At 68.2% G+C, this 57,671-nt stretch carries 40 protein-coding genes and 1 rRNA gene (1 of these 41 running past the window's edge); 19 read left to right on the forward strand and 22 right to left on the reverse strand.

Features of this window, described 5'->3' with window-relative positions; translation table 11 throughout:
- The first annotated feature begins 202 nt into the window (after positions 1 to 202).
- A 5S ribosomal RNA gene (gene rrf / locus HQ325_RS00005) occupies positions 203 to 319 on the forward strand.
- Positions 320 to 431: 112 nt separating this feature from the next.
- Here the strand turns inward: rrf and HQ325_RS00010 are convergent.
- From HQ325_RS00010 to HQ325_RS00020, 3 genes are all read right to left on the reverse strand, one after another.
- Complete coding sequence (locus HQ325_RS00010; RefSeq protein ID WP_374107172.1) at positions 432 to 956, reverse strand: gluconokinase; 525 nt, start codon at positions 954 to 956, stop codon at positions 432 to 434.
- Between the two features lies 1 nt (position 957).
- A complete protein-coding gene (locus HQ325_RS00015) occupies positions 958 to 2,340 on the reverse strand; it encodes a GntP family permease (protein WP_222626202.1) in 1,383 nt (460 codons plus the stop codon).
- Between the two features lie 111 nt (positions 2,341 to 2,451).
- Positions 2,452 to 4,134, reverse strand: a complete 1,683-nt coding sequence (locus HQ325_RS00020; protein ID WP_222626203.1) for an ABC-F family ATP-binding cassette domain-containing protein — start codon at positions 4,132 to 4,134, stop codon at positions 2,452 to 2,454.
- A gap of 94 nt (positions 4,135 to 4,228) precedes the next feature.
- Between HQ325_RS00020 and HQ325_RS00025 the strand changes: the two genes are divergently transcribed.
- Positions 4,229 to 5,080: an HAD family hydrolase gene (locus HQ325_RS00025; RefSeq protein WP_222626204.1), complete on the forward strand. Its 852-nt coding sequence runs from the start codon at positions 4,229 to 4,231 to the stop codon at positions 5,078 to 5,080.
- Positions 5,081 to 5,090: 10 nt separating this feature from the next.
- Here HQ325_RS00025 and HQ325_RS00030 read toward each other — a convergent pair whose 3' ends face one another.
- Positions 5,091 to 7,163 (reverse strand): N-acetylmuramoyl-L-alanine amidase, encoded by a 2,073-nt coding sequence (locus tag HQ325_RS00030; RefSeq protein WP_222626205.1) that lies wholly within the window; start codon positions 7,161 to 7,163, stop codon positions 5,091 to 5,093.
- A 223-nt stretch (positions 7,164 to 7,386) separates the two neighbouring features.
- Between HQ325_RS00030 and glf the strand changes: the two genes are divergently transcribed.
- From glf to HQ325_RS00100, 14 genes are all read left to right on the forward strand, one after another.
- Positions 7,387 to 8,586, forward strand: a complete 1,200-nt coding sequence (gene glf / locus HQ325_RS00035; protein ID WP_308014192.1) for a UDP-galactopyranose mutase — start codon at positions 7,387 to 7,389, stop codon at positions 8,584 to 8,586.
- Positions 8,583 to 10,475, forward strand: a complete 1,893-nt coding sequence (locus HQ325_RS00040; RefSeq protein WP_222626206.1) for a glycosyltransferase — start codon at positions 8,583 to 8,585, stop codon at positions 10,473 to 10,475. Before glf ends, HQ325_RS00040 begins: the two co-directional genes overlap by 4 nt.
- A gap of 37 nt (positions 10,476 to 10,512) precedes the next feature.
- Entirely contained in the window at positions 10,513 to 11,058 is a 546-nt protein-coding gene (locus tag HQ325_RS00045; protein WP_308014334.1) for a phosphatase PAP2 family protein, read from the forward strand.
- Positions 11,055 to 11,960: a decaprenyl-phosphate phosphoribosyltransferase gene (locus tag HQ325_RS00050; RefSeq protein WP_222626207.1), complete on the forward strand. Its 906-nt coding sequence runs from the start codon at positions 11,055 to 11,057 to the stop codon at positions 11,958 to 11,960. The genes HQ325_RS00045 and HQ325_RS00050 overlap by 4 nt, the downstream gene beginning before the upstream one ends.
- Positions 11,938 to 13,830 (forward strand): flagellar motor control protein ZomB, encoded by a 1,893-nt coding sequence (gene zomB / locus HQ325_RS00055; protein WP_308014193.1) that lies wholly within the window; start codon positions 11,938 to 11,940, stop codon positions 13,828 to 13,830. Before HQ325_RS00050 ends, zomB begins: the two co-directional genes overlap by 23 nt.
- 398 nt (positions 13,831 to 14,228) lie before the next feature.
- Positions 14,229 to 15,185 carry an alpha/beta hydrolase family protein gene (locus HQ325_RS00060; RefSeq protein WP_261777599.1) on the forward strand — a complete coding sequence of 319 codons (957 nt, stop codon included), beginning with the start codon at positions 14,229 to 14,231 and terminating at the stop codon, positions 15,183 to 15,185.
- Between the two features lie 231 nt (positions 15,186 to 15,416).
- Positions 15,417 to 17,276, forward strand: coding sequence for an alpha/beta hydrolase-fold protein (locus HQ325_RS00065; protein ID WP_222626209.1), 1,860 nt, complete (start codon positions 15,417 to 15,419; stop codon positions 17,274 to 17,276).
- Positions 17,277 to 17,452: 176 nt separating this feature from the next.
- Entirely contained in the window at positions 17,453 to 17,956 is a 504-nt protein-coding gene (locus HQ325_RS00070; protein ID WP_222628688.1) for a DUF732 domain-containing protein, read from the forward strand.
- A 10-nt stretch (positions 17,957 to 17,966) separates the two neighbouring features.
- Positions 17,967 to 18,956, forward strand: a complete 990-nt coding sequence (locus tag HQ325_RS00075; RefSeq protein ID WP_222626210.1) for a cutinase family protein — start codon at positions 17,967 to 17,969, stop codon at positions 18,954 to 18,956.
- 112 nt (positions 18,957 to 19,068) lie between these two features.
- Complete coding sequence (locus HQ325_RS00080; protein WP_222626211.1) at positions 19,069 to 20,073, forward strand: LLM class F420-dependent oxidoreductase; 1,005 nt, start codon at positions 19,069 to 19,071, stop codon at positions 20,071 to 20,073.
- A 196-nt stretch (positions 20,074 to 20,269) separates the two neighbouring features.
- Positions 20,270 to 22,165, forward strand: a complete 1,896-nt coding sequence (gene fadD32, locus HQ325_RS00085) for a long-chain-fatty-acid--AMP ligase FadD32 (protein ID WP_222626212.1) — start codon at positions 20,270 to 20,272, stop codon at positions 22,163 to 22,165.
- Positions 22,166 to 22,266: 101 nt separating this feature from the next.
- On the forward strand, positions 22,267 to 27,369 hold the full coding sequence (gene pks13, locus HQ325_RS00090; protein WP_222626213.1) for a polyketide synthase Pks13: 5,103 nt from the start codon (positions 22,267 to 22,269) through the stop codon (positions 27,367 to 27,369).
- A complete protein-coding gene (locus tag HQ325_RS00095; RefSeq protein ID WP_222626214.1) occupies positions 27,366 to 28,907 on the forward strand; it encodes an acyl-CoA carboxylase subunit beta in 1,542 nt (513 codons plus the stop codon). The genes pks13 and HQ325_RS00095 overlap by 4 nt, the downstream gene beginning before the upstream one ends.
- Positions 28,908 to 28,931: 24 nt before the next feature.
- A complete protein-coding gene (locus HQ325_RS00100; RefSeq protein ID WP_222626215.1) occupies positions 28,932 to 30,191 on the forward strand; it encodes a lipase family protein in 1,260 nt (419 codons plus the stop codon).
- A gap of 10 nt (positions 30,192 to 30,201) precedes the next feature.
- Here HQ325_RS00100 and HQ325_RS00105 read toward each other — a convergent pair whose 3' ends face one another.
- Genes HQ325_RS00105 through HQ325_RS00135 form a run of 7 tightly spaced genes read right to left on the reverse strand, consistent with a single transcriptional unit; the run spans position 30,202 to position 43,833 of the window.
- Positions 30,202 to 33,513 carry an arabinosyltransferase domain-containing protein gene (locus HQ325_RS00105; protein ID WP_222626216.1) on the reverse strand — a complete coding sequence of 1,104 codons (3,312 nt, stop codon included), beginning with the start codon at positions 33,511 to 33,513 and terminating at the stop codon, positions 30,202 to 30,204.
- A gap of 50 nt (positions 33,514 to 33,563) precedes the next feature.
- Positions 33,564 to 36,803 (reverse strand): arabinosyltransferase domain-containing protein, encoded by a 3,240-nt coding sequence (locus HQ325_RS00110; protein WP_222626217.1) that lies wholly within the window; start codon positions 36,801 to 36,803, stop codon positions 33,564 to 33,566.
- Positions 36,804 to 36,850: 47 nt separating this feature from the next.
- Positions 36,851 to 38,566 (reverse strand): 6-pyruvoyl-tetrahydropterin synthase-related protein, encoded by a 1,716-nt coding sequence (locus HQ325_RS00115; RefSeq protein WP_222626218.1) that lies wholly within the window; start codon positions 38,564 to 38,566, stop codon positions 36,851 to 36,853.
- Positions 38,563 to 40,452 (reverse strand): galactan 5-O-arabinofuranosyltransferase, encoded by a 1,890-nt coding sequence (locus tag HQ325_RS00120; RefSeq protein ID WP_261777600.1) that lies wholly within the window; start codon positions 40,450 to 40,452, stop codon positions 38,563 to 38,565. Before HQ325_RS00120 ends, HQ325_RS00115 begins: the two co-directional genes overlap by 4 nt.
- Positions 40,453 to 40,460: 8 nt before the next feature.
- Entirely contained in the window at positions 40,461 to 41,225 is a 765-nt protein-coding gene (locus HQ325_RS00125) for a decaprenylphospho-beta-D-erythro-pentofuranosid-2-ulose 2-reductase (protein WP_222626219.1), read from the reverse strand.
- Entirely contained in the window at positions 41,222 to 42,628 is a 1,407-nt protein-coding gene (locus HQ325_RS00130) for an FAD-binding oxidoreductase (RefSeq protein ID WP_222626220.1), read from the reverse strand. Before HQ325_RS00130 ends, HQ325_RS00125 begins: the two co-directional genes overlap by 4 nt.
- A gap of 47 nt (positions 42,629 to 42,675) precedes the next feature.
- Positions 42,676 to 43,833, reverse strand: coding sequence for a hypothetical protein (locus tag HQ325_RS00135; protein ID WP_222626221.1), 1,158 nt, complete (start codon positions 43,831 to 43,833; stop codon positions 42,676 to 42,678).
- A 136-nt stretch (positions 43,834 to 43,969) separates the two neighbouring features.
- Here HQ325_RS00135 and HQ325_RS00140 point away from each other — a divergent pair, with 136 nt between their 5' ends.
- Positions 43,970 to 44,449, forward strand: a complete 480-nt coding sequence (locus HQ325_RS00140) for a GtrA family protein (protein WP_308014194.1) — start codon at positions 43,970 to 43,972, stop codon at positions 44,447 to 44,449.
- Here HQ325_RS00140 and HQ325_RS00145 read toward each other — a convergent pair.
- Together HQ325_RS00145 and rfbA are read right to left on the reverse strand one after the other, a co-directional pair.
- Positions 44,446 to 45,003 (reverse strand): dTDP-4-dehydrorhamnose 3,5-epimerase family protein, encoded by a 558-nt coding sequence (locus HQ325_RS00145; protein ID WP_222626222.1) that lies wholly within the window; start codon positions 45,001 to 45,003, stop codon positions 44,446 to 44,448. The two genes, HQ325_RS00140 and HQ325_RS00145, sit on opposite strands and share 4 nt — an antisense overlap.
- Positions 45,000 to 45,875: a glucose-1-phosphate thymidylyltransferase RfbA gene (rfbA, locus tag HQ325_RS00150; RefSeq protein WP_222626223.1), complete on the reverse strand. Its 876-nt coding sequence runs from the start codon at positions 45,873 to 45,875 to the stop codon at positions 45,000 to 45,002. The genes HQ325_RS00145 and rfbA overlap by 4 nt, the downstream gene beginning before the upstream one ends.
- A 57-nt stretch (positions 45,876 to 45,932) precedes the next feature.
- On the opposite strand from rfbA, the gene rfbB reads away from it, so the two are divergent.
- A complete protein-coding gene (gene rfbB, locus HQ325_RS00155; protein WP_222626224.1) occupies positions 45,933 to 46,937 on the forward strand; it encodes a dTDP-glucose 4,6-dehydratase in 1,005 nt (334 codons plus the stop codon).
- On the opposite strand, the gene HQ325_RS00160 is transcribed toward rfbB, so the two are convergent.
- Genes HQ325_RS00160 through HQ325_RS00180 form a run of 5 tightly spaced genes read right to left on the reverse strand, consistent with a single transcriptional unit; the run spans position 46,938 to position 52,570 of the window.
- Positions 46,938 to 47,786: a glycosyltransferase gene (locus HQ325_RS00160; RefSeq protein WP_027506551.1), complete on the reverse strand. Its 849-nt coding sequence runs from the start codon at positions 47,784 to 47,786 to the stop codon at positions 46,938 to 46,940.
- 1 nt (position 47,787) lies between these two features.
- Positions 47,788 to 48,261 carry a GtrA family protein gene (locus HQ325_RS00165; protein WP_231476428.1) on the reverse strand — a complete coding sequence of 158 codons (474 nt, stop codon included), beginning with the start codon at positions 48,259 to 48,261 and terminating at the stop codon, positions 47,788 to 47,790.
- 60 nt (positions 48,262 to 48,321) lie between these two features.
- The gene (locus HQ325_RS00170) at positions 48,322 to 49,263 is read right to left on the reverse strand and encodes an NAD(P)-dependent oxidoreductase (RefSeq protein ID WP_204869532.1); all 942 of its coding nucleotides are present in this window, start codon (positions 49,261 to 49,263) and stop codon (positions 48,322 to 48,324) included.
- Complete coding sequence (locus tag HQ325_RS00175; RefSeq protein WP_204870767.1) at positions 49,260 to 50,285, reverse strand: glycosyltransferase; 1,026 nt, start codon at positions 50,283 to 50,285, stop codon at positions 49,260 to 49,262. Before HQ325_RS00175 ends, HQ325_RS00170 begins: the two co-directional genes overlap by 4 nt.
- Positions 50,286 to 50,323: 38 nt before the next feature.
- Positions 50,324 to 52,570: a hypothetical protein gene (locus HQ325_RS00180; RefSeq protein ID WP_222626225.1), complete on the reverse strand. Its 2,247-nt coding sequence runs from the start codon at positions 52,568 to 52,570 to the stop codon at positions 50,324 to 50,326.
- Between the two features lie 153 nt (positions 52,571 to 52,723).
- Here HQ325_RS00180 and HQ325_RS00185 point away from each other — a divergent pair, with 153 nt between their 5' ends.
- A complete protein-coding gene (locus HQ325_RS00185; protein ID WP_222626226.1) occupies positions 52,724 to 54,592 on the forward strand; it encodes a glycosyltransferase in 1,869 nt (622 codons plus the stop codon).
- Here the strand turns inward: HQ325_RS00185 and HQ325_RS00190 are convergent.
- The 4 genes in view from HQ325_RS00190 to HQ325_RS00205 are tightly spaced (at most 39 nt apart) and all read right to left on the reverse strand, a layout consistent with a single transcriptional unit that may run on beyond the window.
- Positions 54,585 to 55,391 (reverse strand): class I SAM-dependent methyltransferase, encoded by an 807-nt coding sequence (locus tag HQ325_RS00190; protein ID WP_222628694.1) that lies wholly within the window; start codon positions 55,389 to 55,391, stop codon positions 54,585 to 54,587. The two genes, HQ325_RS00185 and HQ325_RS00190, sit on opposite strands and share 8 nt — an antisense overlap.
- Positions 55,392 to 55,430: 39 nt before the next feature.
- Positions 55,431 to 56,318 carry a glycosyltransferase gene (locus HQ325_RS00195; protein ID WP_222626227.1) on the reverse strand — a complete coding sequence of 296 codons (888 nt, stop codon included), beginning with the start codon at positions 56,316 to 56,318 and terminating at the stop codon, positions 55,431 to 55,433.
- The gene (locus HQ325_RS00200) at positions 56,311 to 57,135 is read right to left on the reverse strand and encodes an ABC transporter ATP-binding protein (protein ID WP_222626228.1); all 825 of its coding nucleotides are present in this window, start codon (positions 57,133 to 57,135) and stop codon (positions 56,311 to 56,313) included. Before HQ325_RS00200 ends, HQ325_RS00195 begins: the two co-directional genes overlap by 8 nt.
- Positions 57,136 to 57,150: 15 nt before the next feature.
- Positions 57,151 to 57,671, reverse strand: the 3' portion of a protein-coding gene (locus tag HQ325_RS00205; protein WP_222626229.1) for an ABC transporter permease. 355 nt of this gene lie beyond the right edge of the window; the window shows 521 of its 876 coding nt (coding positions 356-876); the start codon falls outside the window, past its right edge; the stop codon is at positions 57,151 to 57,153.

Below are 57,671 nucleotides of genomic sequence, written 5' to 3' on the forward strand. Positions count from 1 at the left end.
CCCAGCAATGGGTGCAGGTGACTGGTACTAATAGGCCGAGGACTTACCACAAAGAAGCTACGCGTCCACTGTGCAGTATCTGAGACAACACACGAGTTGTTCAGCAGATAACTGAAACCCGCACCACCCACCGTCACCGACGACCCGCAACGGTCCGATGTGACGGGAAGTGTGTGCCTCGTGCTCTGTTGTTTCACAGAGTTTCGGTGGCCATAGCGGAGGGGAAACGCCCGGACCCATTCCGAACCCGGAAGCTAAGCCCTCCAGCGCCGATGGTACTGCACCCGACAGGGTGTGGGAGAGTAGGACACCGCCGAACAACCCTTCCCAGAAAGCCCCCCGACCACAGGTCGGGGGGCTTTCTGCATTCACGGGTAAAGCACCGGCAGTGGGACTTTCGCGAAGTGGCCCCTGCCGGCCGGCCGGCGGATCTACCGGGTGGCGCCCACTGCCGTCAGGGCAGCTGCCACCACCTTCTGGACGCCGTCGACATCCGGTACTCCCGCGCCCGGCTCGTCCGTCTGGAGGTCCTCGAGGGTATCGAACTGCGACTGGAGCAGAGAGGGCGGCATGAAGTGTTTCCTGCGCGACATGCGGTCGAGAAGCGTGTCGTAATCCGCTTGTAGGTGGACGAAGAACAGGTCGGGGAAGCCCGTGCGAAGCCAGTCCCGGTACAGCCTTGTCAGGGCGGAACATGCCGTCACCGAGGTACCGCCTTGTCCCGCCACTCGCTCGATCTCACGCGCCACTGCGGTGAGCCACGGTCGACGGTCGTCGTCGTTCAGCGGATGACCAGCGGACATCTTGTCGATGTTGGCCTTCGGGTGGAAGGTGTCACCCTCGATGAATGTGCTTCCCAGTGTCGTCGCCAGTGCGCTGCCGACGGTGGTCTTGCCCGTCCCCGACACACCCATCACGACGATGTGCTTCGGAATGCCGCCGGCGTGGTCCGTCACGTCAGAACACCACCCAGAGCAGTGAGGCGAGCGCGAAGACCGCGAGTCCGAGTGTCGTTTCCATGACCGTCCATGTTTTGAGTGTCGTCTTCTCGTCCATACCGAAGAATCGGCTGACGAGCCAGAAGCCCGAGTCGTTCACGTGCGAGAGCACAGTGGCTCCCGCGGCGATCGCGAACACGAGCAGTGCGGTGTCGAAGTTACCCAACCCCAGCTTGACCACCTGAGCCGATACCAGTCCGGCTGTGGTCGTCAGCGCGACCGTCGCGCTGCCCTGCGCGACACGGAGCGCGGCGGCGATGAGGAATGCCTGCACGATCAGCGAGAACCCGAGGTCGGACAACGACTCCGTCAGGGAGGCGCCGATGCCGCTGGCGCGAAGGACTCCGCCGAACATGCCGCCGGCGCCCGTGATGAGGATGATCGCGCACACCGGGCCCAGGGCGTCGTCCATGAGCGACGTGGCCTTGGAGACGGAGAACCGTCCGGGTGCCAGGACCACCAACGAGAGCAGCACAGTCAGCAGCAGAGCGACGGGTGTCTGTCCCAGGAGGATGAGGGCGTCCGCCCACCCGGCATCCTCCGAGACGATTCCGGCAGTCTGCAGCGTCGAGACACCTGTGTTCAGGCAGATGAGTACGAGGGGGAACAGGAGCAGTCCGAGGACGGCCAGGAAGCGCGGTGGCGCGACGGCGGGAGCGTCGGGGTCGTCGGCGGTATCCGCGAACAGCGCGGCCGGGCTGGTGACGAATCGGCGACCCAGGCGCGTACCGACCAGGTAGGAACCGAGGAACCACGCGATGATCGCGACCGGGAGCCCGACGACGAGAGTGACGCCGATGTCTCCGCCCATGAGGTCCGCCGCTGCCACGGGTCCCGGGTGCGGCGGCACGATCGCATGCATGGCCGCGAAGGCGCCGGCTGTCGGCAGCGCGTAGAGCAGGACGGATCCGCCGAAGCGCCGCGCCACCGAGAAGATGATCGGCAGGAAGATGACGAGACCGGCGTCGAAGAAGATCGGGAACCCGAAGATCAAGGCGGCGACGCCGAGCGCGAAGGGAGCGCGCTTCTCACCGAAGCGTGCGATGAGTGTGTCCGCGAGAACCTGGGCCCCACCGGTCTTCTCGAGGAGTCGGCCGAGCATCACGCCCAGCGCGACGAGCAACGCGACGTTGCCGAGTGTCCCTCCGAAGCCCGAGAGGAGCGTGTCGGGTACGTCCGCGAGCGGAATGCCTGCGGCGACCGCCGTCACCATGCTCACCAGAACGAGTGACAGGAAGGCGTGGAGCTTCACCTTCATGATGAGGAAGAGCAGGACGGCCACGGCGATGGCCGCGACCGACAGCAGGTAGGCCGTTCCGTGTACCGGTTCCATGATGTCCACGCCGAGTCACCCTTTCGCGTGCCGAGATGTGTCCCGACACTAACGGCGCGACTCGCACGCACGGCGTTGCACGCGCCTCACCGTGTCCGAATCGTCACGTCCGGCGGGGTGTCATCGAGCGCGTGCCACGCGGCCCTCGTCCCACACCGGTTCACCCGACTCGTACACCCGACCGTCCGCCCCGAAGACGAGGAACCGGTCGAAACTCCGAGCGAACCACCGGTCGTGGGTCACCGTGACGACGGTTCCGTCGAACGCGACGATCGCGTCCTGCAGGGAGTCGGCCGACTCGAGGTCGAGGTTGTCGGTGGGTTCGTCGAGAAGGAGCATCGTGGCACCGGACAACTCCAGCAGCAGGATCTGCAACCGTGCCTGCTGGCCGCCGGAGAGGTCGTCGTACCTCTGCTCCGCCTGGCGCGAGAGCCCGTACCGGTCGAGTGCGCGGGACGCGGCCTCCCGTCCCATCCCGTCACGGTGCGAGGTCCCGCGGTGCAGGATGTCCAGCAACGTGTTGCCCTCGAGGTCGGGGCGGGTGTGGGTCTGGGCGAAGAGTCCCGGGCGGACCCGCGCACCGAGAGTGGCTGTGCCCGTGTGCGGTACGGGCGCCAGGTCGAGTTCGCCGACGGGGAGGTGCTCGATGTCGGGATCGGTGCCGCCGGCCGCGAGCAGCCGCAGGAAGTGCGACTTGCCGGACCCGTTGGAGCCCAGCACCGCGACGCGGTCGCCGTACCAGATCTCCGTGTCGAAGGGCTGCATGAGACCGGTCAACTCGAGTGACGTGCACACGAGTGCGCGCTTCGCGGTCCGTCCTCCCGTGAGCCGCACCGCGACGTTCTGGCGGAGCGGCACCGCCTCGGGTGGGCCCGCCTCCTCGAACTTCGCGAGCCTCGTCCGGGCCGCCTGGTAGCGCGAGGCCACACCGTCGTTGAACTTCGCCTTCTCGCGCAGCCGCAGTACGAGCGCCTGCAGTTTCACCCGCTCCTCGTCCCACCGCGCCTTCAACTCGTCGAGTCGCGCGTTCCGCTTCTCACGTGCCTCGGTGTAGGTGGAGAAGCCGCCGCCGTGCACCCACGCCGAGGCGCCGTTGATCCCCGGCTCCAGTGTCACGATGCGAGTCGCGGCCGTGGACAACAACTCTCGGTCGTGGCTGATGAACAGCACCGACTTGTCCGACGCGGCGATGGTGCGCTCGAGCCACCGCTTGCCCGGCACGTCGAGGTAGTTGTCCGGCTCGTCGAGCAGCAGCAGTTGATCGTTGCCCGCGAACAGTGCCTCGAGCACGAGCCGCTTCTGCTCGCCGCCACTGAGCGTGGACGCTGCCCGCCATTTCGCGCGTTCGAACGAGGCGCCCATCGCGGCCATGGTGACCTCGTCCCAGAACGGCTCCAGGTCGTATCCACCGATGTCGCCCCAGTCGGACAGTGCCTGCGCGTAGGCCATCTGGGTCGCTTCGTCGTCGTGCTCGATCATCGCGTTCTCGGAGTCGTCCAGACGACGGGCGGCCGTACGGACGGGCTCGGCGCACACCGACAGAAGAAGGTCACGCACCGTCGACTCGTCGCGTACCTGGCCGACGAACTGCCGCATCACTCCGAGCGTTCCGGAGCGCGTAACGCTCCCCTCGTCCGGTGGCACGTCGCCGGCGACGATCCGGGTGATGGTCGTCTTGCCGGTGCCGTTGGGTCCGATCAGTGCGGTCTTGGCGCCGTCGCCGACCCTGAACGACACGCCGTCAAGCAGTTGGCGGCCGTCGGGAAGGAAGTAGTCGACGTCGGACAGTTCGAGATGGGACACAGGACGTCAGACTACGGCCGGTCGAACCCGCCCTCCACGGGATTTTCGTGCGGCGCCGGCAGCGCCGCGGAACCCGGTCGGGCAAACTTGACCGATGCAGCCCACACAGCGACCCGTCAGCCCCGGCGACACCGGACGGCCGAGGCTCGTCGCATCGGATGTCGACGGAACGCTCATCGACCACCACGAGCGCGTGACGGCGCGAACGAAGGCCGCGGTGCACGCCGTCATGGCGGCGGGGGACACCTTCGTGCTCTCGACGGGCCGGCCGCCGCGATGGATCGGGCCCATCGTCGACCAGCTGGGCCACGCACCCATGGCCGTGTGTGCCAACGGCGCGGTGATCTACGACAGCGAGAACGACGTGGTCGTGTCGGCGCGGACGTTGAGCGTGACCGATCTGGCCGAGCTGGCCGCGCTCGCGGAGTCCCTCATCGCCGGGTGCGGCCTCGCGGTGGAGCGGGTGGGCCGGAGCGCGCACGACGCGGCGACGCCGCAGTTCGTGAGCTCACCCGGCTACGAGCACGCGTGGCTCAACCCGGACAACACCGAGACGTCCTCGGAAGAGGTGTTGTCCGCACCCGCCGTGAAGTTGCTGATCCGGCAGTCGTCGATGACGAGCGGGGACATGGCGGCCGCGCTGACGTCACACGTGGAGCACCTCGCCGACGTGACGTTCTCGACCGACAACGGGCTGATCGAACTGAGTCCGCCCGGGGTGTCGAAGGCGTCGGGGCTGCTGGAGATCGCGCGGACCCTCGGCATCGAGGCGTCCGAGATGATCGCGTTCGGAGACATGCCGAACGACGTGCCGATGCTGACGATGGTCGGCCACGGCGTCGCGATGGGCAATGCACACCCTGCAGCGATCGCCGCGGCCGACGAGGTCACCACGAGCAACGCGGACGACGGCGTCGCCCGCGTGCTCGAACGGTGGTGGAGCTAGAGGAGAACGGTCAGCCGACGGGAACTGCCTCGGGAGCCGGGGCAGGAGCATCGACGGGTGCGCCGGCGTTCATCTCCGCGGTGTACGTGTCGGTGAAGGTCTTCACGACCGTCGTCACGATGCCCGTGATCTCGTCGAACGAGAGCGACCCGTTCTCGAAGTCCGACTGCCAGCCGTTGGGGATGCGGTACTCGTCGGACGTCGGGAGTCCGAGGGATCCGGACTCCGAGCCCATGGCGACGAACTGCTTGAAGATCTGACCGAGCACGGAGACCACCTGGCCGGTGGGCGTCGTGTAGATCGATCCGTTGGCGAAGTCCGCGCGGGTCTGTCCTTCGGGTGCGGGAAGCAGCCCGGTCAGGGCGGCGCCGAGTCGACCCGACTCACCGCCCTCGGCGACCCACTTCTGCACGATCGGGTTCTGGACGCCCATCGCGAGGAGCTCGGACACGAGCCCGGTCAGCGTGGTGCTCGGAGCGGGCGACGACGCGTCGACACTCGGGGGAGCCGCGACGGGCGGGGCCACCAGACCCTCGTCGGTCGCCGTACCCGTACCGGGCTCCGCCGGAGTCGGGGTGCCGGTCCCGTTCAGGTTGGCTGCCGCGATGGAACGGATGTCGTCCATACGTGCGTAGGCGGCGTCGCCGGGGCACTCGGTGTTGCCGACATCGCGGTGCGCGAAGATCACCGGGAGATCGATCGAGCGGCCCTGCTGAACGAACGTGTACTGCGTGCCCTCGGAGGTCATCGTGGTGGTGCCCTTCGGGTCCAGACCGGCCTTGCCGAGACGCCACCCGAGGAACTTGCCGGCAGCGTCGAGCGACTCCTGTGTCGGCTGCTCCGAGCTGTAGTCGCCCATCAGCGCGATGCCCATGGTGTTCTCGTTGAAGCCGCCCGCGTGCGCGCCCTCGACGTTGCGGTCGAGGCCACCGGCGCGACCCTCGAACACCTGGCCGTACTTGTCCACCAGCACGTTGTAGCCGATGTCGCACCAGCCCAGTGTCTGTGCGTGGTACGCGTAGATCGCCCGGACGATGCCCGCGGACTCGTCCTTGCTGTAGTTGTTGCTGCCCGCGGTGTGGTGCACGGTGGCGCCGCCGAGAGAGTCGTCGTACGTGGGGGATCCGCAGCGCTTCGACTCGTCTGCTCCCCACTGGGCGCGCGTGATCACGGCGGGGCCGGATCCGTCGACGGGGGTCGCGATGTCACTCAGCGTGCTGTCGGCCGCCGAGGTGCCGGGCGTGATGAGCACGGCGGTCGCGTCCGCGAGGGCGTTCGCGATCGGCTGGGCCCGCAGCGGGCGGGACGACGAGGCCGGGACGTAACCGAGCTCGGGTGCCGGCGCGACGGGATCGGCCGCGTCGGGAGCGGGTGCCGCTTCGGGTGCCGGTGCCGGCTCGGGAGCGGGTGCCGACGGCTCGACCGGGAAGGCCGGATCGGCGGGGTTCAGGACGGCGCCGGCCGGGACGGTGGGACTCAGCAGGAACTGGACGCGCTTGGTCAGACCCACGTAGATGGGCTCGGTCCCGTTGGCGACGGCGGGCACGTCCGAATCGGTGCGACCGGTGTCGATGGACTGCGTCTCGTTCCATGGACCCCAGGAACCGTCGTCGAGCTGGGCGCGTACGCGGGCCACCGCGGAGCCGAGCTGGTCGGCCGTCAGCGCGACCATGCTGAAGGGGGTGTCCTGCGACACCTCCTTGACCACGGCGCCGTCCTGCGAGCCGTCCACCTCGGACGGAGCGGGAGCCACGGGATCGGTGGGCGACGCGGCGGGCACCTCGGGAACCGTGAGTCCGGGGATGGACGGGATCTCGAAGGAGTCGGGCAGCGACAGATCACGCAGTGACCCCAGGTCGATGTCCGGCAGATCGAGCCCGGTGAGTTCCTTGACGGGGATGACGATGTCGGGTGCGTTCGCGAGCGCCAGCTTGGCGATCTGTGTGGGAACGACGGTGGTGGTGTCGTTGGCCGCGCGCACTCCGGTCGTGCTGTCCCCGACGGCGTAGACCACGACAGGACTCGTGACCGCGAGTGCGGCGACGACACCCAGAATCAGTGACGGCTTCGGTCGACGGTGCAAGACGATTTCTCCCCTGGTAGACGTTGCCCCGCGATCACCGGCTCATGTGACGGATGTGACTCATGTGATAGGTGATGCGCAACAAGCGCCACACTAACCACAGAAACACCAACCATCAACCTCCAGTAGAGGGTTCGGCCAGGTGTTCGAACGAACAAGCCGTCGCGAGGGTCGACGTGCGGGTTGCGGGACGACTACACAGCGTCGGATACCCTGGTCACCCGTGACTGATACTTCGCGAGGACGGTACGACCTGATCGTCGTGGGGTCCGGTTTCTACGGCCTCACGATCGCCGAGCGGAGCGCCGCGGAACTGGGGAAACGGGTGCTCGTGCTCGACCGGCGCTCCCACATCGGGGGCAATGCCTACTCGGAGCCCGAGCCCGGTACGGGCATCGAGATCCACAAGTACGGCGCCCATCTCTTCCACACCTCGAACGAGAAGGTGTGGGAGTACGTCACTCGCTTCACCGAGTTCACGGGCTACCAGCACCGCGTGTTCGCCCTGCACAAGGGCCAGGCGTACCAGTTCCCGATGGGTCTGGGCCTGGTGTCCCAGTTCTTCGGCCGCTACTTCACTCCCGCCGAGGCGCGCGCGCTCATCGAGGAGCAGTCCAGCGAGATCTCGGTCGAGGACGCCGCGAACCTCGAGGAGAAGGCCATCGCGCTGATCGGCCGCCCGCTGTACGAGGCGTTCGTCCGCGACTACACGGCCAAGCAGTGGCAGACCGATCCCAAGGATCTGCCCGCGGGCAACATCGCGCGGCTCCCGGTCCGCTACACGTTCGACAACCGCTACTTCAACGACACCCACGAGGGTCTGCCCGTCGACGGCTACACCGCGTGGCTCGAGAACATGGCCGAGAGCGATCTCATCGAGGTCCGACTGGACACGGACTGGTTCGACGTCCGTGACGATCTCCGGGCCGAGAGTCCGGACGCGCCCATCGTCTACACGGGACCGCTGGACCGCTACTTCGACTACTCCGAGGGCGAACTCGGCTGGCGCACACTCGACTTCGAGACCGAAGTGCTCGACACCGGTGACTTCCAGGGAACTCCGGTGATGAACTACAACGATGCGGACGTGCCCTACACGCGCATCCACGAGTTCCGACACTTCCATCCCGAGCGTGACTACCCCGCCGACAAGACGGTCATCATGCGCGAGTACTCCCGGTTCGCGGAGTCGGGGGACGAGCCGTACTACCCCATCAACACTCCCGACGACCGCGCGAAGTTGGCGGCCTACCGCGATCGCGCCAAGCAGGAGACGGTGGAGAACGCCGTGCTCTTCGGTGGTCGACTGGGCACGTACCAGTACCTCGACATGCACATGGCCATCGCCAGTGCACTCACCACATTCGAGAACACTCTGCGCCCCCATCTCGAATCCGGTGCTCCACTGGGTGATTCGGCGTGAGCGAGAACCCGCTGCTGGGGCGATCGCTGCTGCAGCGCATCCTGCTCCCTCGCGCCGGTGAGCCGCTCGACGTCCGCACCCTGTACACCGACGAGGCCCGCACCAACCCGCGTCGAGCGCACTCGCTCTCGCGCACCTCGGTGTCCATCGGGTCCGAGTCGGAGGTCTCGTTCGGCACCTACTTCAACGCGTTCCCGGCGAGCTACTGGCGACGCTGGAGCACGCTGGGGTCGGTGGTCCTGAGAGTCGAGCTGGTCGGCCACTGCCGCATCGACGTCTACCGATCGAAGGCGGACGGGTCGCGGATCCACGTCCAGGGCGGCGACACCGACGACGCGACGACGGTCGACGGCGACGTGACGACTCTCGAGTTCGTCGTCGAGCTCGGTCCCTTCGAGGACGGCGGATGGATCTGGTTCGACGTCACCACCGACACCGACGTCGAGGTGCGGTCCGCCGGGTGGTTCGCACCTGTCGACGCGCCGGGTCGCGGAACCGTCGCGATCGGCATCCCCACCTTCGACCGACCGACCGACTGTGTGAAGGCACTGACCGCCATCGCGTCGGATCCGCTCGTCATGGCCGTCGTCGACGCCGTCATCGTGCCCGACCAGGGCACCCGCAAGGTGCGCGACGAGCCCGGATTCGACGACGCCGCGGCCGCGTTCGGCGATCTCCTCAGCATCCACGACCAGGCCAACCTCGGTGGATCCGGCGGATACAGCCGGATCATGTACGAGGCGCTCGAGAACACCGACGCCGAGCACATCCTCTTCATGGACGACGACATCGAGATCGAGCCCGACTCGATCCTGCGGGCGCTCGCCATGGCCCGCTTCGCGAAGGTGCCGACGCTCGTCGGTGGCCAGATGCTCAACCTGCAGGCACGAAGTCACCTGCACGTGATGGGCGAGAAGATCGACACCGGCATCTTCATGTGGGGCGGCGCCCAGAACGTCGAGTACGACCATGACTTCGCCGAGAAGCCGCTGCGCGAGTCGACACTGCTGCACCGCCGCATCGACGTCGACTACAACGGCTGGTGGATGTGCCTCATCCCGCGGGTGGTCGCCGAGACCATCGGTCAGCCGCTGCCGCTGTTCATCAAGTGGGACGACGCCGAGTACGGACTGCGGGCGCGCCAGGCAGGGTTCCCCACGGTGACCCTCCCGGGTGCCGCGATCTGGCACATGGCGTGGAGCGACAAGGACGACGCCATCGACTGGCAGGCGTACTTCCACCTGCGCAACCGCCTCGTGGTGGCGGCGTTGCACTCCCCGGGTTCCGCCCGCGGCCTCGTGGTGAACACCGTCAAGGCCACGATGAAGCACCTGCTGTGCCTCGAGTACTCGACGGTCGCGATCCAGAACATGGCGATCCGCGACTTCCTCGCCGGCCCCGAGCACATCATGGACATCCTGCCGACGGCGCTCGCCGAGGTACACCGGGTGCGCAGGCAGTACCCCGACGCCGTGGTCGTCCCGTCGTCGACGCTGCTCCCGCCGGCCAGCGGCGCGGACGTTCCCGCCGTCGCCGAGCCGGTCGGCGTCGTCGCGAAGGTGTCCCGGCTGGCGAAGGGCCTGATCCACAACGCCCGAGGTGCGCAGCGGCAGCACCACGACCGTCCCCAGCTCAACGTGCCGACGCTCGATGCGCGCTGGTACCTGCTCTCGCAGGTCGACGGTGTCACCGTCACCACCGCCGACGGACGCGGCGTCGTGTACCGCAAGCGGGATCCGAAGATCGCCTCCGCTCTGCTCGGTGAGGCGCTCTCGCTGCGCCGCGAGCTGGCGTCGCGCTTCCCCGAGCTGTCCGACCGGTACCGTCGCGCCGTGCCCGAACTCACCAGCAAGGAGCGTTGGGAACGTGTCTTCTCCTATCCGAACTGACAACCTGGTCCGAACTGACAACCTGGTTCGAGCCGACCTGCGGGTCCTCACCGCGGTGCAGGGCAGCGTCGGTTCACTGCCGGGCGCCGTGCGCGTCGCCCGCGGGATGTCGCACTTCGGTGAGCACGCCCTCGGGTGGATCGCCATCGGCGGCGTCGGTGCCGTGGTCGACTCGGCACGGCGCGAGCAGTGGGCGTCGGTCGCGGTCGGTGCGGTCGGTGCCCACGCGGCGTCGATCGTCGTCAAGCGGATCTCACGGCGTCGGCGCCCTACCCATCCTTCCGTGCGCGTCGGCGTCTCCACACCGAGCCAGTTCAGCTTCCCGTCGTCGCACGCGACGTCCACCACGGCCGCGGCCCTGCTGATCGGCCGCGCGAGCGGTCTACCCGTGGCACCCGTGCTGGTGCCCGCGATGCTCCTGTCGCGTCTGGTGCTCGGCGTTCACTACCCTTCCGACGTACTCGTGGGCTCCGCGCTCGGCGCGCTGTCCGCGGCGGCGACGGTGCGAGCCGAGAAGAATGCGGCGGTTCGATTCGGCCTGACTGTCAGAGACACAGCGGCCACGACAGCAGGAGCAGCATGAGCGAGGAACCCGCCGTCGTCGGCGCGCCCCCGAAGAACCTGGCCACGGGCATCGTGAAGGCGGTGCGCCCGCGCCAGTGGGTCAAGAACGTGCTGGTCCTGGCGGCGCCCCTGGCTGCCGGCTCGGTCACCGAGAGCTCGGTGCTCCTGCCGGTCGCGCTCGCGTTCCTCGTCTTCTGCATGGCCGCGTCGGGCATCTATCTGGTCAACGACGCGATGGACGTCGAGGCGGACCGGGCGCACCCCACCAAGCGTTTCCGTCCCATCGCCGCAGGCGTGCTGCCGGTGAACCTGGCCTTCGCCATGGCGGTGGTGCTGCTCGGCGGCGCGATCGGGCTCTCGTTCCTGGCCAACTGGAACCTCGCCGTGGTCATGGGCGTCTACATCGCGGTCCAGCTCGCGTACTGCTTCGGCCTCAAGCACCAGGCGGTGCTCGACATCTGCATCGTCTCGTCCGGCTTCCTGCTGCGCGCGATCGCGGGCGGCGTGGCGGCCGACATCCCGCTGTCGCAGTGGTTCCTGCTGATCATGGCCTTCGGATCGCTCTTCATGGCAGCCGGCAAGCGGTACGCCGAGCTTCAACTCGCCGAACGCACCGGCGCCAAGATCCGCAAGTCGCTGGAGAACTACACGACCACGTACCTGCGGTTCGTGTGGACGCTCAGCGCCACGGCTGTCGTCATCTGCTACGGGTTGTGGGCCTTCGACCAGGACGCGAAGAACGGCAGTTCCCTCTTCGCCATCTCGATGGTTCCCTTCACTGTCGCCATCCTGCGGTATGCAGTGGACGTGGACGGCGGCGAAGCGGGCGAGCCCGAGGAGATCGCACTCGGGGACCGGGTGCTCCAGTTGCTCGCCATCGTGTGGATCGGAGTGGTGGGTGTCGCTGTCTACCTCGCATGAGGAACTGACAGAACGTACCGGCGACGAGCAGTCGCGGGCCGACGACCGGGCGGGAACACCCGGGTGGGCCCGAGCGACCGGCGTCGCCGGTATCGGCGTGGTCGCGATCCTCACCTTCTGGGGTGCCTGGGATCGTCGTTGGATCGCGGACGACGGACTGATCGTGCTGCGCACCGTCCGCAACCTCCTGGCCGGCAACGGACCGGTCTTCAACGCCGGCGAGCGCGTCGAGACCAACACGAGCGCCGCCTGGACCTACGTCGTGTACGCCTTCTCGTGGCTCAGTGGCGTCCGCCTCGAGTACGTGGTGCTGACCATCGCCCTCGTGCTGACGACGGCGGCCGTCACGGTCGCGATGATCGGCACGGCGCGCCTGTACGCCGGGCGCGCGGTGCTCGTGCTCCCCGCAGGAGCGCTCGTCTACATCGCTGTACCCCCGGCACGCGACTTCGCGACGTCCGGCCTCGAGTCGTGCCTGGTCATCTTCTGGATCGCCGTCCTGTGGTGGCTGATGCTCCGCTGGGCCGACCGACGGGTGGAGAACCCGTCGACCGCCCTCGTGCTCGTCATCGCCTTCTGGGGCGGACTGTCGCCACTGGTCCGGCCCGAGCTCGTCATCGTCGGCGGCCTCGCGCTCCTCATGCTCGTCGTCGCGACGTCGGGATGGTTCCGCCGCGCCGCCGTCGTCGTGGTCGCCGGTCTGCTCCCGGTCGGCTACCAGATCTGGCGCATGGGCTACTACGCGCTGCCGTACCCGAACACCGCGGTGTCGAAGGACGCCGGCGGCGCGAAGTGGGCGCAGGGATCGACGTATCTGTGGAACCTCGTCGGGCCCTACGCCCTGTGGGTGCCCGCGGTGCTGGTCGTCGTGGCCGCAGCACTGGCCGCCACCCGGATCGGGCCCGGCGCGGCTCGCCGAGACGATGCGCCACGCGGTGTGGCCGGACTCGTCTCCCGGCTCCGCACACCGAGCGCCGTCGTGATCTTCGCGCTCGTGTCGGGTCTGATCTCCACGGTGTACGCCGTGCGAGTCGGCGGCGATTTCATGCACGGCCGAACGCTGCTCCCCGCGTTGTTCCTGCTCCTGCTCCCGGTCGCCGTCGTGCCGATCCCCTTGCGACGCGGGGTCGTCGCGCTGGTCTCGTGCGTCGCTCTGTGGCTCGGCGTGGTCGTCTGGGCCGTCTTCGCGGCCGTCACCACCGGTATGCCGCAGGGCACGACGGTCGGGCGCAGCGGCATCGTCGACGAGCGCGCGTTCTACTCCGAGAACACCGGCCACCGCCACCCGATCCTGGCGAGCGACTACCTGGACTACCCGCGTATGCGGGCAATGGTGCGGACCATCGAGAACACGCCGGACGGCGGGCTGCTGCTGCCGTCGGCGCAGTTCACCTACTGGGACGTGGTGCCGCCGCCCCTGCCCATTCCCGAGGGCGGCGACGAGCACGTCGTCTACTTCCTCAACCTGGGGATGACCAGCATGAACGTGGGACTCGACGTGCGGGTGCTGGATCAGATGGGTCTGGCGTACCCGTTGGCGGCGCACACGGAACGGCTCGACAACGGCCGCATCGGACACGACAAGAACCTGTACTCCGACTGGGTGGTCGCGGACACCGGAATGGTGGACGTTCACCCTTTCCTGCCGTTCTATCTGGACGAGGAATGGGTGGATCAGGCGCAGGTCGCCCTGACCTGTCCGGAGACGCAGGAACTGCTGACGTCCTACCGTTCGGAGCTCACGCGGGCGCGGTTCGTGCAGAACTTCAAGCACTCGCTGGATCTCGCGGGGTACCGGTTCGACCGGGTGCCGAAGTATGAAATACAACGGTGTAATTTGGAGATGCCCCCGGAGCGGCCTGCCTCCTGATGACGCACCTCGAGTGAGATCCACGTCACAGTGAGATCACCGGGTAATGGCGTTTCGGTGTCGTGAGTATTCCGATTTCGACGTCCTGGCTGGATTCTGGCATCTCGTTTGTGTAACGCTGTCTCCGTCGGCGGAGATATGTGTAGATGATGTGCGTCGACGTGCAGGATCACCCGCGGGGTGATCGTGTGCGGAAGACGAGACCGATGGTCCAGGTTTCGAGGTCGTCCTCGGAGCCGGGCCGGATATCGATCGACGAAGCGGTGCGGCCGTCCGGCTGCACGGAACTGTGAGAGGCCGAATGTATGCGTGACGGGTCCGTTACCGATGTCGCTGGTGACGACAGCGCTCTGCCGCGTCAGGCTTCACGCCTGCGCACCCCCCGAGTGGGCCGACGTATGCGTCAGGCCCTCGTCTCCGTCGTGATGGCCGCCGCCATCCCCCTCGGCCTCGCGGTCGTGGGCACCGGAGCCACTGCCAATGCCGAGGTCCGCGCCGGCTTCGACGTGTGGTCGGACTCGTCCATGGGTCCGATCAAGAGCCGCGTCTGGCGCGCCAAGGACGGCAACACGTCGAAGGTGGTCTACCTCCTCGACGGCCTGCGCGCCACGCCGGACATCAGCGGCTGGGAGCACGAGACCAATGCCGGCTCGTTCCTCTCGGACAACAACATCAACGTCGTCCAGCCGGTCGGTGGTGAGTCCAGCTTCTACACCGACTGGTACGCACCGTCCAACTTCAACGGACAGCGGATCACCTACAAGTGGGAGACGTTCCTGACGAAGGATCTCCCCAATCGCCTCGCGGCGGGTGACCTCAATTTCTCGCGCACCCGCAACGGCATCGTCGGTCTCTCGATGGGTGGCAGCGCCGCCCTGACGCTGGCCGCGTACCACCCGAACCAGTTCAGCTACGCCGGCTCGCTGTCGGGTTACCTGAACATCTCGGCTCCCGGCATGCGCGAGGCCATCCGCGTCGCGATGCTCGATGCCGGCCGGTACAACGTGGACAGCATGTGGGGACCGCCCTGGGATCCGGCATGGCTGCGCAACGACCCGTTCGTCTTCGCTCCCCGTCTGCGTGACAACGGAACCCGCGTGTGGGTCTCGGCTGCCAGTGGCCTGCCCGGCGTGTACGACCGTCCGGCCTCGCTGCTCGACTACTACAACACCGCCAACGGCATGGGCCTCGAGGCGCTGGCACTGGCCAACAGCCGCGCGTTCCAGGTCCGCATGGCCTCCATCGGCGCCAACAACGTCACCTACAGCTTCCCCGGACAGGGAACGCACCGGTGGGGTTACTGGTTCGACCAGGTCGTGCAGATGATGCCCGATCTGCGCGCCAACATCGGCTGAGTCCACTCGGCTCTCGACAGCCCCGGCCCTCGCTTCGGCGACGGTGTCCGGGGCTGTCGTCTGTTCTGAGGCGACTCCCGTAACATTTGCACCACCAGTCACAGCGAGTCTCCCCGAGGCGGTCGCCGTGACCGTGTAGAACAAGATCGGCGGCACTCTCGACGAGTCGGACACCTCCGACACGGCGACGGCCCCGCACAGTCTCACGTTTCGAGGAAGCGAGTCCCATACATGCGAGTTCCGAACGGCCGGAGAGCGCGGCTTCTGTCCGCCCTGGCGGTCACGCTGGTTCTTCCGCTCGCAGGAGGGTCGATCGCCACGGCGGTCGCGTCTCCGGTCCACGCGGCACCCGTCCAGGCGGCACCGCTGCGTGCCCAGGCCGACGCCGGCGCCACCGTGTCCGCGGTCGACTGGATCACCGACCGCCGCGTCGCGGTGTGGGTGAACTCGCCGTCCATGGGCGTTCCCATCCAGGTGCAGCTGCTGCTGGCGCGCGACTGGAACAAGAACCCGCAGGCCACGTTCCCCTCGGTGTGGATGCTCGACGGCATGCGCGCCACCGACGACGAGAACGGCTGGACCGCCGAGACCGACGCCGAGTCCTGGTTCGCCGACAAGAACGTCAACGTCGTGCTGCCCGTCGGTGGCCAGTCGAGCTTCTACTCCGACTGGGCCGAGCAGAACAACGGCCGCAACTACAAGTGGGAGACGTTCCTGACCAAGGAGCTCCCGCCGATTCTGGAGCGTGACTGGCGCTCGAATCAGACGCGCGCGGTCGCGGGTCTGTCCATGGGTGGCACCGCCGCGATGACGCTGTCGGCGCGGAACCCGGGCTTCTTCCGGTTCGCCGGATCGTTCTCCGGCATCCTCAGCACCACGACGCTGGGCATGCCGCAGGCCATCGGGTACGCCATGCAGGACGCGGGTGGGTTCGACGCCGGTGCCATGTGGGGAGTGCCGTCGAGCGAGCTGTGGGCTCAGCACGACCCCTACGTGCTGGCCGAGAAGCTCAAGGGAATGAGCCTCTACGTCTCGAGTGGCAGTGGTACCGCCGGACCGTACGACCAACAGTCCGACATCCCCGGCATCAGTACGAACTACGCCGGCATGGGGCTCGAGATCCTGTCGCGTCTCACGTCGCAGACATTCGCGACCAAGCTCAACAAGCTCGGTATCCCGGCCTCGATCAACTACCGGCCGTCCGGCACGCACTCCTGGGCGTACTGGCAATTCGAGCTGCGGCAGGCCTGGCCGCAGATCGCCACCGCGCTCGGCGTCGACGTGGACAAGCCGGCATGCAGCGTGGGCGGGAACATCGGTGGGACCGCCAGTGCCAACGGATGGCTCGGCGACTGCCTCACCTCCGAGTACGACGTCGCGGGTGGGCGCGCACAGGACTTCCGGTTCGGTCGCATCTTCTCCTCGGACGGCGGCACGCACGTGGTCGCCGGCGCGATCGGTGGCGCCTACGCCGCCAACGGTGGTCCGGCCGGCGCGCTGGGCATGCCGCTGTCGGGTGAGCTCGGTACCCCGGACGGTCGCGGACGCTACAACTCGTTCCGCAACGGAATGGTCTACTGGACCCCGCAGACCGGTGCGCACGCGGTGCGCGGCGCGATCCTCGACGAGTGGGCTCGACAGGGCTACGAGGGTGGGCCGCTGGGCTACCCGCTGCGCGACGAGGTGCAGACCCCGAACAAGCCGGGCGCGGTCCAGGGCTTCGAGATCGGTGCGATGTACTTCTCGCCCGACACCGGCACGCACGCCGTCATGGGCAAGATCATGGAGAAGTACGGTCAGACCGGCTGGGAGAACGGCGCCCTCGGCTTCGCGAAGACCAACGAGGTCCCGGTCCGCGACGGCGGCCGCTTCACCGAGTTCCAGGGCGGCAACATCTACTGGTCCCCGGCCACCGGTGCCTGGTCGATCCTGAACGGTCAGATCTTCGATGCGTGGAAGAGCGTCGGGTACGAGAACGGCCGCCTGGGATACGTCACCAGCGATCAGTTCGACATCCCCGGCGGTGTCCAGCAGAACTTCCAGAACGGCTTCGTGACGGTGCGGGACGGCGTCGTCCAGATCGTTCCCTGACCAGACACCGGGCGGTGTCGACGCGGTGGGACTTCGCCCCGCGGCCGGCCTTCGGCCTTCCCGCACACAGAGTCCTCTCAGACCGTGCCGGTACCGTCCGCTGTCAGTTGCCGTGCCCCGATGACAGTAAGGACGTTTCCGTGACCTCGAGGTTCGCCACCACCGTCGCACCCCTGATGCTGGCCGTCGCGGCCGGCGCTCTGCTCACCGCGTGCGGCGGCGACGACTCCTCGGCGAGCAGCACACCGTCCCTGACTTCGAGTGCCACCGCCGCTGCGACCACCACGGAGGCGTCGACCTCCGCGTCCGCCACGACGACCTCGCCCGGAGCCACCACGAGTCCGGGCGCCGCGGCGACCGCACCCGACGAGGCGCAGCCGGTGCCCAGTGGGTTCCCCGGGCCGACCGAGGTGCCGATCGACGCCCGCGGCACGGCGTTCCTCGACGCGTTGAAGTCCCGCGGCGTCACTGTGGCGGGCAACGGCGACATCGCCATCGGTACGGCGAGTTACATCTGCGCCGCTCAGTCCGAGGGCGTGGCGGACGACCAGGTCCTCACCTTCGTGACCGCGAACGTCGGTGCCGAGGCGTCGGCGGCCGGTACGACCGTCACCGCCGAGGACGCGTCGCGGACGGCGCAGACCTACGTCGACGTCGCACGATCCACGTACTGCGGATAGGCGGCGCCCCGTGACACGATCCGGTCGAACCCGGCCGCCGCGTCGGCGTTCGGTGGTGCGGACACTGCTTGTCCTCCTCGCGGTCGCGCTCGTCGTCGTCCTCGTCCTGCTGTTGCTCTGGTACCTGCTCGCAGGTCGACTGACGACACCCGGCCCCGGTGAGCCGGGTGTTCCGGGTGCCGAACCGCCCACCTCGCAGCCGGCGTCGTGCCCCGACGTGTTCGTGCTCTCGGTACCCGGTACGTGGGAGTCGAACGCGGCAGACGACCCCTATGCCCCCACCGCGAACCCGATCTCGTTGATGCTGAACGTGACTCAGCCGCTGCAGCAGCAGTTCGGCCCCGAGCGCGCCGAGGTGTACACGGTCCCGTACGTCGCACAGTTCTCGAATCCGATCGCGTTCCCGCCCGACGGCCAGGCGTCCTACAACGTCAGCCGGTCGGAGGGCGCCGCGAAGGCGAACGAGATCCTGTCGCAGCGGTCCGCGGAGTGCCCGCTCACGTCCTACGTGCTGGCCGGGTTCTCGCAGGGTGCCGTCATCGTCGGCGATCTCGCCGCGTCGATCGGCGCGGGGTCGGGTCCGGTCCCGGCGGAGCGCGTCCTCGGTGTCACCGTCATCGCCGACGGTCGACGCGACGGCACCAGCGCGCAGCAGGTCGGTCCGCCGGTGGACGGCGTGGGCGCCGAGGTGGCGCTCGGCGGTCTCGACGTTCCCGGAATCACCCTGACGGGTGCCCGCCAGGGTGGGTTCGGTGCGCTCGCCGATCGGACCTTCTCGATCTGCGCTCCGGGCGACCTCATCTGCGCGGCTCCGCCCGAGGCGATGTCACTCCGCAACATCCCGTCGTCGCTGACCGCGCTGGCCGGTGCGGCGGGTGATCCTGTGCACGGCAACTACGCTCGCTATGTCATCGACGACGCCGGCACCACCGCCACGCAATGGACGGCGAACTGGGCGGCGGGTCTCGTCGCGTCGGCTCCGACACCTGCTCACAGCTGACGCGAGGTGCGGCGCGGGGCAACTTTGGTCTCGAGCCGGTAACGGTTAGAGTGGCGAGTCGGCATCGACTCCGGCCACCGCACCTTCCCTCGACGCTGCAGGAGAGAAATTCATGAGTTCTGCCGACGCTGCGGCCACCACTGCGCCACTGCGCACGTTCCGCTTCGCGGCAGGCGGTGAGGGCAACCCGGACGAGGGCGGCGCACGGCGTTTCGTGAAGTTGGCGCAGAAGGCGGAGGAGCTGGGTTTCGACAGCTTCATGATTCCCGACCACCTGGGCAACCAGGTCGGTCCCATCGCCGCGCTCGGCGCACTGGCCGTCGCCACCGACAAGATCCGACTGGGTACCGCAGTCCTCGCGAACGGCTTCCGCCACCCGGCGGTGCTGGCGAAGGACGCGACGACCATCGACCAGATCTCCGGCGGTCGGCTCGAGCTGGGTATCGGCGCGGGGTGGCTCAAGGAGGAGTACGACAAGGCGGGCATCGCCTACGAGAGCCCCGGTGTGCGCATCGAGAAGCTCGACGAGTCGCTCACCATTCTCGACACCCTGATGCGTGGGCAGGAGTGCCACTTCCAGGGCAAGCACTACCAGGTGAACGGATTGCAGGGCAGCCCGCGTCCGCGCCAGGGCCCGCGCCCTCCCATCGCCGTGGGCGGCGGTGGCCCGAAGATGCTCGCGATGGCAGCGAAACACGCCGACATCATCTCCCTGGTCCCCAGCACCACGCGTGAGGGCAAGCTCAAGCTGTCCGAGATCACCATGGAGAAGAGCATCGAGCGCGTCGAGATCATCCGCGCCGCGGCGGGTGATCGCTTCGCCGACATCGAGCTGAACTGGACCATCACGACCATCCTGATCTCCGACGATCGGGAGCAGACTGCCGAGATGGTCATCGGTGCGCTCGACAACGGCTTCCCGCCCAACATGGAGGTCGACACCCGTCTGACCGTCGAGCAGATCCTGGAGTCCCCGTACATCGCGATCGGGAGCTTCGAGGAGATCGCCGACCAGATCCGGAACGTGCGCGCCCGGACGACGATGTCGTACGTCGGCGTCTTCCCGACACAGATGGACGCCTTCGCGCCGGTGATCCCGCTGCTGGCGGGAGAATGACGGTCGAGGATCGGCGGGTCTGTACCATGCTTGTGGTTCTCGCTGTCACGATCGGTGAGCGAGACCGGTGAGACTTACCGGTGAGTAAGATGACGACGCTCGAGCACGAGCGCGTGCATCCAGCAGACGACGCCCACATCAGGACTGGGCGGTGTCGTGTAGCCGGCGGTGTCGCACTGCTTCGGAGGAGAGAATGATGAGTAACTCGTTCGACGATTTCGTCGACGACACCGGCAACATCGTGATCCGCGAGGATCTGACGCTGGTCCGCCACGTCGAGCAGAACGTCGCGAACAACGGTGACGACCTGGCCTACCGCTATGTGGACTACTCGCGCGAGCGGGACGGCGAGGTACACGAGCTCACCTGGTCGCAGTTCGGTGCGCGTCTGCGCGCGGTGGCCGCGCGCCTGCAGCAGGTGACGTCCCCCGGCGACCGCGTCGCGATCCTCGCTCCCCAGGGCCTCGACTACGTCGTGGCATTCTTCGGTGCCGTCTACGCGGGCGCCATCGCGGTGCCGCTCTTCGATCCGGACGAGCCCGGACACAGCGACCGCCTGCACGCCGTGCTGAACGACTGCTCACCGTCGGCGATTCTCACCGCGACCAACTCGGCTGCGGGTGTGCGCCAGTTCTTCCGTGCGCTTCCCGCTGCACAGCGGCCCCGCATCATCGCGGTCGACGCCATCCCGGACAGCGTGGGCGCCACCTGGACCGAGCCGCCCACCGACATCGACTCGATCGCCTACCTGCAGTACACGTCCGGATCGACGCGCGTCCCGGCCGGTGTGGAGATCACCCACCGCGCCGTCGGCGTCAACGCGCTGCAGATGGTCGACGCGATCGAGCTGAATCACGACTCGCGCGGCGTCACGTGGCTGCCGTTGTTCCACGACATGGGTCTGCTCACGGTGATCCTGCCCGCACTGGGCGGCAAGTACATCACCATCATGAGTCCGCGCGCCTTCGTGCAGCGGCCGTGGCGATGGATCAAGGAACTCGCCGCCGTGTCCGACGGCGCCGGTACGTTTGCGGCGGCGCCGAACTTCGCGTTCGAGCACGCGGCACAGCGCGGACTGCCGAAGAACGGCGAGTCTCTGGACCTGTCCAACGTCATCGGCCTGATCAACGGCAGCGAGCCGGTCACCACCACGTCGATGAAGAAGTTCAACGACGCGTTCATGCCGTACGGACTGCCGAAGACGGCCATCAAGCCGTCCTACGGCATGGCGGAGGCGACCCTGTTCGTCTCCTCCACCAAGCACTCGGACGAGGCCAAGGTCATCCACGTCGACCGCACGGAGCTCAACTCCGGACGCGTCGTCCAGGTCGCCGAGGGAACGCCCAACTCGATCCCGCAGGTGTCCTGCGGGTACGTCGCGCGGAGCCAGTGGGCCGCCATCGTGGACGCGGACGCCGCGTCCGAGGTCGCCGACGGGAACGTCGGTGAGATCTGGCTGCACGGCGAGAACATCGGCAAGGGTTACTGGGGTCGGGAGAATGAGACCTCGGAGACCTTCCACAACAAGCTGGTCTCGCGGCAGCCGGAGAACAGCCATGCGGACGGTGCGGCCGAGGGCGCGAACTGGATGCGCACCGGCGACTTCGGTGTCTACGTGGACGGCGAGCTCTACATCACCGGCCGTGTGAAGGACCTGGTCATCGTCGACGGCCGCAACCACTACCCGCAGGACCTCGAGGCATCCGCCCAGGACGCGAGCACAGCCCTGCGCCCCGGTTTCGTGGCGGCCTTCGCCGTGCCCGCCAACCAGCTCCCCGACTTCGTCTTCGAGCACGGCGGCGCAGGCCTCACCCGCGACGCGGGCGACTCGTCCGAGCAACTGGTCATCGTGGCCGAGCGCGCGCCGGGAGCGGGCAAGGCCGATCCGCAGCCCATCGCGGACACCGTGCGCGCAGCGATCTCGACGCGCCACGGCGTGACGGCTCGCGACATCCTCCTGGTTCCCGCCGGCTCGATCCCGCGTACCTCCAGCGGCAAGATCGCGCGTCGGGCCTGCAAGGCGGCGTACATCGAGGGCACGCTGCGTGGTGGCTACCAGCAGACGGCGTTCCCCGACAATCCCGAAGACTGATCACCCGACGCGGGTAGTTTGGCGAGCTGATGGCTGAAGAAGAGACAACGACGTCCGCACCGGAGCCGACAGGTGACGCCCAGACACCGCCGGCGGGTGACATGACCGTCGCTCAGCTGAGGGACTGGCTCCGCGCCTGGGTCGCCGAGGCCACCGGGAAGGACGTCTCGGAGATCTCGGACGACCGCCCGATGGAGGAGTTCGGTCTCGCGTCCCGCGACGCCGTCGCCCTGAGCGGCGATATCGAGGACCTGGTGGGCGTCACGTTGACGGCCACGGTCGCGTACCAGCACCCGACCATCGCTTCGCTCGCGACGCGCATCATCGAGGGTGAGCCGGAGTCGGAGAGCGGCACCACCGACGACGCGTTCTACCTCGCCGGAGCCGCCGAGGACAGCCACGACATCGCCGTCGTCGGTGTGTCCACGCGCTTCCCCGGTGCCGGTCACACGCCGGAAGAGATGTGGGACATGCTGTCCGGCGGGCGCGACGGCATCACCGATCTGCCCGAGGGTCGGTGGTCCGAATTCCTGGGTGACCGCGCCATCGCCGAGGCCGTCGAGAAGACGGTGACCCGCGGCGGCTACCTCGACGACGTCAAGACGTTCGATGCGGAGTTCTTCGCGATGTCGCCGCGTGAGGCGGCCAACGTCGACCCGCAGCAGCGGCTCGCGCTGGAGCTCACGTGGGAGGCGCTCGAGGACGCCCGGATTCCGGCCAACGAGCTCAAGGGCACACAGGTCGGCGTCTTCATCGGCACCTCGACCAACGACTACCAGATGATCGCCGTCAGTGATCCGGACCCGCATCCGTACGCCCTGACCGGCACCTCGAGCGCCGTCGTGGCGGGACGCGTGTCCTACTACTACGACTTCCGCGGACCGTCCGTCGCACTGGACACCGCGTGCTCGTCGTCCCTGGTCGCGGTGCACCAGGCAGTGCGCAGCCTTCGCAGCGGAGAGTCGAGCCTGGCGTTGGCGGGCGGCGTGAACATGTTGCTCTCGCCTGCGGCAACGCTCGGATTCGGACAGACCGGCGTGCTCGCACCCGACGGCCGCATCAAGGCGTTCTCGTCGGACGCGGACGGCATGATCCGCTCGGAGGGCGGTGGCCTGGTGGTGCTCAAGCGCCTCGAGGACGCCGAGCGCGACGGGGACACCGTGCTGGCCGTCATCGTCGGCAGCGCGGTCAACCAGGACGGTCGCTCGAACGGACTGGCCGCGCCGAACCCGGACGCTCAGGCCGACGTTCTGCGCACCGCGTACCGCGACGCGCGCATCGTGCCCACCACCGTCGATTACATCGAGGCACACGGCACCGGCACCATCCTCGGTGATCCCATCGAGGCCGATGCGCTGGGCCGCGTCGTCGGTCGTGGACGCGACGCGGACAAGCCCGCGCTGCTCGGTTCCGCGAAGACCAACTTCGGCCACCTCGAGAGTGCTGCGGGCGCCGCCGGACTCATCAAGGTGGTCCTCGCGATGCGCGAGAACAAGGTGCCGCCGTCCCTCAACTACGCCGGGCCGAACCCCTACATTCCTTTCGACGCGGCCAGGCTCCGCGTCGTCGACACCGCGACGGACTGGCCCCGGTACTCCGGCACCGCGATCGCAGGTGTCTCCGGCTTCGGCTTCGGTGGAACGAACGCGCACGTCGTGGTCCGCGAGTATGTTCCCGCGTCTGCCGCGACCGTGTCCGACGCCCCCGAGTTCGATTCGACGGCGGTCGACCCCGAGGCGCTGATGGGTGAGCCCGTCGGTGTGCCCGAGGAGACCCCGGCGGACATCGAGCGGGTACTCGCGGGTGTGTCGGCGTCTCCGGTCGAGTCCGAGGCGGCGCAGGAACCGCGGCCCGTTCTCCTCGCCGTGTCGGCGAGCATGCCGTCGCGTCGTCGTCGCGCGGCGTCGGATCTGGCCGATTGGCTCGAGTCCGAGGTCGGCAGCACCACGGATCTCGAGTCCGTCGGCCGATCCCTCGCACGTCGCAACCACGGACGTTCTCGCGCCGTCGTGCTCGCCACGACGCGTGCCGAAGCCGTGGCCGGTCTGCGCGCCGTCGCGAACAACAAGCCGGGGCCCGGCGTCTTCTCCGCCGACGCGCCGGCGAGCAACGGCCCGGTGTGGGTGTTCTCCGGCTTCGGTGCCCAGCACCGCAAGATGGCGAAGGAGTTCGCTGCGTCCGAGCCGGTGTTCGCCGCGGCGCTCGATCGCGTCGACGCCCTCATCGAGGACGAGTCCGGCTACTCCGTGAGAGCGATCGTCTCGGACGATTCGCTCAACTACGACTTCGAGAACTCGCAGGTCGGCATCTTCGCGATCCAGGTCGCGCTCGTCGAGACCCTGCGTGCGTACGGTGCTGCGCCGACCGCGGTACTGGGCCACTCGATGGGTGAGGTCGCCGCGGCGTACGCCGCCGGTGGTCTGAACCTGGAGGACGCGGTGCGCATCATCGTGGCGCGCTCGCGGCTGCTCGGCGAGGGCCAGGAGGGCCTCGGCGAGGCCGAGGTCGGCGCGATGGCGCTGGTGGAGTTCTCTGCTCAGGAGGTCGCCGACCTCACCGATCGCTTCCCCGGTGTGGAGCCCAGCGTGTACGCCGCGCCGACGCACACGACGGTAGGCGGACCGGTCGAGCCGGTCCGGCAGCTCGTCGAGTACGCGGAGTCGCTCGGCAAGATGGGCCGCGTCCTCGACGTGAAGGGCGCCGGACACACGTCGGCGGTCGATCCGTTGTTGGGCGAGCTCGCGGCCGAACTCATGGGCATCGAGCCCGCACCACTCACGGTGTCGCTGTTCTCCTCGGTGGACAGGGAAGCGTTCTACCGCGCAGGTCACGAGCCGATCCACGGTGTCGAGTACTGGACCAAGGGCATGCGCCGCCCGGTGTGGTTCACGCAGGCGGTCAAGCTTGCCGTGGACGCCGGCTACACCACCTTCGTCGAGTTGTCGCCGAATCCGGTGGCGCTCATGTCCGTCGCCGCCACGGCCTGGGCGACGGGTGTCCCGGACGCCACGCTGATCGCGACACTCAAGCGCAAGGAGAGCGAGCCCGCGACGTTCCTCGCCGCGCTCGCGGATCTCTACGTGCACGGCCACGCCGTGACGTTGTCCGAGCTGTTCGGCCCCGGTGAGTACGCGGCTCTGCCGCGCACCTCCTTCGTTCGCAAGCACCACTGGATCGATGCCGCGGTGCACCTCGGCAGCGGTAGGGCCGGCGGTGCACGGGTCTCGCTGCCCGACGGCCGAGTCGTGTGGGAGACGCCGGTGGCCGGTGTGTCCGCCATCGGCGATCTCGTGTCGACACTGGCGGGAGAGGTGCTCGGCGACGTGACGGTCGGCGCCGTGGTCACACAGCGCCCGCTGCCCCCCACCGGATCCCTCACCACCACCCTCACTCCGCATCCGGGCGGCGCATCCCTCCAGGTGCACTGGAAGGACGGCACCGTCTTCGTACCGGTCGCCGACGCCGTGGTCACCGCCGCGGGCAGTGTCGGATCCCTTGCTCCCGCAGACGAATTCACGACCGCGACCCCGTTCGTCGAGGAGGAGCCGGAGGTCGTCGACGACTTCGGCGATCGCTGGATCCCGAACGGGTCCCAGACGATGGAGGATCGTCTCGCGATCATCGTCGCGGAGTCGATGGGCTACGCGCCGGAGGATCTGCCGGCCGAGATCCCGCTGATCGAGCTGGGTCTCGACTCGCTGATGGCCGTGCGCATCAAGAACCGGGTGGAGTTCGAGTTCGACATCCCGCAGGTGCAGCTGCAGGCCGTCCGCGACGCCAGCCTGCGTGAGGTGGAGAAGTACCTCCGCTACGCATTGGACAACCGCGAGGAGGTCGCGGCGCTCGCCGAGCAGCAGGAGCGCGAGCGCACGGCCGAGCAGGCCGCCGACCAGGCCGCCGAGCAGGCAGCGGACACGGTGGTGGAGCAGGAACCGCCTGCGGCACAGACCGACCCTGTCGTGGCCGAGCCCGAGACGGCGACCGTGGAGTCGGCAGGATCGTCGGACAGCGGCCAGGCCGGTCCGACCACGGCGGCGGCGTTCGAGGCGCCGGTGGTCGACGCGGTCACCGACGTGGGCGACGCGCAGTCGTTCGCCGAGGCGACCGGAACGGACGTCGCGCCGCGTGACGCTGCCGAGCGCCTCACCTTCGCCACGTGGGCTGTCGTCACGGGCCAGTCCGCGAAGGGCATCTTCACTCCTCTTCCGGTGCTGGACGATCCGACGGCCGAGAAGCTGGCCGAGCGTCTGAGCGAGCGGTCGAAGGGTGAGATCACCTTCGACGACATCCTGGACTCGGAGACGATCGAGCAGCTCGCCGACGTGGTGCGGCCGTTCCTCGAGTCGGGCGACGTCACCGGGCTGGTGCGTACGCTGCGCGCTCGACCGGAGGGCTCCACCGCGGTACCCGTGTTCGTCTTCCATCCCGCGGGAAGCTCGTGCGTCGTGTACGAGCCCCTGCTCAAGCGACTCCCGGCGGACACGCCGATGTACGGCTTCGAACGCACGGAGGGACCGATCGAGGATCGCGCCCGCGAGTACCTGCCCCTGCTCCGTGAGATCCAGGGTGACGGGCCGTACGTGCTGATGGGCTGGTCCCTCGGCGGTGTGCTCTCCTACGCGGTCGCGACCATGCTCCGGGAGCAGGGCGCCGACGTGCGCTACGTCGGGCTCATCGACACGGTCATGCCGTACGAGCCGATCCCGGACACGGCGGAGGAGATCGAGCTCCGCTGGAAGCGCTACGCGCAGGTGGGCAAGAAGCTGTACAACGTCGACTACCCGTTGCCGTACGAGAAGCTCGCGCAGGCCGACGACGACGGCCAGATCAAGATCATCATGGACATGGTCAAGATGAGCAGTGCCAAGATCCCCAGCGGCATCATCGAGCACCAGCGGACGTCCTGGTTGGACAACCGCGCGATCCAGACGGCGCAGCCCTCGCGCTACGACGGCGACGTGACGCTGTACATGGCGGACAAGTACCACGACGACGCCATCGCACTCGAGCCTCGGCTGGGCAAGCGCGAGCCGCACGGTGGCTGGGCGCCGTTCGCACCGAATCTGGACATCGTGCACATCGGCGGTGACCACCTCGCGGTGATCGATGAGCCGTACATCCGGGCGATCGCTGCGGATCTGACGGGCAAGATGCGAGACATTTCGGCGTCGACCACGCCGAAGGGAAGCGAGTCCCACACGTGACCACCACTGCCGCCAAGCTGGCCGAACTCCGCGAGAAGCTGGAGTTGGCGCGCGAACCCGCGGGGGACGTCGCCATCGCCAAGCGCGCGAAGAAGGGCATCCCGAGCGCGCGTGAGCGCATCGACATGTTGCTCGATCCCGGCTCCTTCGTCGAGATCGGCGCCCTCGTGCGTGCGCCCGGGAGCCCGGACTCGCTGTACGGCGACGGTGTGGTCACCGGCCACGGCACCGTCGACGGGCGGCCGATCGCCGTGTTCTCGCACGATCAGACCGTGTTCGGCGGCACCGTCGGGGAGATGTTCGGCCGCAAGGTCGCTCTCATCATGGAGTTCGCGGCCGACGTGGGCTGCCCGTGTGTGGGTATCAACGACTCGGGTGGTGCGCGCGTGCAGGACGCCGTGACGTCACTGGCCTGGTACGCGGAGCTGGGGCGCCGGCAGGAACCGCTCTCGGGCATGTGCCCGCAGATCTCGGTGGTGCTCGGCAAGTGCGCCGGTGGAGCCGTGTACGCGCCGATCAACACCGACATCATCGTGGCCACCGAAGAGGCCTACATGTTCGTCACCGGACCGGACGTCATCAAGTCCGTCACGGGTGAGGACGTCAGCCTGCACGATCTGGGCAGTGCCCGGAAGCAGGCCGAGTACGGCAACGTGCACCACGTCGCGCAGGACGAGAAGGCCGCATTCGAGTGGGTACGCAAGTATCTCTCCTACCTGCCGTCCAACTGCCACGAGAAGCCCCCGATCATCAACCCGGGTCTCGAGCCGACCATCACGGACGACGACCGTGCGCTGGACTCCTTCATGCCGGACTCGGACAACGCCGGGTACGACATGCACGAGGTCCTGCTGCGCATCTTCGACGACGGTGACTTCCACGAGCTCACCGGGCAGACCGCGCTCAACATCATCGTCGGTTTCGCCCGAGTCGACGGCCGCCCGGTGGGTGTGGTGGCGAACCAGCCGATGCACCTCAGCGGTGCCCTGGACGCGGCGAGCAGTGACAAGGCGTCGCACTTCATCAACATCTGCAACGCCTTCGAGATCCCTCTGGTGTTGGTCACGGACACACCGGGATTCATGCCGGGTCTCGAGCAGGAGAAGATCGGGGTCATCAAGCGCGGGGGCCGATTCATCTTCTCGTACGTGAGTGCGTCGGTTCCCAAACTCACCGTCGTGATCCGCAAGTCGTACGGCGGCGGATACGCGGTGATGGGATCGAAGCAGCTCGGCGCCGACATCAACTTCGCCTGGCCCACCGCGCGCATCGCGGTGATGGGAGCGGAGGGAGCGGTGTCGATCATGGCGCGCAGGCAGCTCGCCGAGGCGGGGGACAACGCTCCCGCGATCCGTCAGGGCTTCATCGACTTCTACAACGAGCACGTCGCGACGCCGTGGATCGCTGCCGAGCGCGGGTACGTCGATGCCGTCATCGAGCCGTCGAGCACGCGTCTCGAGATCCGCAAGGCTCTGCACCTGCTGCGCGACAAGGTCAGGGAGCCGCGACCGAGAAAGCAGTATCTCTTCCCCGTCTAGTTCCGCCAGGGCTATCGTGCTGCCATGAGACGGACCGTGGTCGTCCTGGCCTGCGTCGGAGCGGTCGTGGTGCTGGCGGTGGCCGCAGTGGCGGTGGTGGTGGTCACGCGGTCGTCCACGACGTCGCGCGACGATGCTCGATTCCAGCAGTCGATCGCGTCGTTCTACGAGTCGCCGGACACGCCCGCCGCTCCGGGCGAGCTGATCCGCATCGAACCGATCGAGGACCTGGACGTCCCGGGCGGCACGGCCTACCGGATGCTCTACGGCACCCAGCGTCCCGACGGGTCGCCCGCTGTCTCGTCCGGGATGCTCATCGTGCCGACGGCGCCGGCGCCGCCCGGCGGACGCCCGGTTCTGGCGTGGTCCCACGGCACGCTCGGCTTCGGAGACGAGTGCACGCCGTCGCGGCGGTACCGACCGACGATGGACAGCCTGGACTTCACGAACTGGTTGCCGTCGGTGATGGCCCGTGGATGGGTCGTCGCTGCGACCGACTACACCGGTCTCGGCACCGCCGGTGACACCTACTATCTGATCGCCCGCAGCGAGGCGCAGGACGTGCTCGACTCGGTGCGGGCGGCGCGCGATCACCCTCCGGCGCAGGCAAGTTCGGTGTACGCCACTTTCGGGCACTCGCAGGGCGGTCACGCGTCGATCGGCACGGCGATGTTCGCCGACTACGCTCCCGAGCTCAGGTCGGTGGGTGCGGCGGCGGCAGCGCCCGCGGCGGTGCTGGGCCCGCTGTTCGCGGAGCAGTGGAACTCGTTCGTGGCGTGGGGGATCGGGCCGAGCGTCGCGGTCTCGTGGCCGGTCGTCTACCCGGATCTGCCACTAGAGGGGGTGCTCGGCGAGGCGGCGATGTCGCGCTACCGGTCGCTGGCGGACGGGTGCATCACGGACGAACTTCCCGAGCTGTTGCTCGAACGCGCCGAGGGGCAGCAGTTCTTCGAGTCCGACCCGATGCAGAACCCGGACTGGGCTGCCGCAGCGGCGGATCAGACCATCGACCTCTCGCGCGTCGACGTACCCGTGTTCGTGGTCCAGAGCCTGGCCGACACCGTCGTGCTACCGAACACGACAGCGCTGCTCGCCCGGACAGCGTGCGCCGCACCGTCTCCCGAGTTCGACGTGTCCTGGATCGGCCAGGTGGCACACCAGGACACCGCGAAGGTGGGCGGCTCACTGGCGGTCGACTGGTTGCAGGACCGCTTCGACGGCGTGCCCGCGCCGAACTCGTGCTCACACCCGTTGCCGATCGCGCCGGCGGATCCCACCGGGTGACGAACGTCGTCTAGTAGACCCGCAACGTCCCCGGCGACCACAGCCCGCTCCGGGTCTGCTCGGTGACCTCGACGGTGGCCGCCGACGCGCTGGGATCGAACCTGTCGTAGCGCTCGAGCGATCCCCAGTCACGTCCCCAGTCGTGATTCAGGTAGGTCGGGATCGTGGTGGGCGTCGCCAGCATCTCGGTGAAGCCCAGCGGGCCCCCGTTCTCCGCGGCCTGCCACGTGTCGGTGGACGAGACCGCCAACCCGCGATCGGGCAGGATGCGGAAGTTCGGCACCTCGGCGACGCCGTCGAGGTGGTCGAACGGACGCTGGCACGGGAACTGCAGTCCGACCGCCCAGTCCAGCAGGACGGGCTGCGTCGTGCCGATCTCCTCCTGCAGCGGGACGACCACGGGGACGCGGGGCGGTGTGAAGGCCAGCCACTGGTCTCCGGTGAGGTTGGGGTCGTTGGCGACCACGCGCACCGCGTCGGCGTCGGGGGAGAGTTCGTCGAGCGGGATGCGCAGGTTGCGCCACGACGGAGCCGGGCCGATGTCCTTGGGAAGGTAGTCGCCCTGGACCTGCACCGAGCCGTCGGGCTGCTGCACGCCGTACTCGACGCGCAGCGACTGACCGTAGGTGTTCTCCCCGGTCTCCTGGTTCTCGGACCAGATGCGGCCGGCAGCGCTGACGACCACCAGGGGCGCGTCGTCACTGCGTGCGGGGAGGCCGTACCAGCTCGAGGTCGCGTAGGCCGGTGTCTGTACTCCGTTCTGGTAGGAGCCGAGGACGGGGGTCGTGGCAGGGTCGAGGCCGAACGGCAGGCGCGCGGTCGAACCGTTGACGCCGGCGGCACCGACACCACCCCCGGTACCGGAGGACTGGCCCTCCTCGAAGGACGCCCCCACGGACTGCTGGTCGGTGTTGCCCTGGCCGGGCTTGACCTCCACGGCGTCGGCACTGAGGTCGGTGGGGATTCCGTTGGGCGTGAAGCCGACGGGCTCGGCACCGCCGAGCGGTCCCGTGGCGGGGTCGACGGGTCCCGAGAGCGCTGACAGCACACCGGCGTTCGGGTCGGACTCCACGAGGACGTCCCCGGCCAGTCCGCAGCCGTTGCCGGCCAACGCCTGCACGTTGGAGCGGCCGAGCGAGTAGGCGGGGTACTGCGAGACGGCACCCTTGAGGAGCGAGAGGATCTCGAACAGGACGAGCAACCCGGCGACGACCGTGAGCGGTGCAGCCGCGAACTTGCGGATGCGCCGACCGCGTTCGGTCCCCGGTTTCGGTTGCGGCGCAGCGAATCCCTCTCGCAGGTAGTGCCACGCAGCAAGGCCGACGGCAGCGAAGAACAGGATCAGCAGGACGGTGTTGGACTGGATCCCCTTGACCGAGACCACCTTGTCGAACCACGGCACGCCGTAACTCGAGACGTACCAGTACCCGTTGATGCCCGAGAAGGACAGCGCGAGAACGAAGGCGAGACCGACGACGAAGACCGTGCGGTTGCGACGCGACCGTAGTGCGCTGGCCGAGACGGCGACGGCGGTCAGGGCCGCGAGCGACCCCGCGATGCCGGCGTAGACCCCGAAGTGGTGGGTCCACTTCGTCGGGTTGAACATCATGAAGAAGATGGTGCCGAAGACGACGCCGATGAGACGCCAGGCCGGACCGGACGGGACACCCGGGATGCGCCCCCGCCGCAGCAGGACGAACACCGTGGTGAACAGGCACAGCAGCATGGTCAGGAAGGCGAAGCGGCGCGCGACCGATCCGTCGACCGTCTGGACGAACAGGTAGTAGTACCGCAGGAAGTCGTTGTACCAGGGCAGGTTCGGGCCGATGAGCGTACGCACGCGCGTCGACTCCTGGACCGCCGCGAAGGTCTGGTCCCCGTAGACGACGATGAGGACCAGTACGCCGGCACTGGCGATCGGTGCCAGCAGCGGCAGCGTCCCGACCATGCGGTGTCGTTTGACGACGATGCGCACCAGCGGCCGGATGCCCGTCAGGATCGCGGCGACACACATGAGGCCGGTCGGTGCGGCGGCGAGCGTGAAGGCGCCGATCAGCGCGGCCATGGCGGCAGGGAGCAGCCGCCCGGTCGCGATGGCTCGTTCGACCGAGCACCAGGTGAGCAGGGCACCGAGGGCCACGATGGGTTCGGGGCGCAGCCCGTTGTTGTACGGCAACCAGAATGCGAGGAAGACCAGTCCGCCGGTCCAGACGGCGACCGAGTTGACGCGCACCGCACGCCCGAGGCGGGGGACCACCTCGCGGCTGATGACGAGCCAGCACAGGATGCCGGCGATCAGCGCGGGCAGGCGCATCCAGGGGCTCGCGGTCGAGATCTTGGCGAACGCGGCCAGGACGTCGTAGTACCAGCCGAAGGGCGCCTCGGGGACGCCGAACCAGCGGAAGTAGTTGGCCATGTACCCGGCGTTCTCGGAGACGCGGGCCATGGTGAGCAGGTAACCGTCGTCGGCAGTGTTGGCGCCGAAGAAGTGCCAGCCGGCGAGAGCGCCGACCACCACCGCGTCGATCCCGGTGACCTTCCACCAGTGGGCGGGGAAGAAGCGACGGTGGGTGCGGCCGTCGACACCGTCGAGCCGGGCCAGCGCGCTCAGCGCGAGGGCCGTGCAGGCGATGGCGGCGGCCATGGCGAGCAGCTTCAGCACGGTGGGCGACGAGGAGAAGCGGGAGTCGACGGCGATCGACACGTCGAGGCCCGGGTACTGCGCGGCGCTGCCGGCGAGGTCGGAGTAGACACCGACCACCTGGGGCCGGAGGTCACCGCCCAGTTCGCCGGCGCGGGGGTTGCCCTGCGCGTCCACCAGTCCGTCGAACGACGCGGACGTGGCGTCGATGGTGGACGTGAAGGTGATCGCCCGGCACGCCGCCGACTGCATCTCGGAACGCGGGGCGGACGCGATCACCACATTGCGATCGAGGACGTCGACGGTGTTCTCGCCGACGCGGACGAACATCGCGTTCAGCGCGGCGCCCTCGCCCTGCGGCGGCGCCGTGGAGAGGAGGATGCCGCCCGCGGCCGGAACGTTCGCGACGGCGCTGCAGGGGATCGAGACCGAGACCGAGACCGGCACCTGGGACATCAGGGGCGCGTCGACGCTGTCGACGGTGCCGTTCTGCGGCCACTGGACGACGGCGTCGTCCTGGGTGACCGGGAGGAACGGGGTCAGAATCGCGAAGAGAACACCGAGAACCCCCGCCACCATCGCCACGAGGCGGGTGGTGCGGTACTGCTGTCGGACGTCCACCGAGCGATCCGGGCCGGCAGGTGTCGGCGCGGTCGGCGAAGAGGTGAGGGCGTCGGGCACGGCTCCCGATGTTATGCGACCGTGATCCGGTTGCTGCACTCGCTGGTTACTTACTGGTACTTGATGTGTCCCGGGGACCAGATACCCGAACGCGAGGACGTGGTCACGTCGGGTTCGACGGCCACCGCGTCCGGGTCGAGGGGCACGTAACGCTCGAGTGATCCCCAGTCTCGACGGAGGTCGTCGGCCAGGTAGGTCGGCACCGTCTCGGCGCGCAGGACCAGTCCGGTCCACCCGAGGGGACCACCGCCGACGGAGTCCTGCCACGCGTTGGTCGATTCGGCGCCGGTGCGATCCGGCAGGATGCGCCACTCCGGTAGCTCGGCCACACCGTAGCGGTGGTCGAACGGACGCTGGCACGGGAACGCGAGCCCGACGGACCAGTCCAGCAGTACCGGATCCGTGGACCCGACGACGTCGTTCAGGACCGTGGTGCGTGGTGCGCGCGGCGGCGTGACGGCGAGCCACTGGTCGCCGGCCAGGTCCTCGTCGGACGCGACGAGCCGCACCGCGTTCGCCGTCGGGGGGACCTGGTCGAGCGGGATGCGCAGGTTGCGCCACGACGGCTGCGGGCCGATGTCGATGGGAGCGACGCGTCCGAGGACCTCCTCGGCGCCGTCGGCTCCGACCGTGGCGTACTCGACCTCGAGATTCTGCCCCGGCGTGACGATGCCGTCTGCGTCCACCGAGCGGATGCGGCCGGCGGCGGTGACGGACAGGAAATCGCGCTGATCGGCCTCGGGCAGTGCGTACCACCCGGAGGTGAGGCTCGCCGGTGCGGCGTCACCGGACCCGAAGCTGCCGAGTACCGGAGTGGTCGCAGGGTCCAGGCCGAACGGAAGCGCGATCCGCGACCCGTTGACCCCGGTGTCGGCAGTGGTGCCGCCCCCGGTGCCCGCACTGTTGGCGGTGGCCTGTTGATCGGTGTCGGCCGGATCCACGGAGTTGGCTCCACCCGTCGTGCCGGAGGTCTCGCGATCCGCGCTCAGGTCACCGGCGACGCCGTTCGGGGTGAAGCCGACACTGTCGGTTCCTGCGAGCGGATCGGTTCCCTCCTCCGGGTCCAGAGGCTGCAGCATCGACGCGTTCGGGTCGGTCTCGACCAGGACGTCGCGCGCGAGTCCGCACGTCTGCCCGAGGACGGAGTTCACGTTGGACCGGGCCACCGAGTATGCGGGATACTGCGACACCGCACCCTTGAGCAGCGACAGCACCTCGAACAACACGACCAGTCCGGCGACGACGGTCAGCGACGCACCGCTGAAGCGCCGCGTTCGAGCCGGCCGGGTGGACAGGTACGGGGCACGGAAGTGCTGCCACGCGGCGTACGCGAGCGTGAGCACGGTGAGTCCGAGGAGCAGGGTCGCGAAGCCCTTGCCGGCGATGGACGGCGGCTTGTCGAACCACGGCACGCCGTAGCTCGAGACGTACCACCACCCGTTGGACCCCGTGAACGCCAACGCGGTGAGGAACAGGACGGCAGCCGTGAACAGGGTCCGGTTGCGCGGCGAGCGACGCGTCGCCGACATCACGGCGATCGCCCCCAGCGCGGCGAGAGATCCGGCCAGCCCCGCGTAGACGCCGAAGTGGTGCGTCCACTTGGTCGGCGTGAACATCATGAGGGCCAGGGCGGTGGCGACGATGCCGAGGATGCGACGGGACGGACCCAACGACGTGCCCGGGATGCGCCCCCCGCGACGCAGCATCACCACGAGGCAGGTCACCAGGCACAGCAGCATCGCGAAGACGGCGAAGCGACGTGCGAGCGAACCGTCGGGCGAGATGTTGAGCAGCGCGTCCCAGCGGTACCGCTCGTCGAACCACTGCACGTTGGGTCCTACGGCGGAACGGACACGGGTGGCTTCGAGCACCGAGGCGACGGTCTGGTCGGCGAACACGGCGAACAGCACCACGGTGCCCGCCGCCAGGATCGGGGCCAGCAGCGCGGGCAGGCCGACGGCCCGGCGCCGACGGACGATGATCTGGATGACGGGGCGCGCACCGGCCAGTAGAGCGGCGATCGCGATGAGGCCGGTGGGTCCGGCGGCGAGGGAGAACGCGGCGATCACCACGGCGACTGCTGCCGGCAGGAGCCGCCCGGTGGAGATCGCACGTTCGATGGAGCACCAGGTGAGGAGTGCGCCGAGCGCGATGATCGGCTCGGGACGGAGACCGTTGTCGTAGGGGAGCCAGAACGCCAGGAAGACGAGGCCGGCCGTCCAGACGGCGATCGGGCGCGTGCGTACTGCGCGACCGAGGCGCGGGATGACCTCGCGACTGATGAGGAGCCAGCACAGGACGGCTGCGATCAACGCGGGCAGGCGCATCCACGGGCTGGCGGTCGACACCTTGGCCAGCGCGGCCAACATGTCGTAGTACGGCATACCGAACGGTGCCTCGGGCACACCGAACCAGCGGTAGTAGTTGGCCATGTATCCCGAGTGCTCGGACACCCGGGCCATGCTCAGCAGGTAGCCGTCGTCGGAGGTGTTGGCGCCGATGACGTGCCACAGCAGCAGTGTCCCGACGACCACGGCGTCGACGCCGGTCACCCGGAGCCAGTGCCGGGGGAGGAACCGCCGCGCGCGCCGTCCGTCGGCGCCGTCGAGCGTGTGCAGCGCGACCAGCGACGCGACGACCAGGAGCGACCCGAGCACGATCGCGAGCAGTTTCAGCGTCGACGGTGAGGAGGAGAACCGGGAGTCCACGTCGACGCGGACCGACATGTCGGTGGGCGCGGATCCGGTCAGATCGCTGAACACACCGACGGTCTGGGGACGCACGTCGCCCGGGGCCGTGCCCGTGAGATCGCCGACGGCCGCGGTGGTGCTGTCGGTGGTCGAGGAGAGGGTGAGCGCGTCGCAGCCGGACACGGTGTCCGCGGGTACGGAGAGCAGCAGTTGATCGCGCAGCACGACGGTGACATCGCCGGCGTCGGTTCGCGTGACCACGAGGCCCACCCGTCGGGCGTCGGAGGACTGCGGCGCGACGGTGGAGAGCACGAGGGTCCCCGGTGCCGCGTCGGCGAGAACGGAACACGGAATCGTGGCCGACAGCGAGAGCGGGTTGTACGAGACGAGCGGCGTCTCGACACTGGTGAACGAGCCGTTCTGCGGCCAGGTGACCGACGCGGCGTCCTGCTCGACGGGCAGGAGCGGGGTGAGGATAGCCAGCAACGTGCCGAGCAGACCCGTGACGATCGCGACGATCTTCGCCCTCGCGAAGGCGGAGCGACTCGGTGTCGACGCCGGGGCCGGTGGTTCGGTGGGCGTCTCGGCGGTTGTCGGCACGTCACGATGCTAGGCGACGAGACCCGCCCCGCCAGAATCCGCAATCGTCAGCGAACGTCCCAGACGTAGGTGCCGTCGAACTCGGTGGCGGTGAGACCCAGCAGATCGTCGACGGTGTCGCGCAGGACGTCCTGGTTCTCGGTCGGGGGCAGCATCACCACGTCGGCCTCCCAGAAAGCCAGGTCGTCGCGTGCCGTGCGCCGCTGATCGTCGGACAATGTCGGCACGATGCCGGTGCGTCCCGCGGTGCCGAGGAGCTTCGCGGTGGGTCGATCGATCGCGCCGTACTTGGCCTCCCCGTCCGGTTGTCCGCTCGGTCCGACGAAGTAGCCACCGGCGATGCGGTACTCGAGCCCGGTGTCCACCTGCCAGCGCAGCGCCGCGGCCGTTCCGGGGTTCGGCACCGGCACGGTGACGATCGAGCCCGGGGCGTCGGTGTCGACGTAGTCGCGCCACGTGCCGTCCGCCAGGAACGACGGCGTCGCGCCCCGGTCGGCCGTCGGCAGCGGTGTCGGCGCGAGGGGGACGAGTGCGACGGCGAGGGCGCCCGTCCACACCACGGCGACGCGGCGCGACGCGGGCGCGGTCAGGACGCGATCGGTGACCATCGCGACGAGCAAGGCCATCGCCGGGACCGCGGCCAGCACGAACCGGGTCTCGAGGACGGACTGCAGGAGCGGGATCCGATCGAGGTACTCGCCGGGCAGGGCGATGCCGGTCTCCGTCCCGTTCACCACGAGTGCGACGCCCAGCGAGGCGACACCGAGGATCAGGATCGACGCGAAGGCGGCCACGGCGATCGGACGGCGACGCAGCACCACGGCGGAGGCCACGACGAGGATCAGGAGCGGGATGCCGAAGTACGCGTTCTGCTCGGTGGGGTTCAGGGCGACGTCGTCCATCGGGAACACTGCGCCCCACAGCGACTGGGGCGGGAACCGGACGAGTGAGACCAGATCGTTCCCGGGCAGATTGTGGTCGAGATAGCTGTAGTGCTGCGGCCCGCGGAACTGCCACCACAGCGGAACCGCGACGAGGATCGCGGTCAGCAGTGCTGCGCCCAGCACGGGAAGGGCGGCGTGCCGGACCATCGGGACGATTGCACGTGGCCGGAACACGCAGTACAGCAGCGTGATCAGGGCCACCGCGACGGCGAAGACGAGGAGCGGCTCCTCGCCGAGCATCACCTGCCACGCCACCAGGAGACCCAGGACCACGGCGTGACGGCGACGGCGGGTGTTCTCCGCGTCGGCGAGGCGGACGAGCAGGTACAGGATGAACGGCAGGACCCCCAGCACCACGAAGTTGGGGTGGGCGTTGGCGTGCGAGATCATGCCCGGCGCGAATCCGCAGATCAGCCCACCGAGCCCGGCGGCCGCGCGCGAGCGGATCACGGTGCGGGAGAACAGGAAGTACCACCCGTAGGCCGTGGTCGCGAGCCCGAGGGTGAGGGCGAGGGTGAACGTGGCGGCAGGTCCGAAGGCCAGGGTGATCGGTGTCAGGGGCACCGACAGGCCAAGCATCGCGGTGTTGGCCATCATGTTCACGCCGTCGGGCGCGTTCTGCAGGTCGGAGAAGAACGGGTTGTCGAGATGGGTGACCGAACGGGCGGTCACGGCGAAGAACCACTCCCACATGGTCTGGTCCTGGCCGCTGAAACGGAGGTACTGCGACTGCAGGTGCTGCCACTGGTTGTGGAGCACCAGCACGGACAGCAGCGTGTACACCGCGCCTGCGAGCAGGTCCGCCCGGCGGGTGGTCACGTGCGCACGACGAGGACGAACGGACCGATCTCGCGGATCTCGAACCGAGGGTCGTCGAACAGCGACTCGGGGTAGGAGACGGTGTAGCGGCGCACGTTCGGATCGTTGGGGTACACGTCCTCCGCGAGACGCAGCGTGTAACCGTCGGCGCCGCGGCGGAAGAGGAACGCGTCGGGGGCGCGCCACGGCAGGGCATCGAGGGCGGCGATCAGCTCGTCGCTGCTCCGCAGATCGCTCCACGACTCGATGGCGTCGGCGCGGGCGGCGAACTCGGCGAGCGGGTTCGCGTAGTGCGACGTCAGACCCTGGAACCCGAAATACGGCTGGTACGCGAGGAAGGTCGTGTCGGAGGTGAGCAGCACCGTGTCCGATCGCGGACCGGGCCGCGCCTCCTGGAGTGCCGCGTCGACCTCGCCGTAGTACGACACCGCGCTCGGCGGGCGCTGGTCGGCGCGCACTCCGTCGCCGTCGGTGTCCGTGTACGCCACCGTGATCTCGTTCTGCAGGACGTGCGGGATGTCCTGCGCGAAGGCGACGGCTCCGATCACCCCGACAGCGACGGACACGCTCCGGATCCGGGGCGACTCGCTCGCCACCAGGTACAGCGCCCGAGCGCCCTCCAGGAAGCCGAACACCCCCGCGGCGCCGAGGATCAGGACCAGCACCGCCTCGAGGCGGAAGCCGAGCAGGGTCGTGCCCGCGACGGTGGCCAGCATCGACAGCAGGCACCAGCCGTAGACGGCGATGACACCGAGCCCCAGTGCCTGCGCACGTCGAGAGTCGCGGACCCGCACCACGATCCACACTGTCCCGACGAGACACAGGGCGCCCGTGAGCGTGAACTGCGCCATCGGGAACGGCAGTGCGGAGCCGGACTCGGGCAGGTAGTGCAGGGCGGTCCCGCTCTCCGCGGTGCTGCCCGTCAGCGACGCGACGAGGTACGGCGCCCAGACGGTCAGGGCGAGCAGCCCGGAGATTCCCGCGATGACGGCGAGGCGAACCGCCGGGTCGATCAGCGCTGCGAGGGAACGGTTCTCCCGATACCGCAACACCGCCGCGACCACCGCCATCAGTACGACGGTGAAGGCCGCGATACCGAGATAGAGGGTGTAGACCATCGCGGCGACACCGAGGAACAGGCCGGTGCCGATGACGGCTCCCCATCCTGCGCTGCGCGTCGACCCCGGGCGATGGAGTGCACCCCACGCCAGGATCAGCACGGGCGGGATCATGACCGCGACCGTGGCGCCGTAGGCCTCGGGTGAACCGTAGGCCAGCATCAGGGCCGTCACGCCGAGCGCGGCCAGTACCGCCAGGTCGGCTCGAACGAGACTGCGCCACAGCACGAGCGAGACCACGGCGGCGACGGCGAGGGAGGCGATGGCGTAGGGCTTGTAGGCCTCCCACCCGGCCATGCCGAGGGCGTTCGCTACCCGGCCGCCGACCCAGAACCAGCCCGCGGGGTAGTACGGCGGGAGGTCGGCGTAGGTCATGTCGGCCAGCGCCGGCGAGTCGGTGAGGCGAGTCAGGTACTCGGTGCGGAACTCCTGGTCCACGGAGATGCCGAACAGGTACAGCTTCGTGGCGGCCAACGGCATACCGAGCGTGACGGTCACGAAACCGGACAGACCGATCCACGACAGCAGGGTCGCGATGCGGCGGGAGCGGTGCAGTCGCGTCATCACCACCGACACGGCCAGGACGGCGAGAGCAGCCACCTGGCCGACCGTCGCGACGGCGCGAGTCACGTTGGACGAGTTGAACGCCGGCCACTGCACCAGCGAGAAGGCGTACAGACCGATCGCCGCCACCGCGGCCGCGACGACTGCCGCGGCGACGGCCTCTGCGCTGGTACTCAGAGCCGTCCGCATGACTCTGTTCGGCATGGCCCTGCTCAGATGGGGAGTTTGCGGAAGATCGGACGCGGGACGTGCCGCAGCGCCATCATGACGAAGCGGAAGGGCCCCGGAGCCCAGACCAGATCCTTGCCCATACGGGACGCGGACACGGCCAGCTTGGCGATGTCCTCCTTGTCCACCGTCAGCGGCGCTTCCTTGACGTGCGCGCTGAACTTGGTGCGCACCATGCCCGGACGGATGACGGTCACGCGAGGACCGAACTCGCGCAGGGCTTCTCCGAGACCGAGGTAGAACCCGTCGAGTCCGGCCTTGGTGGAGCCGTAGACGAAGTTGGAGCGTCGGACGCGCTCGCCCGCGACGGACGACATGACGATGATGCGGCCGAAGGCCTGCGCCTTCATCTTCTCGCCGAGGAGCACCCCCACCGACACCGACGCCGTGTAGTTGATGTTGGCCGTGAGCACGGCCTTGTTCTGGTCCTGCCACAGCAGTTCCGGATCGAAGTCCACCGCGAACGCCACGATCGCGACGTCGACGTCGCCCTTCGACCAGGCCTCGTCGATGACCTTCGGGTGCGACGCTGTGTCGAGCGCGTCGAAGTCGATGACCTCCACGGACTTGGCGCCCTTGGCCGTCAGCTGAGCGACGGCCGCGTCACGCAGGGGATCGTTCGGCAGCGCCGCGAGGATCACGCGTGCCGACGTCGTCGAGAGGTACTCCTCCGTGATCGCGAGGCCGATCTCGCTCGTGCCACCCAGCACGAGAATGGTCTGCGGGTCGCCCACAGCATCGATCGTCACAGCAGTTCCAACCTTCTGGCCATATCCGAGGCGAAGACGCCTGTGGGGTCGACGGATCGCCGAACGGCGATCCACTCGTCGATGCGTGGGTACATCGCGTGGAACGTGTCCGCGGACGTCCGGGAGTCCTTGGCGGTGTAGAGCCGTCCGCCGAACTCGAGCACCCGCCGGTCGAGGTCCGCGACGAACGCGCCGAGACCCTCCTTGATCGGGAAGTCGACGCAGACGTTCCAGCCCTCGATCGGGAAGCTCAGCGGCGCTTGGTTTCCCGGTCCGAAGAGCTTGAAGACGTTGAGGAACGAGTAGTGCCCCGAGCGCTGGATGTCGTGGATGATCTTCTTGAACTCCCCGACGGCCTGCGGCGGAACCACGAACTGGTACTGCAGGAAACCGGCCGGACCGTAGGCCCTGTTCCACTCCCCGAACATGTCGAGCGGGTGATAGAACTGCGTCAGGTTCTGCACCTTGCCGCGGTAGGTACCCGACTTGCGGTACCAGAGCTCGCCGATGGGTCCGAACGTGTACTTGTTCGCGAGGCCGTTGGGAAACACGTCGGGGAAGGTCAGCAGCGGTTTCGCGCTGAAGCGCAGCGGATCCTTCTGCAACTTCGCGGGCAGCTGGTCGAGCGTCGCGAGCGACCCGCGTGAGAGTGCCGCGCGTCCCAGCTTCGGCGGTCCCGAGATGGCGTCGAACCAGGCGCTCGAGTAGTCGTACCGGCTCTCGCTGCCGTCGCTGTGGATCGCGATGGTCTCGTCGAGGCTCGCCGTGACGTCACCGTCGGCGATGAAGTACGCGGTCTCGGTGGGAGTCATCTCGATGGTCGCGCGCAGAATGATGCCGGTGAGGCCGTTGCCGCCCACCGTGGCCCAGAACAGCGGCGCGTCGTCGCCGTCGGGAGTGATGTGGCGAACGGTGCCGTCCGCGAGCAGCAGCTCCATCGAGCGCACGTGATTGCCGAAGCTGCCGGCGCTGTGATGGTTCTTGCCGTGGATGTCGCACCCGATCGCGCCGCCGATGGTCACCTGGCGAGTGCCGGGGAGCACGGGGACCCACAGACCGAACGGCAGCGCCGCACGCATCAGCTGGTCCAGGCTCACGCCGCCGTCCACATCGACGATGTGCGTCTCCGCGTCCATCGAGTGGATCCGGTTCAGTGCGCTCATGTCGACGACCAGCCCGCCGCCGTTCTGCGCGTTGTCGCCGTACGAGCGGCCGAGCCCGCGGGCGATGACGCCGCGCCGCAGATGGGACGGCTTGCTCTCGTTCTGCTCCGCGACCCGGACGACGGCGGCGGCCACGACCTCGGGATCGGACGTGGTCAGCACCTGCGCCGTGGTGGGCGAGGTACGTGCCCACCCGGTGAGGGTGCGCGCACTGGTGGGTGGCAATTCGGTGATGGACATCGGATCGAATGTTACCCGCCCGGTGGCGCACCCCTCGCCGACCGCAGTCAGCGCGGGTCGATGACGACCTCCCACCCGGGTCCGAAGATCGGCTGACGGCACACTTCTTGCTCCGCGTCGACGCACCGCTCGAGCGCTCCGAGATCGGGCCGATCCGGATACGGAGCGGGTGAGAAGTCGTGAACGACACCTGAAGCACCGGCGAGGAGTAGTGCCGCGGCCAGAATCCGTGGCGATGCGCGCTTCGCAGACCCGATGGTGAGCCACAGCAGGATCACGGCGATGGCCATCGGCGTGGTGACGTGCCGTTGCAGCGAGAAACTCCAGGTGACCATGGCAGGCCCGTACGCGTTCACCGCAGCGAACAGCAACACTGCGAACAGAATCCACAGTCCCACGGCGACGCGCGGGATCGCCCAGCAGGTGACGAGCACGACGCCGGTGATCCATACGGTTGCGAGCACGGTCATGGTCAGGTTCGGCGTGCCCGCGTAGATGTTGCGGTCACCGGACAGGAATCCACCGCCGACCCGCTCCGCTGCGGTCCGTGCCAGCAACTGTGGAGTCGCCGCGCTGAGCGTCTCTCGGTCCGACGTCAGGTAGACCGCGAGTTGGACCACGGACGTCGTGACCACCACACCGAGAACGGCGAGCGAGTGGCGTGTCCGACTCACGCGTAGCCACCGCCACGCGAAGAACGGCAGAAATATCACGACGAGTGGTCCGGACAGGCCCATGAGCGCCAGGGCGATCAGCTCGCATCCTCGACCCACCCGCGTCGCGGGGTCCGTGCTGAGGACCAGCAGAGTCATCGCCGTGCCGGCAGCGAAGATCAGATTTGCGATGTTGCCGTAGACCTCCCACAACGCCGGCAAGAGGCACAGCGAGGCGAAGAGACCCGCTCGCAGAACGGGCGACGGGAGCAGCGGTTCCAATCGTCGAGACAGCGCGGGACCCATCATCACCAGGTGCACCACCATGGTGGCGACGAGGTACGCCAGTGGAACCGCGGTGATCGGAACCTGAACGAACAGCGCCGCGATCAGGCGAGGAATGGCGTGCAGATACCCCGCATAGGGATCGACCAGTGCCCGGAGCCCGTCGTTGTGAGCGCCCGCGAGGAATATCTCGCCGTCCTCCGCGAACAGTCCCGGACTGCGGAATCGAGGGAGCCCACGCACGACGAACAAGACAGCACCGGCCATAGCCACGGCACCCGCGATGGTCCACTGGGCCCTGAGGGTTGCCGGGCGAGTCCGGCGAGGCGAGGCTGTGAGCGTCGAGGTGTCCACGCGAAGACCCTACGTTCCGTTTTCGCGGCCAGGGCTACAGTGATCGACCGTGTCCTTTGATCCCGCCGAGCCGTCCGATCCGGGCCAGCGCCTTCCTCTGCCCGTCGAGATCCCCGTCACGGAGAACACCGCCGACGACGCGCTGGATCTGAGGACCCAGATCGTCCGGTTCCTCGTCACCGGGGTGCTGTCGGCCGTCGTCGACTTCTCCATCACCATCGCGCTGCAGTACGGCCTGGACGTGCAGCTCTCGCTGGCCAAGGCCGCGGGATTCGTCGTGGGCACCACCGTCGCGTACCTGATCAACCGGCGCTGGACGTTCGCGGCACCGCCGTCGCGGGCGCGGTTCGTGGCCGTCGTCGTCCTCTACGCGGCGACGTTCGGTGTCCAGAACGTGCTGTACACGCTGTTCGGGCACCTGTGGCCGGAGACGATCCTCTACAGCGCCGCGGCGTTCGTCGTCGCGCAGGGCACCGCGACGGTGATCAACTTCGTGGTCCAGCGAGCGGTGATCTTCAAGCTGCGCTAGGCCCAGTCCTCGAAGGAGGGTGCCGCGGCGTCCTTGTCGGAGAGTTGGTAGGTCAGGGGTGTGCCGTCGCGGCCGTGGGTGGGCCAGTCGATGGCGAGGTCGGGGTCGAGCGGGTGAATGTCGCGGTCCGCTCCGGGGGTGTACTCGAGGCTGCACAGGTACATCACCGTGGAGTGGTCCTCGAGGGAGAGGATCGCGTGACCCAGCCCGACGGGCAGGTACACCGCGCGGCGGTCGACGTCGTCGATGAGCACCGAGTCCCAGGTGCCGTACGTCGGTGAGTCCTTGCGGAGGTCGACCACGACGTCGAGGAACGCGCCGCGGGTGCAGGTGACGTACTTCGCCTGCCCGGGTGGGTCGACGGTGACGTGGATGCCGCGCAGCACACCGGCGGCGGAGACCGAGCAGTTGGCCTGCAGCAGTTCCAGGGGGTGCCCGACGGCGGCGGTGAAGGCGGAGTCCTTGTGCCACTCGAAGAACACCCCGCGGTCGTCGCCGAACTGGCGGGGAGTGAACTCGAACGCCCCGGGGACGCGCAGTTCGCGGAAGCTCACGGTCGGTGTCCTCTCTCGAGCAGGTCCAGCAGGTACGCCCCGTATCCGGACTTGAGCAGTGTCTGCGCGCGGGCGCGCAGGTCGTCGTCGGTGATGAACCCGCGTCGCCACGCCACCTCCTCGGGGGCGCCGATCTTGAGGCCCTGGCGTTGTTCGATGGTGCGCACGTAGTTGGAGGCGTCGAGGAGTGATTCGAAGGTGCCGGTGTCGAGCCAGGCGGTCCCACGCGGCAGCACCTGCACCTGCAGGGTGCCCGCCTCGAGGTAGTGGCGGTTGACGTCGGTGATCTCGTACTCCCCGCGGGCGGAGGGGGCGAGGTCGCGGGCGATGGCGATGACGTCGTTGTCGTAGAAGTACAGCCCCGGTACAGCGTAGTTCGACCGCGGGTGCGCCGGCTTCTCCTCCAAGGACAGGGCGGTGCCGCTCTCGTCGAATTCGATGACCCCGTAGGCGGTGGGGTCGGAGACCTCGTAGGCGAACACCGCGCCGCCGTCGATGTCCCCGAACCGGCTCAGCTGCGTTCCCAGGCCGGGGCCGTAGAAGATGTTGTCCCCCAGCACCAGTGCGGCGCCCTCGGTGCCGATGTGGTCGGCGCCCAGCACGAACGCCTGCGCGAGACCGTCGGGTTCGTGTTGCACCTTGTAGGTCAGCGAGATGCCGAACTGGGAGCCGTCGCCGAGAAGCCGCTGGAACTGCTCGGCGTCCTGCACGGTGGTGATGATCAGGATGTCGCGGATCCCGGCGAGCATCAGCGTGGTCAGCGGGTAGTAGATCATCGGCTTGTCGTAGACGGGCACCAACTGCTTGCTCACGCCCTGAGTGATCGGATGCAGCCGCGACCCCGTGCCACCGGCCAGAATGATTCCTCGCATGATGGTCGAGTCTTTCAGACTGCGCTTCGCGCCGCTCTCCCACGTAAAGTGCCGCCCATGAGAATGCTCGTGACCGGCGGCGCCGGGTTCATCGGCGCGAACTTCGTGCACCTGACCGCCCGCACCCGCCCCGACATCGAGATCACCGTCCTCGACGCCCTCACCTACGCCGGCAACCGCGCCTCCCTCGACCCCGTCGCAGACCGCATCACCTTCGTGCACGGCGACATCACCGACACCGCCCTCGTCGACCGCCTCGTCGCCGACACCGACCTCGTCGTCCACTTCGCCGCCGAATCACACAACGACAACTCCCTCGGCGACCCCTGGCCGTTCGTCCACACCAACATCGTCGGCACCACCACCCTCCTCCAAGCCGTCCGCACCCACGACGTCCGCTACCACCACATCAGCACCGACGAGGTCTACGGCGATCTCGAACTCGACGACCCCGCCCGGTTCACCGAGAACACCCCCTACAACCCCTCCTCGCCGTACTCCTCGACCAAGGCCTCCAGCGACCTGCTGGTGCGCGCCTGGACCCGCTCCTTCGGCGTCCGCGCCACCATCTCCAACTGCTCCAACAACTACGGCCCCTACCAGCACGTCGAGAAGTTCATCCCCCGCCAGATCACCGGCGTCCTCACCGGCGTCCGCCCCAAGCTCTACGGCGCCGGACTCAACGTCCGCGACTGGATCCACGTCGAGGACCACAACACCGCCGTCTGGACCATCATCGACAAGGGCGCCCTCGGCCAGACCTACCTCATCGGCGCCGACGGCGAGGTCGACAACCGCACCGTCGTCGAGACCATCCTCGAACTCTGTGGCCACGACAAGAGCGACTTCGACTTCGTCACCGACCGCCCCGGCCACGACCTGCGCTACGCCATCGACAGCACCCGCCTACGCACCGAACTCGGCTGGACACCCCGCTACTCCGACTTCCGCAGCGGACTCGCCGCCACCATCGACTGGTACCGAGACAACGAATCCTGGTGGGCGCCGCAGAAAGCCGCGACCGAGGCGGCCTATGCATCGGCCGGCGAACGGACGCTCTGATCAGACGGGTTCCGGCGGCTGGTGTGTGATGCGGCGCCGCAGCAGCACGTACACCGCGCGGCGCAGGAACGACGTCACGAGCGCACGAGCATTACCGATACGAACGTCGTTCTCGGACAGCAGGTCCGGGTAGGCCGCGCGCAGTTTCCGATGGAATCCCGCGGCCTGCCCCGCCTGTTCCCGCGCCAGGCGCACGCTCCACTGCCCGGCATTGATACGGAACGCCGCGAGAGACGACCGGATGGCCACCACGTCACCCTTGAGTGCGACCTCCGTGAAGGTCGCCTGATCGATGAGGAACGGGTGGTCGTTGTCCCACCAGCCGATGTCGGCGAGGGCGTCTCGTCGCATCAGGACGCATCCCGGCTCACCGAAGATGTTGGAGCCGGCGAGCACCGCGGTGCGTGCGGCTGTGCGTCCGTCGACGAGGCCGGACAACTTTCCCAGGCCACGCGTGGCGATGATGGTCTTGCCGGCGGCGTCCACGAGCGTGCGTTGCGACGCCACCAGGACGGCCGACGGGTGCGCGTCGAACGCGGCGACCTGGTCGGCGATCGACGTCTCGGTGATCGTGTCGTCGCCGCACACGAGTTTGATCAGCTCGCCCGTGGCCAGTCGACTCACTCTGTCCCAGTTGCGTTTCGCTCCGCCGCCGGCCTCCGTGTGCTCGACGCGGATGCGATCGTCGTCGTAGCGGGCGATGACGTCGAGGGTGGAGTCGGTCGACGCGTGATCGGCGATCACCAGCTCGAAGTCTCGGTAGGTCTGACTCAGGATCGACTCGATGGTCTCGCCGATGAAGTCGGCGTTGTTGTACGCCGGGACCACGATCGACACGCGGGGTGCCATGTCAGGAACCTTTCACCGAGGAGGAGCGCTTGAACGAGAAGTCGCGGTAGCCGAAGAAGCTGATGCAGGCGGTGAGCAAGGTGATGACCAGCTGGGACGGGATGGGTGCGAATCCGAGTACCGAGACGGCGACGGTCATCGCGGCGAGGTTCACCGCGAAGGCCCCGGAGTTGACCACGACGAAACGCCAGAAGTCGCGAAGCACGTGTCCCCGCACCCGGAAGACCAGGTAGCGATTCGTGCAGAAGGCAGTCAGCACGTTGCACAGGTAGCCGAGCACGATCGCGGCGTGATAACCGAGCGTGTCACCGATCGCGAGCTGCCAAACGATGAACCAGACTGTGCCGAGCACCGTGTTGAAGCCGCCCACCAGGAGAAAGACGAGGCCCTGGTTGCCCATCAGGCGGAGGAGCGGGCCGACCGGCTGCGCGTCCACGACGACACGGTCGTCGTCGGCAGGTTGATCAGCGGTCACCACGGCAGTGTCGCAGCAGCGTTCACCGTGGCACAAACTCGCGGAGCCGCTCCGGGCTCGTCACCCGCGGTGACCGGCGAGAAGCGAGGACCGGATGGACTCCAGCGTCGAGGCGATGCCGGCGGGGAGCGTGCGGTGAGTCCTGCGATCGATCTCGGGCCAGACGGTGGACCGGAGGCGCAGGTCACGGCCCTGGAGCGAGGACAACGGGGAGGCGGCCTGGACGACGAGCGGTCGGCGACGGAAGACCGATCTGCACGCGCCGAGAATGGCGCCGATGGTGACGGCATTGCCCGAGGCGAAGATCTTGGTGACCGGGTCCGTGCGCTCCCGCGCGGCGACGTCCAGGGCGTCCGCCACCATCTCTGCCGCATCGGAGATGTAGAGGTAGTCGCGCAGGGTGTCGATGGGCACGTAGATCGAGATGGGTGATGCCAACAGGTACCCGCGGCACAGGTGCGAGATGAGGCCCTGCGGCTTCGACAAGTTCTGTCCTGGTCCGTACAGGTTGGCGAAACGGCCGACGACCACCGACGCGTCGGTGCGTCGACCGAAGTCCACCGCTCTCTGCTCGGCGCGTAGCTTCGCGTGGCCGTACTCGCCCAGCGGCGCGACCGCACTCGACTCGTCGTGCGGTGCGTCGGGCGTGCCCGCGTAGACCCCACCGGCGGACGACGCATGGAAGACGGTGACAGGTTCCGGCCTCGGGACCGCATACGACTCGAGCTGTGCCAGCGCGTGTGCGAACAGGTCGTTCTCCCGGTCGAAGGCCTCGCGCGGCGTGCCGTTGACGCCTGCGCCCGCACACCACACGACATTGACCCGACGTGCGTCGGAGGTGGCCACCGCTCGCGCGCGTGAGGTGATCACGGTGCGTGCCGCGTCCTCGTCGAGCCACGGGATCGTCTCGGTCACCACCCGGTGCCCACGGCGGACGAGTTCGGCGGAGACGGCCGAGCCGAGAAGTCCACCACTCCCGACGACCCAGGACAACGTCGTCACGAGAGGTCGGGGTTCTCGGCGTCCCGGTTCTCGGCGCCGACTTTCGGAGGCACCCGGCCGGCACGGCCCAGAGGCCCGGCAGCCGGATCGCCCACGATCAGATAGGGAGGCTTTCCCATCGCGGTCTTCACGTTGACGCCGACGTACTCCGCGACGACGCCGAGCGAGAACAGGGTGGCCCCGAACCCGAACAGCAGGACGACCATGGTGGATGCCCAGCCGCGGACCTCGGTGTCCGGGTCGAAGAACGTGTACACGACGAGGAGATAGGCGACCAGGACCAGACCGAGAACGGCGAACACCACCCCCAGCACGCTGACCAGTCGCAACCCCTTGGTGCCGCTGGAGAGAACCATGCGCCAGAAGTGGGACAGCAGGGTCCGCAGGTTGTAGCCGGAACGCCGTCCCTGTTCCTCGCGCAGCGTCACCGGGCTGGTGGTCACACTGCCGGCGATCCACCCGAGTGCGACGTCGAGGTACGCCTCGGATCCCGCGTACGCGGCCACCGACCGTCCGACCTCGCCCACGACCATGCGGAAGCTGCTGTATTGCACGGTGTTCTCACCGGCCAACGCCTTGGCAATGAGCCACTTCGAGCCCTTGCTCGTCGCGTTGCGCCACAGTCCGTGCGGGGCGGCGTTGGTGCCGCGGGCGTAGACGACCGAGGCCTGCTCGTCGAGTGCGGTGTCGAGAAGTCCGCCGATGTCGGCGGGATCGTGCTGCCCGTCCTCGTCCATCGTGACGATCCACTCGCCGCCACTCGAGGCCATCCCCGCGAGCGTCGCGGGGTGCTGCCCGAAGTTGCGACTGAGCCAGATTCCCCGGACGAACGAGTGACGGTCCGCCAGGTCTCGGATGACGGCCGCGGATCCGTCCGGGCCGTGGTCGAACACCAGCAGAACCTCCTCGACCACCGCGAGGCGACGACCGGGGGTCAGAAAGGGCCGGGTGAGGGTCTCGAGCTCGTCGGTCAACGGGCCGAGGGTCCTCTCGCCCTGGTAGACGGGCACGATGACCGAGATCCGGTGCGGAAGCTGATCGTCAGTCACGAGAGCCGACCCTATAACGCAGAGGGGCCGGTTGCCGACGAGCGAGCCGCCGACGTTTGCGGTCGCGCGGAGAACCGTCGTCGGACGTCGAGCACGACCAGGCCGAGCAGTACGACGATTCCAGCGCCCATGGCAGCCAGTCCGAGCCGGAAGCCGGGCGGGCGGAAGGTCAGCTCGAGATCGGCGTCGGTGGTGCCCGGGGGCAGGTCGACGTAGAGGAAGGTGTCGCCCAGCCCCTTGGTCTGCAACGGCTGTCCGTTCAGCGTGGCCGTGTATCCGGGCCAGGCGAGCCTGGCGAAGATCACGCTGCCGCCGGCGGCGGAGCTCACGCGCAGGGTCTCGTCGACGTCGCTCGAGCGCACCGGCTCGACGTCGGCGTTCACAGTCGCGGACACGGTGCCCTCCTGCGTCGACACCGGCCCGTCGACACGTTCGAGGACGGCGACCTGGTCGGACTGCGGTCGCGGCACATCGACCCAGCGCCACCCGCGCGGAACCGGCAGCTGCCGCCACATCGGGTACTGCGCCTTCTGGACGACGACGCGGTCGAGCAGCATCAGATCGGCCGTGGTCCGCCCGGTGTAGACGTCGGGGCGGAACACGTTGCGATAGGCATCGGTACAGGTCGTGCCCTCGTAGGCGACACACAGAAGTTCGGCGAACGCTTCATGGCCGACGGGCGTGTAGGCGCTGACGTAGTCGAGATCGAGCACCTTGGCGTAGTTGCCGTACACCTGTGCTCGCCATCGGTCGACCGCCTCTTCCGGCGATCTGTCGGACAGAGCTCGGTCGCCCAATTGCAGCGTCGTACCGGTCCAGTCCGGGAACTCGGCACGGGCCTGCTGCTGGGAAGAGGGGAAATCCCACTCGCTCAGAACGGGTCGGTAGTTGTGTACCTGGTACAGCGCGACGGGGATGACCGAGACCATGAGCAGTGCGGTGGCGGCGGTCGTTCTGCGCGCGCGGAACACGGCGACGACGACACCGCCGAGAACCACGACGAAGAGGACCGACAGCAGGTGACGTCCGGCCAGTTGCGGTCCGGACGACAGTGCGCGAACAAGCAGGACGCCGGTGATGACCCCGGCCGCCGTCAGTCGGCCGCGCAGACCGCGCAGCGTTCCGAAGCGGCTCAGGAGAACCGCGGCGATGATGAGCAGAGCGACGGCGACGAAGGGCAACAGCCGTCCGGGCCAGCGAATGGGTCCGATGTCGGAAGGCCCCGCCGTGTAGAGCAGAAGGGCGCCGAGAACGATGAGGGGACCGGACAGTTCGCGCACGACCGTCGGCACACGGCGCCAGTCGACGAACGCCATCGCGGGGACGAGGAACCAGGCGACGTAGGTGACCGGCGCCGTGGTCGTCTCGCCGCTCCATGACTGCATGCTGGTCACCGCCGACGGCAGACTCGCGCTGAAGGTCTCCGACCAGGGGACCACGAGGAAGTTGTCGTTGAGGGTGCCCTCGGCGCCCGACCGCCACGTGACGCCCGAGGTGAGCACGCCGGGGAGGAAGGTGACGGCGCCGCACAGGGCGGCGGCGATCGACACGGCGCCGAGTCGGAGCACCGGCATGAGGGCGCGCGCACGCAGGTACTCGCCCATCATCACCGCCCCCGCGGCGACTCCGGCCATGAGGGCCGCGTGAACGTATCCCACGCTGATGGCGAGGTAGAGAAACGCGAAGACGGGTAGCGGACCGGAGGTGCCGCGGGCATAACGCACGGCACTCGCCCAGGCATTGATCACCCAGGCCATGCCGATCAGCGACGTCACCCAGGACGGCTGCTCGAAGAAGAGGGTGAATCCCGCGAACGGCGTCGCTGTCGCAGCGACCGCCGCCCAGGAGGGCCTGGATCCGTACTCCAGAGCCACGCGGTAGACGCCGATCGCCAGCACCACGGCGAAGAAGATCTTGACGACGGCAGCGAGCAGTGCCAGGTCGTCCACCGACGGTGAGATCAGGTTGATGAGCATCTGCACGGGATTCCAGAGACCACCCTGGCCCTCGACCGGGTAGTTGCCGGCCATCCACTGGGTGGTGACGAGGGGGAGGAACTGCCCTTCGCGGAGCAGGCGGCCCAGAGCGAGCCAGTTGCCCACCGCGCCGGACTCGGTGTCGTCGAGGTAGAAGAAGCGATGATCGCTCACGAGGATCGCGACGAACCCCAGCACCACCACCACACCGGAGCCGAGACCCCAGGACCAGCGCTCTCGACGGGACGTCTCGACCGAGGTCACGACAGGCGTGTGCGTCACACCGTCCTCGCTTCCTGACCGACACGTCGTTCCCCGCAAGTGTCATGGACGCGACGGAACCCTCCCGGTTGTTATCGTAGGTCACAGACCGGTCTCATTTGTTACGGGGTGCGACGAGCACGCCTGTCTCTACTGTCAGGAGTTGGACAACCGATGCAGTCGACCGCGCCCGCGACGATTCCGCACAGCGGCCACGACAGGTTGGTCCTCCAGCGAGGCGTCTTCCTCGGCCCCTCCACCAGAGTGAATCCCGATCTGTACGTGCAGATCGAGAAGGGCAGCGGGGATCGCAGGCGCCACGACATGACGCTCGCGAAGAACTCCTTCGCTCACACCAACACGTACTTCGGGCGCTTCGCGGCGTCCTACTGGCAGCGGTGGACCACGGTCGGCGCGGTCACGGCGTCTCTGCGCATCGCGACGAGCGGCCGTGTCCGAGTGCGACTGCTGGCCTCGGACATCGCCGGTCACCGCCGCATCGTGTCGGTGCAGGAGACGCGGAGCGACGCCGTGCTGACATTCGAGGCTCCGCTCGACAAGTTCGTCGACGGCGGTGCTCTCTGGCTGGAGTTCGAGACGTTCGGCGAGTCCGCCGTCGTCGACGGCCTCGAGTGGACCCACGCCACCACGGTGCCGAGACGTCCGGTGGCCATTGCCATCTGCACGTTCAACCGCGCCATCGACTGTGCGCACACGGTGGCCGCACTGGCGTCCGACGACGTGGTGTTGTCGCTGATCGACACCGTGCACGTCGTGGATCAGGGCACCGACCTCGTGCAGGACCAGCCGGAGTTCGCCGACGCGCGGGCGCGGATGGGCGACACCCTGGTGTACCTCCGGCAGCCCAATCTCGGTGGTGCGGGCGGCTTCACACGCGGACTGTACGAGGTGACCGCGTCTCGGAGCGGTGTCGACGTCATCCTCATGGACGACGACATCCTGTGTGAGCCGGAGACGGTGTTGCGTCTGAGCGCCTTCGCCAACGTCACGGCCCAGCCGACGCTGGTCGGCGCGCAGATGCTGTTCCTGCTCAATCCCGACTACCTCAACGTCGGCGCGGAGGAGGTGGACTTCCTGCACCTGCAGCACGGCCGCACCGTCGGAAAGGCGTTGTCCAACAAGAGCATGATCAAGAAGAACCAGGAGCGCCGGGTCGACGCCGGCTACAACGCCTGGTGGACGTGCCTGATCCCGTCCGAGGTCGTCGAGGAGATCGGTCTCCCGCTTCCCATGTTCTTCCAGTGGGACGACGTGGAGTACGGCGTGCGCGCCGGCCGTGCGGGCTTCCCGACCGTCACGCTGCCCAACGCGGCGGTGTGGCACGCCGACTTCTACTGGAAGGACTTCGACGACTGGGCGCGGTACTTTAGTACGCGTAACTCGCTCATCGTCGGGTCTCTGCACAGCGACCTGAACACTACGGTGTTGTCGCGAATGTTCCTGCGCCACATCGCCGAGTACGTCGTCGGAATGCAGTACGGCCTCGCCCATACCACCTTGAAGGGTATCGAGGACTGGCTGTCGGGGCCGGACCATCTGTCCGACGGCGGCATGGCGGCGATGGCTCGTATCCGAGCCGACCGCAAGGAGTACCCGGAGACGATCATGCACCCGGCGGCCACCGCGCCGGTGCCCTCCGCGGACGTGCGGGTCTCGCGAGCGGGCGGGGAGCCGAGCGCGATGCGAGCGGTGTTGGCCAAGCGCGGTGTCGACCAGTTCCTCGGACGCACGATCGGCGGTCTCGTCGGCGTCACGCGCGAGGACGCGCACTGGTGGCACATCGCGAGGTTCGACCACGTCGTGGTCACCGACGCATCGCAGGGCGGCGTTCGAATCCGCAAGCGGGACAAGGCACGTGGGGTCGCGCTGATGGTGCGTGCCGTCAAGGTGATGCGGCGTCTGCGGCGGGAGGCTCCTGCTCTGCAGGAGCAGTACCGCACGGCCGGCGCCGATCTCATCGCACGCGAGAACTGGGCGCGCCTCTACGGGATCGACACTGCCGTCACCGAATCGGTCAGGTGAGCCGGACCGCCACCTGCTCGTTGTTGGACGTGTAGGCGAGGTACTCGAACGTCACCCCGGTGCGGCGGACGAACTCGGTCCACGCCCTGTACTCGTGCTGGGCCCAGCCGGGGAAGTTGAAGAACTCGTCGAACACGATGACGGTGCCCGGCACCAGCCGTGATTCGAGGCGGCGCAGGACGAAGTCGGTCGAGGAGTACAGATCCGCGTCGAGATGAAGGAAGGCGACCGGGCCGCGATTCTTCGACAAGAACGGCCCCAGGGTCTGTTGGAACATTCCCTTCACCAGATGCGCACCCGGGACGTCGGGAAGGTCGTCCCGTGCAAAGGTCCCGGCCTCGAAGCCGGTGCGCCAGTCCTCGGGCAGGCCCTCGAAGGTGTCGAATCCGGCGATGACTCCGACGTTGGCGGCGCGGCGCCACTCGTCGACGATGGTGCCGAGGGTGGTTCCGGTGGCGACACCGAACTCGAGTGCCATGCCGTCGAGAGAGACGGCCCTGAGCGCATGTCGCAGCGTGAGGTCGGGATGCGTGAACGCCGGTGTTCGTGGGAGGTGGGTCTCGACGAAATCGGCACTGGACGCCGTGGCCTCGAGGTCGGAGGCGAAAGGGATGTCGCGGCGCATCCGGAATTCGAGGGTGGTGATGGACTCCTGCAGGTCCGCGATGGTCTTGGACTGGCCGGTGATGAGGTCGATCAGCTCACTGTGACGTCGGTCGGCCTCGGGCGCCACGGCGTCCTGAACGGCCTGCACTACCTTGCCCCGTGCAGTGGCTCTGACGCGTCGGCTCCACCGCATCACCCGCACCGTCCACTCGTCATGGGGACATACCGTAGTTCAGGGTTTGCGGAAGTACTCATTCCGGCCGAGTTTGCGTAGACGCAACCACTCGCGCAGACCGCCGAGGTCCCGTCGAGTGACCACGAAGTACCACCCGAAGCGCACCCATTCCTGCGGAAGCAGTTTGCGCATGCCGGGTTGAGCCATGAGGTATCCGCGGTTGCGGTAGGTGAAGTAGCGCTTGGTGGCGTCGTCCGGATACTGCGTGTGCATCCGGCCACCGAGGATCGGCTTGAACTCGTCGGCGCCGTTCGGATGGAGGTAGGCGGTCTGCAGGCACGTGCCGAACGCCAGCCCCGAGCGGGTGAGGCGACGGTGGATCTCCACCTCGTCGCCGCGGACGAAGAGACGGAGATCGGGGACCCCGACGGCGTCGATCGCGGCGGCCGAGAACAGCGCGCCGTTGAACAGCGACGCATAGGACGGCAACAACTCCTCGTCACCGAGTTCGGACCGCCACCGTCGCCACGCGGTGCCGCGCCGCAGCGGGAAGGCCAGGTGATCGGGATCGTCGATGTCGCACACGACGGGGGAGACCTCGTCGAGACCGTGCCGCACCGCGCAGTCGAGGAGGGTGGCGAGGACGTCCGGTCCTTCCGGCCTGCCGTCGTCGTCGGCGAGCCAGACCCGCTCGGCACCGAGAGACAGCGCGTGCAGCATCCCCAGCGCGAAGCCACCGGCCCCGCCGAGGTTGTGCTTGCTCCCGAGGTAGGTGGTCGGCACGGCCGCGCTCTCGACGCGCTCGCGGACCGCGGTCTCGTTCGCGTTGTCCACCACGATCAGATGGTCGAGCGGACGGGTCTGCGACGTCAGGACGGCGAGGGACTGGGCCAGCAGCTCGCGGCGCCGGTGGGTGACCACCACGCCGACGATGAACTCAGGCATGCGGGTCGTGATCGGCCTGGCCACGATCCGCGGCCTCCAGCTCACGAATGACGTGCGCGACGTGGTCTCCCGCGTCGTCGCCCTCGTACGACCGCACGACCTCCTCGATACCCCCCTGCTGCCGTACGTGGCCGTGATCGATCCACATCGCGGAATCGCAGAGCTGGGCGAGGAACTCGTTGGAGTGCGAGGCGAAGACGAGGATGCCGGACCGTGCGACCAGTTGCTGCAACCTGATGCGGGCCTTCTTCATGAAGTCGGCGTCGACGGCGCCGATGCCCTCGTCGAGAAGCAGGATCTCCGGGTCGATGCTGGTGACGACGCCCATCGCGATGCGCACGCGCATGCCGGTCGAGTAGGTGCGCAGCGGCATGTCGAGGTACTCACCGAGCTCCGTGAAGTCGGCGATCTCGTCCACCTTGGACATCATCTGTTTGCGCGTCTGGCCCAGGAACAGCCCGCGGATGATGATGTTCTCGTAGCCGGAGATCTCCGGGTCCATGCCGACGCCCAGGTCGAAGACCGGCGCGACGCGACCCCGCACGATGGCACTGCCGCGGGTGGGTTCGTAGATGCCCGCGAGCAGTCGCAGAAGCGTCGACTTGCCGGCTCCGTTGTGCCCGACGAGCCCGACGCGGTCGCCTTCCTTCAGCGACAGCGTGATGTCCCGCAATGCTTCCACCACGACGACGTCGCTGCCGTTACGTCCGATCGTGCCGCCGGCCTTGCCGAGGAACGCCTTCTTGAGCGACCGCGTCTTGGCGTCGAAGATGGGAAAGTCGACGCACGCGCCGTGCGTCTCGATGCTGACTGTCATGTGTGTCTCGTCCGATCAGACCCAGTAGGGCACGCGGGCCCGGAACGTACGCATCGCCACCATGGTGACGGCCAGGCCGACCACGGTGAACGCCAGCACGATGTACCAGTGGTACGCCTGCTGGTCCTCGCCGATCAGGGGTGCACGCAGGATGTCCAGGTAGTGGAACAGGGGATTGATCTCGACGAGCCGAGCGCGGTCCGCCGCGGCGCCGCCCATCTTCTGCAGGTTCGCCGTGGTCCACACGATCGGCGTCATGAAGAACAGCAACGTGACGACGCTGCCGAGGATCGGGGACAGATCGCGGTAGCGGGTGGCGATGATGCCGAACAGCAACGACACCCACACCATGTTCACGACGATCAGACCGAACGCCGGAATCGCCATGACGATGGTCCAGTGCAGCTCGGGGCGGAACACCGCCAGCATGATCAGGTAGATCAGCATGTTGTGGCCGAGGAGCAGCACCTGGCGCCAGACGAGGCGGTAGATGTGCACGCTCAGTGCCGAGGGCAGCTGCTTGATCAACCCCTCAT

Source organism: Rhodococcus sp. BP-349 (genome assembly GCF_019835845.1).
Classification (GTDB): Bacteria; Actinomycetota; Actinomycetes; order Mycobacteriales; family Mycobacteriaceae; genus Rhodococcoides.

Coding starts and splice junctions, on each gene's coding strand:
- HQ325_RS00025 (WP_222626204.1), top strand. CDS start 4,229: ATGCAGCCCACACAGCGACCCGTCAGCCCCGGCGACACCGGACGGCCG.
- HQ325_RS00050 (WP_222626207.1), top strand. CDS start 11,055: ATGAGCGAGGAACCCGCCGTCGTCGGCGCGCCCCCGAAGAACCTGGCC.
- HQ325_RS00060 (WP_261777599.1), top strand. CDS start 14,229: ATGCGTCAGGCCCTCGTCTCCGTCGTGATGGCCGCCGCCATCCCCCTC.
- HQ325_RS00065 (WP_222626209.1), top strand. CDS start 15,417: ATGCGAGTTCCGAACGGCCGGAGAGCGCGGCTTCTGTCCGCCCTGGCG.
- HQ325_RS00070 (WP_222628688.1), top strand. CDS start 17,453: ATGCTGGCCGTCGCGGCCGGCGCTCTGCTCACCGCGTGCGGCGGCGAC.
- HQ325_RS00080 (WP_222626211.1), top strand. CDS start 19,069: ATGAGTTCTGCCGACGCTGCGGCCACCACTGCGCCACTGCGCACGTTC.
- fadD32 (WP_222626212.1), top strand. CDS start 20,270: ATGAGTAACTCGTTCGACGATTTCGTCGACGACACCGGCAACATCGTG.
- pks13 (WP_222626213.1), top strand. CDS start 22,267: ATGACCGTCGCTCAGCTGAGGGACTGGCTCCGCGCCTGGGTCGCCGAG.
- HQ325_RS00100 (WP_222626215.1), top strand. CDS start 28,932: ATGAGACGGACCGTGGTCGTCCTGGCCTGCGTCGGAGCGGTCGTGGTG.
- HQ325_RS00120 (WP_261777600.1), bottom strand. CDS start 40,452: ATGCCGAACAGAGTCATGCGGACGGCTCTGAGTACCAGCGCAGAGGCC.
- HQ325_RS00130 (WP_222626220.1), bottom strand. CDS start 42,628: ATGTCCATCACCGAATTGCCACCCACCAGTGCGCGCACCCTCACCGGG.
- HQ325_RS00135 (WP_222626221.1), bottom strand. CDS start 43,833: ATGGCCGGTGCTGTCTTGTTCGTCGTGCGTGGGCTCCCTCGATTCCGC.
- rfbA (WP_222626223.1), bottom strand. CDS start 45,875: ATGCGAGGAATCATTCTGGCCGGTGGCACGGGGTCGCGGCTGCATCCG.
- rfbB (WP_222626224.1), top strand. CDS start 45,933: ATGAGAATGCTCGTGACCGGCGGCGCCGGGTTCATCGGCGCGAACTTC.
- HQ325_RS00160 (WP_027506551.1), bottom strand. CDS start 47,786: ATGGCACCCCGCGTGTCGATCGTGGTCCCGGCGTACAACAACGCCGAC.
- HQ325_RS00185 (WP_222626226.1), top strand. CDS start 52,724: ATGCAGTCGACCGCGCCCGCGACGATTCCGCACAGCGGCCACGACAGG.
- HQ325_RS00190 (WP_222628694.1), bottom strand. CDS start 55,391: ATGCGGTGGAGCCGACGCGTCAGAGCCACTGCACGGGGCAAGGTAGTG.
- HQ325_RS00195 (WP_222626227.1), bottom strand. CDS start 56,318: ATGCCTGAGTTCATCGTCGGCGTGGTGGTCACCCACCGGCGCCGCGAG.
- HQ325_RS00200 (WP_222626228.1), bottom strand. CDS start 57,135: ATGACAGTCAGCATCGAGACGCACGGCGCGTGCGTCGACTTTCCCATC.